General features: G+C 63.0%; 53 protein-coding genes and 2 tRNA genes (2 of these 55 only partly in view). 38 read left to right on the top strand and 17 right to left on the bottom strand.

What is annotated here, in order from left to right; genetic code table 11:
• The 4 genes from tssK to AC0Z42_RS00285 form a co-directional block, all read left to right on the top strand.
• Positions 1-236, top strand: partial view of a type VI secretion system baseplate subunit TssK gene (gene tssK / locus AC0Z42_RS00270; protein WP_485466239.1) — the final stretch only. It extends 1,111 nt beyond the left edge of the window; 236 of the gene's 1,347 nt are visible here — the last part of the coding sequence; its start codon lies beyond the left edge, outside the window; it ends in the stop codon at positions 234-236.
• 184 nt (positions 237-420) lie between these two features.
• The gene (locus tag AC0Z42_RS00275) at positions 421-3,453 is read left to right on the top strand and encodes an ATP-binding protein (protein WP_485466240.1); all 3,033 of its coding nucleotides are present in this window, start codon (positions 421-423) and stop codon (positions 3,451-3,453) included.
• Entirely contained in the window at positions 3,450-5,639 is a 2,190-nt protein-coding gene (locus AC0Z42_RS00280; protein ID WP_485466241.1) for a sensor histidine kinase, read from the top strand. Before AC0Z42_RS00275 ends, AC0Z42_RS00280 begins: the two co-directional genes overlap by 4 nt.
• A gap of 170 nt (positions 5,640-5,809) precedes the next feature.
• A complete protein-coding gene (locus AC0Z42_RS00285; RefSeq protein WP_485466242.1) occupies positions 5,810-8,014 on the top strand; it encodes a two-component system response regulator in 2,205 nt (734 codons plus the stop codon).
• Between the two features lie 24 nt (positions 8,015-8,038).
• Here AC0Z42_RS00285 and AC0Z42_RS00290 read toward each other — a convergent pair whose 3' ends face one another.
• Positions 8,039-8,854, bottom strand: a complete 816-nt coding sequence (locus AC0Z42_RS00290) for an IclR family transcriptional regulator (protein WP_485466243.1) — start codon at positions 8,852-8,854, stop codon at positions 8,039-8,041.
• Positions 8,855-9,175: 321 nt separating this feature from the next.
• On the opposite strand from AC0Z42_RS00290, the gene AC0Z42_RS00295 reads away from it, so the two are divergent.
• Positions 9,176-11,368 (top strand): cytochrome P450, encoded by a 2,193-nt coding sequence (locus AC0Z42_RS00295; protein WP_485466244.1) that lies wholly within the window; start codon positions 9,176-9,178, stop codon positions 11,366-11,368.
• 61 nt (positions 11,369-11,429) lie between these two features.
• Positions 11,430-12,794: an MFS transporter gene (locus tag AC0Z42_RS00300; RefSeq protein ID WP_485466245.1), complete on the top strand. Its 1,365-nt coding sequence runs from the start codon at positions 11,430-11,432 to the stop codon at positions 12,792-12,794.
• A 22-nt stretch (positions 12,795-12,816) separates the two neighbouring features.
• Here the strand turns inward: AC0Z42_RS00300 and AC0Z42_RS00305 are convergent, their stop codons facing one another.
• Both AC0Z42_RS00305 and AC0Z42_RS00310 read right to left on the bottom strand, forming a co-directional pair.
• A complete protein-coding gene (locus tag AC0Z42_RS00305; RefSeq protein WP_485466246.1) occupies positions 12,817-13,290 on the bottom strand; it encodes an AtaL-like protein in 474 nt (157 codons plus the stop codon).
• A 21-nt stretch (positions 13,291-13,311) separates the two neighbouring features.
• Complete coding sequence (locus AC0Z42_RS00310; protein ID WP_485466247.1) at positions 13,312-14,193, bottom strand: SDR family oxidoreductase; 882 nt, start codon at positions 14,191-14,193, stop codon at positions 13,312-13,314.
• 104 nt (positions 14,194-14,297) lie between these two features.
• Between AC0Z42_RS00310 and AC0Z42_RS00315 the strand changes: the two genes are divergently transcribed.
• The 9 genes from AC0Z42_RS00315 (at position 14,298) to AC0Z42_RS00355 (ending at position 21,049) form a co-directional block, all read left to right on the top strand.
• Positions 14,298-15,191, top strand: coding sequence for a LysR family transcriptional regulator (locus tag AC0Z42_RS00315; protein ID WP_485466248.1), 894 nt, complete (start codon positions 14,298-14,300; stop codon positions 15,189-15,191).
• Positions 15,192-15,374: 183 nt separating this feature from the next.
• Positions 15,375-16,244 (top strand): urease accessory protein UreD, encoded by an 870-nt coding sequence (locus AC0Z42_RS00320; protein WP_485466249.1) that lies wholly within the window; start codon positions 15,375-15,377, stop codon positions 16,242-16,244.
• 17 nt (positions 16,245-16,261) lie between these two features.
• On the top strand, positions 16,262-16,564 hold the full coding sequence (locus AC0Z42_RS00325; protein WP_308921823.1) for an urease subunit gamma: 303 nt from the start codon (positions 16,262-16,264) through the stop codon (positions 16,562-16,564).
• 29 nt (positions 16,565-16,593) lie between these two features.
• Entirely contained in the window at positions 16,594-16,923 is a 330-nt protein-coding gene (locus AC0Z42_RS00330; protein ID WP_485466250.1) for an urease subunit beta, read from the top strand.
• A gap of 1 nt (position 16,924) precedes the next feature.
• Positions 16,925-18,625 (top strand): urease subunit alpha, encoded by a 1,701-nt coding sequence (ureC, locus tag AC0Z42_RS00335; protein ID WP_485466251.1) that lies wholly within the window; start codon positions 16,925-16,927, stop codon positions 18,623-18,625.
• Positions 18,626-18,636: 11 nt separating this feature from the next.
• Positions 18,637-19,149, top strand: a complete 513-nt coding sequence (gene ureE, locus AC0Z42_RS00340; protein ID WP_485466252.1) for an urease accessory protein UreE — start codon at positions 18,637-18,639, stop codon at positions 19,147-19,149.
• On the top strand, positions 19,149-19,829 hold the full coding sequence (locus AC0Z42_RS00345; RefSeq protein ID WP_485466253.1) for an urease accessory protein UreF: 681 nt from the start codon (positions 19,149-19,151) through the stop codon (positions 19,827-19,829). The genes ureE and AC0Z42_RS00345 overlap by 1 nt, the downstream gene beginning before the upstream one ends.
• A gap of 24 nt (positions 19,830-19,853) precedes the next feature.
• Positions 19,854-20,492, top strand: a complete 639-nt coding sequence (gene ureG, locus AC0Z42_RS00350) for an urease accessory protein UreG (protein WP_308921818.1) — start codon at positions 19,854-19,856, stop codon at positions 20,490-20,492.
• Positions 20,489-21,049, top strand: a complete 561-nt coding sequence (locus AC0Z42_RS00355; protein WP_485466254.1) for a HupE/UreJ family protein — start codon at positions 20,489-20,491, stop codon at positions 21,047-21,049. Before ureG ends, AC0Z42_RS00355 begins: the two co-directional genes overlap by 4 nt.
• Before the next feature lie 3 nt (positions 21,050-21,052).
• Here AC0Z42_RS00355 and AC0Z42_RS00360 read toward each other — a convergent pair whose 3' ends face one another.
• Entirely contained in the window at positions 21,053-21,661 is a 609-nt protein-coding gene (locus tag AC0Z42_RS00360) for a 1-acyl-sn-glycerol-3-phosphate acyltransferase (RefSeq protein WP_485466255.1), read from the bottom strand.
• Positions 21,662-21,977: 316 nt separating this feature from the next.
• Here AC0Z42_RS00360 and AC0Z42_RS00365 point away from each other — a divergent pair, with 316 nt between their 5' ends.
• Positions 21,978-22,211 (top strand): hypothetical protein, encoded by a 234-nt coding sequence (locus AC0Z42_RS00365; protein ID WP_485466256.1) that lies wholly within the window; start codon positions 21,978-21,980, stop codon positions 22,209-22,211.
• Here AC0Z42_RS00365 and AC0Z42_RS00370 read toward each other — a convergent pair whose 3' ends face one another.
• From AC0Z42_RS00370 to AC0Z42_RS00380, 3 genes are all read right to left on the bottom strand, one after another.
• The gene (locus tag AC0Z42_RS00370; RefSeq protein ID WP_485466257.1) at positions 22,212-23,267 is read right to left on the bottom strand and encodes an alkene reductase; all 1,056 of its coding nucleotides are present in this window, start codon (positions 23,265-23,267) and stop codon (positions 22,212-22,214) included.
• Between the two features lie 50 nt (positions 23,268-23,317).
• On the bottom strand, positions 23,318-23,614 hold the full coding sequence (locus tag AC0Z42_RS00375; RefSeq protein ID WP_485466258.1) for an ArsR/SmtB family transcription factor: 297 nt from the start codon (positions 23,612-23,614) through the stop codon (positions 23,318-23,320).
• Between the two features lie 87 nt (positions 23,615-23,701).
• Positions 23,702-24,061, bottom strand: a complete 360-nt coding sequence (locus tag AC0Z42_RS00380) for a DUF1304 domain-containing protein (protein WP_485466259.1) — start codon at positions 24,059-24,061, stop codon at positions 23,702-23,704.
• A 182-nt stretch (positions 24,062-24,243) separates the two neighbouring features.
• Here AC0Z42_RS00380 and sugE point away from each other — a divergent pair, with 182 nt between their 5' ends.
• Genes sugE through AC0Z42_RS00395 form a run of 3 tightly spaced genes read left to right on the top strand, consistent with a single transcriptional unit; the run spans position 24,244 to position 25,797 of the window.
• Positions 24,244-24,564, top strand: a complete 321-nt coding sequence (gene sugE, locus AC0Z42_RS00385) for a quaternary ammonium compound efflux SMR transporter SugE (protein WP_308921805.1) — start codon at positions 24,244-24,246, stop codon at positions 24,562-24,564.
• Positions 24,565-24,597: 33 nt separating this feature from the next.
• Complete coding sequence (locus tag AC0Z42_RS00390) at positions 24,598-24,927, top strand: SMR family transporter (RefSeq protein ID WP_485466759.1); 330 nt, start codon at positions 24,598-24,600, stop codon at positions 24,925-24,927.
• A gap of 45 nt (positions 24,928-24,972) precedes the next feature.
• Positions 24,973-25,797 (top strand): sulfotransferase family protein, encoded by an 825-nt coding sequence (locus AC0Z42_RS00395; RefSeq protein WP_485466260.1) that lies wholly within the window; start codon positions 24,973-24,975, stop codon positions 25,795-25,797.
• Positions 25,798-25,827: 30 nt separating this feature from the next.
• Here AC0Z42_RS00395 and AC0Z42_RS00400 read toward each other — a convergent pair whose 3' ends face one another.
• The gene (locus AC0Z42_RS00400) at positions 25,828-26,781 is read right to left on the bottom strand and encodes a M14 family metallopeptidase (protein WP_485466261.1); all 954 of its coding nucleotides are present in this window, start codon (positions 26,779-26,781) and stop codon (positions 25,828-25,830) included.
• A gap of 132 nt (positions 26,782-26,913) precedes the next feature.
• On the opposite strand from AC0Z42_RS00400, the gene AC0Z42_RS00405 reads away from it, so the two are divergent.
• Positions 26,914-28,023 (top strand): acyltransferase family protein, encoded by a 1,110-nt coding sequence (locus tag AC0Z42_RS00405; RefSeq protein ID WP_485466262.1) that lies wholly within the window; start codon positions 26,914-26,916, stop codon positions 28,021-28,023.
• On the opposite strand, the gene AC0Z42_RS00410 is transcribed toward AC0Z42_RS00405, so the two are convergent.
• Complete coding sequence (locus AC0Z42_RS00410; protein WP_485466263.1) at positions 28,020-28,502, bottom strand: hypothetical protein; 483 nt, start codon at positions 28,500-28,502, stop codon at positions 28,020-28,022. The genes AC0Z42_RS00405 and AC0Z42_RS00410 overlap by 4 nt on opposite strands.
• Positions 28,503-28,636: 134 nt before the next feature.
• On the opposite strand from AC0Z42_RS00410, the gene AC0Z42_RS00415 reads away from it, so the two are divergent.
• The 12 genes from AC0Z42_RS00415 to AC0Z42_RS00470 all read left to right on the top strand — a co-directional run bounded on the left by AC0Z42_RS00415 (position 28,637) and on the right by AC0Z42_RS00470 (position 39,365).
• Positions 28,637-28,713: transfer RNA gene (locus AC0Z42_RS00415), tRNA-Val, on the top strand.
• Between the two features lie 65 nt (positions 28,714-28,778).
• Positions 28,779-28,855: transfer RNA gene (locus tag AC0Z42_RS00420), tRNA-Val, on the top strand.
• A gap of 210 nt (positions 28,856-29,065) precedes the next feature.
• The gene (gene thrS / locus AC0Z42_RS00425) at positions 29,066-30,973 is read left to right on the top strand and encodes a threonine--tRNA ligase (RefSeq protein WP_485466264.1); all 1,908 of its coding nucleotides are present in this window, start codon (positions 29,066-29,068) and stop codon (positions 30,971-30,973) included.
• A 27-nt stretch (positions 30,974-31,000) separates the two neighbouring features.
• The gene (infC, locus tag AC0Z42_RS00430; protein WP_254926743.1) at positions 31,001-31,546 is read left to right on the top strand and encodes a translation initiation factor IF-3; all 546 of its coding nucleotides are present in this window, start codon (positions 31,001-31,003) and stop codon (positions 31,544-31,546) included.
• Between the two features lie 227 nt (positions 31,547-31,773).
• Positions 31,774-31,971, top strand: a complete 198-nt coding sequence (rpmI, locus tag AC0Z42_RS00435) for a 50S ribosomal protein L35 (RefSeq protein ID WP_038493025.1) — start codon at positions 31,774-31,776, stop codon at positions 31,969-31,971.
• A gap of 26 nt (positions 31,972-31,997) precedes the next feature.
• Positions 31,998-32,357, top strand: a complete 360-nt coding sequence (rplT, locus tag AC0Z42_RS00440) for a 50S ribosomal protein L20 (protein ID WP_010399214.1) — start codon at positions 31,998-32,000, stop codon at positions 32,355-32,357.
• Positions 32,358-32,504: 147 nt separating this feature from the next.
• Positions 32,505-33,521 carry a phenylalanine--tRNA ligase subunit alpha gene (gene pheS / locus AC0Z42_RS00445; protein ID WP_485466265.1) on the top strand — a complete coding sequence of 339 codons (1,017 nt, stop codon included), beginning with the start codon at positions 32,505-32,507 and terminating at the stop codon, positions 33,519-33,521.
• A gap of 83 nt (positions 33,522-33,604) precedes the next feature.
• On the top strand, positions 33,605-36,031 hold the full coding sequence (gene pheT, locus AC0Z42_RS00450; RefSeq protein WP_485466266.1) for a phenylalanine--tRNA ligase subunit beta: 2,427 nt from the start codon (positions 33,605-33,607) through the stop codon (positions 36,029-36,031).
• A 177-nt stretch (positions 36,032-36,208) separates the two neighbouring features.
• Positions 36,209-36,556, top strand: coding sequence for an integration host factor subunit alpha (locus AC0Z42_RS00455; protein ID WP_010399205.1), 348 nt, complete (start codon positions 36,209-36,211; stop codon positions 36,554-36,556).
• Positions 36,557-36,566: 10 nt separating this feature from the next.
• On the top strand, positions 36,567-36,995 hold the full coding sequence (locus tag AC0Z42_RS00460; protein WP_485466267.1) for a MerR family transcriptional regulator: 429 nt from the start codon (positions 36,567-36,569) through the stop codon (positions 36,993-36,995).
• A 189-nt stretch (positions 36,996-37,184) separates the two neighbouring features.
• A complete protein-coding gene (locus tag AC0Z42_RS00465) occupies positions 37,185-37,817 on the top strand; it encodes a response regulator (RefSeq protein ID WP_485466268.1) in 633 nt (210 codons plus the stop codon).
• Between the two features lie 144 nt (positions 37,818-37,961).
• Positions 37,962-39,365 (top strand): sensor histidine kinase, encoded by a 1,404-nt coding sequence (locus tag AC0Z42_RS00470; protein WP_485466269.1) that lies wholly within the window; start codon positions 37,962-37,964, stop codon positions 39,363-39,365.
• Positions 39,366-39,446: 81 nt separating this feature from the next.
• Here the strand turns inward: AC0Z42_RS00470 and AC0Z42_RS00475 are convergent, their stop codons facing one another.
• Positions 39,447-40,256 carry a Crp/Fnr family transcriptional regulator gene (locus AC0Z42_RS00475; protein ID WP_065309213.1) on the bottom strand — a complete coding sequence of 270 codons (810 nt, stop codon included), beginning with the start codon at positions 40,254-40,256 and terminating at the stop codon, positions 39,447-39,449.
• A gap of 394 nt (positions 40,257-40,650) precedes the next feature.
• Here AC0Z42_RS00475 and AC0Z42_RS00480 point away from each other — a divergent pair, with 394 nt between their 5' ends.
• Positions 40,651-42,339 carry a peptide chain release factor 3 gene (locus tag AC0Z42_RS00480; RefSeq protein WP_485466760.1) on the top strand — a complete coding sequence of 563 codons (1,689 nt, stop codon included), beginning with the start codon at positions 40,651-40,653 and terminating at the stop codon, positions 42,337-42,339.
• A gap of 19 nt (positions 42,340-42,358) precedes the next feature.
• On the opposite strand, the gene AC0Z42_RS00485 is transcribed toward AC0Z42_RS00480, so the two are convergent.
• Positions 42,359-44,254: a putative bifunctional diguanylate cyclase/phosphodiesterase gene (locus tag AC0Z42_RS00485; RefSeq protein WP_485466270.1), complete on the bottom strand. Its 1,896-nt coding sequence runs from the start codon at positions 44,252-44,254 to the stop codon at positions 42,359-42,361.
• A gap of 385 nt (positions 44,255-44,639) precedes the next feature.
• Here AC0Z42_RS00485 and rnk point away from each other — a divergent pair, with 385 nt between their 5' ends.
• Positions 44,640-45,047 (top strand): nucleoside diphosphate kinase regulator, encoded by a 408-nt coding sequence (gene rnk, locus AC0Z42_RS00490; protein WP_485466271.1) that lies wholly within the window; start codon positions 44,640-44,642, stop codon positions 45,045-45,047.
• Positions 45,048-45,053: 6 nt separating this feature from the next.
• On the opposite strand, the gene AC0Z42_RS00495 is transcribed toward rnk, so the two are convergent.
• The 3 genes from AC0Z42_RS00495 to AC0Z42_RS00505 form a co-directional block, all read right to left on the bottom strand.
• The gene (locus AC0Z42_RS00495; protein WP_485466272.1) at positions 45,054-46,082 is read right to left on the bottom strand and encodes a transporter; all 1,029 of its coding nucleotides are present in this window, start codon (positions 46,080-46,082) and stop codon (positions 45,054-45,056) included.
• Between the two features lie 114 nt (positions 46,083-46,196).
• Positions 46,197-46,904, bottom strand: a complete 708-nt coding sequence (locus AC0Z42_RS00500) for a YXWGXW repeat-containing protein (RefSeq protein WP_485466273.1) — start codon at positions 46,902-46,904, stop codon at positions 46,197-46,199.
• 182 nt (positions 46,905-47,086) lie between these two features.
• Entirely contained in the window at positions 47,087-47,338 is a 252-nt protein-coding gene (locus tag AC0Z42_RS00505; RefSeq protein ID WP_485466274.1) for a hypothetical protein, read from the bottom strand.
• Between the two features lie 319 nt (positions 47,339-47,657).
• Here AC0Z42_RS00505 and AC0Z42_RS00510 point away from each other — a divergent pair, with 319 nt between their 5' ends.
• The 4 genes from AC0Z42_RS00510 to AC0Z42_RS00525 all read left to right on the top strand — a co-directional run bounded on the left by AC0Z42_RS00510 (position 47,658) and on the right by AC0Z42_RS00525 (position 53,678).
• A complete protein-coding gene (locus AC0Z42_RS00510) occupies positions 47,658-49,958 on the top strand; it encodes a coiled-coil domain-containing protein (RefSeq protein ID WP_485466275.1) in 2,301 nt (766 codons plus the stop codon).
• A gap of 19 nt (positions 49,959-49,977) precedes the next feature.
• A complete protein-coding gene (locus tag AC0Z42_RS00515; protein ID WP_485466276.1) occupies positions 49,978-52,308 on the top strand; it encodes an SUMF1/EgtB/PvdO family nonheme iron enzyme in 2,331 nt (776 codons plus the stop codon).
• 78 nt (positions 52,309-52,386) lie between these two features.
• A complete protein-coding gene (locus tag AC0Z42_RS00520; RefSeq protein WP_485466277.1) occupies positions 52,387-52,785 on the top strand; it encodes an OsmC family protein in 399 nt (132 codons plus the stop codon).
• The gene (locus tag AC0Z42_RS00525) at positions 52,782-53,678 is read left to right on the top strand and encodes a pirin family protein (protein ID WP_485466278.1); all 897 of its coding nucleotides are present in this window, start codon (positions 52,782-52,784) and stop codon (positions 53,676-53,678) included. The genes AC0Z42_RS00520 and AC0Z42_RS00525 overlap by 4 nt, the downstream gene beginning before the upstream one ends.
• A 37-nt stretch (positions 53,679-53,715) precedes the next feature.
• Here the strand turns inward: AC0Z42_RS00525 and AC0Z42_RS00530 are convergent, their stop codons facing one another.
• The 3 genes in view from AC0Z42_RS00530 to AC0Z42_RS00540 are tightly spaced (at most 2 nt apart) and all read right to left on the bottom strand, a layout consistent with a single transcriptional unit that may run on beyond the window.
• Entirely contained in the window at positions 53,716-53,865 is a 150-nt protein-coding gene (locus tag AC0Z42_RS00530; RefSeq protein ID WP_485466279.1) for a DUF2474 domain-containing protein, read from the bottom strand.
• Positions 53,865-54,872 carry a cytochrome d ubiquinol oxidase subunit II gene (cydB, locus tag AC0Z42_RS00535; protein WP_485466280.1) on the bottom strand — a complete coding sequence of 336 codons (1,008 nt, stop codon included), beginning with the start codon at positions 54,870-54,872 and terminating at the stop codon, positions 53,865-53,867. Before cydB ends, AC0Z42_RS00530 begins: the two co-directional genes overlap by 1 nt.
• Positions 54,873-54,874: 2 nt before the next feature.
• Positions 54,875-55,440, bottom strand: the 3' portion of a protein-coding gene (locus tag AC0Z42_RS00540; RefSeq protein ID WP_485466281.1) for a cytochrome ubiquinol oxidase subunit I. The gene runs 1,009 nt beyond the window's last position; only the last 566 of its 1,575 coding nucleotides appear in the window; its start codon lies off the right edge, out of view — the gene reads right to left on this strand; the stop codon is at positions 54,875-54,877.

Below are 55,440 nucleotides of genomic sequence, written 5' to 3' on the forward strand. Positions count from 1 at the left end.
CCGCACAGATCGACGTGCTGTTGGCGCGCGCCTTGCCCGGCGCCACGCTGCGCCACATGGCGCAGGTGCCGGCCGAAGTGCCGGTGCGGCCGCACACCTGTTATTTCGCGATCGAAAACAAGGGGGTCATCCACGAAGCGATGATCAAGGCGCAGGCGATCACCATCTATGCGCCGTCGGGCATACCGGGACTGGAACTGGAATTGTTTGGCATCAGTGCTGCCGGGAATACATAAATGTTTCTTCAAGCAATAGACTTGCCTGCATTGTTGACGTTATCATGTTTTTGCAAGTGTCAGTACACAGATGATGACGGACGGGATAGGCATGGACATGGGCGTTGCGGGAAATGCGCCGCGTGGGCTGATGCCTGGCGGTGGAGAACGGTGGACGGCGCTACGGCGCTGCTGCCGTGCATTGTTGCTTTTGCTTGCATGCGCCAGTTCCGCCCACGCCCCTGCCGCCGTATCTTCCACCCCCCACGCCAGCCTGCACGGCAAGCGCGTGCTGTTTCTCAGCTCGTATGACTATGGCCGTGCCGGGGTGGAGTCGTACACGCGCACCTATATGCAGGCCATGCTGGCCGGCGGCCTGGCCGGTGAAGACGTGGTGGTGGAGTTTCTCAACCTGAACACCTTGAGCGAGCCGGTGCTGCGCGCCAAGATGCGCGAATTGTTGCTATTGCGATACAGCGAAGGCTCGGGCCATCCGGCCGACCTGATCGTGGCCATGCAGCAGCCGGCGCTCGACTATCTGCTGGGCGAACTGGCGCCGCTGGCGCGAACCACACCGGTGCTGGCCATCAATACCTCGGGCAAGGCGCTGCCGGCCGGCACGCCGCCCACCATCTGGCAGCAGCAGGCCAATGTCGACTTTGCCGGCACCCTGGCGCAGGCGATGGCGCTGTTCCCGCATACCCGCCAGATCGTGATGGCGGTCGGCGCCAGCGAGGCCGACCAGACACTCAAGCGCCGTATGCAGCAGGCGGCCGAGGCCTGGCAGGGCAAGGTGGCGCTACGCTATCTCGATGATCTGACCCTGGCGCAGATGCGCGACACGGTGACGCACCTGCCGCCCGACGCGCTGCTGGTGACGGGCAATGTCAACCGTGACGTGGCCGGCAACATCGCCACGCCGGTGCAGTTTGCCGCGTTGCTGGCCAGGCTGGCCAATGTGCCGGCCTTTGGCCTGTACAACGTCAATCTGGGGCAGGGTATCCTGGGCGGCTTGATACTCGATATCGAGGATGCGGCGCGGCAGGTGGCCGGCATCTCGCTCGATGTGCTGGCCGGCCAGATGCCGGGTGCGCCGGGCACCTTGCTGCCGGCGGCGCGCCCGGTGCCGATGTACGACTGGCAGCAGCTGCAGCGCTGGGAAGCCGATATCGGCCTTTTGCCTGCGCAGGCCGTGTTCCTGAACCGGCCGCCCAACGTGTGGCAGGAGCATCGTTCGGCCGTGATGGTGGTCGGTGGCATATTCCTGATGATGGCCTGCTTGCTGAGCGCCTTGCTGCTGCAGCAGCGCCGCTTGCGGCACGCGGAAAGCGAGGCGCGCGAGAGCGAGCAGCGTTTTCGCATCCTGGTCGAGCATGCGCCCGAGGCGATTCTCGTCTATGACCTGGACACGGACCGCTTTGTCGATTCGAACGGCAGCGCGCAGCAGATGCTGGGCATGTCGCGCGAGGCCTTGCTGGCCTGCGGTCCGTTTGACTTGTACAGCACCGAACAGCCCGATGGCCTGCCGCTGGCGCTGATGGTGGAAGAACATTTGCGCCTGGTGATGCTGGGCGAGACGATCCATGTGGAGCGCAATATCCGGCATGCCGACGGCAGCGTGTTTCCCGCCGAAGTACGGCTGGTGCGCCTGCCGATGGACGGGCGGCGCCTGGTGCGCGGCGGCATCGTCGACATCAGTGCGCGCAAGCGCAGCGAACAGGAACTGCTGGGCTACCGCGACCAGCTCGAAGAGCTGGTGCAGCAGCGCACGGCCGCGCTGTCGGTGGCCGTCACCGAGGCGCAATCGGCCAACCGCGCGAAAAGCGTTTTCCTGGCCAACATGAGCCATGAGTTGCGCACGCCCTTGAATTCGGTGATCGGCTTTTCGCAGATGATGGCCGACTCGAGCAGCATGTTCGAGGAAGAAAAACAGAACCTGGCCATCATCAACCGCGCCGGCCACCATTTGCTCACCCTGATCAACGATATCCTGGAATTGTCGAAGATCGAAGCTGGCCGCATGCAGCTGCAGACCGGGCCGGTGGATTTGAACGGCCTGCTGGGCGAGGTGCTGGAAATGGTGCGCATGCGCGCGCGCGAACAGGGTATCGCGCTGTGCGTGGAGCGCGCCAACGTGCCGCCGCTGGTCCGGCTCGACGACGCCAAGCTGCGCCAGGTGCTGCTCAACCTGTTGTCGAACGCCCTCAAATTCATCGAGCGCGGCAGCGTCACCCTGTCGCTCGATTGCCAGCCCGCCGGCGACGGCCAGGGCCAGGTACTGCTGGCGTTTGCCGTGCGCGATACCGGTAGCGGCATCGCCGAAGCCGACCTGGAACGTATTTTCGAGCCCTTCGTGCAGGCCGACAGCGCCGTGGCGCAGGCCGGCACCGGCCTGGGCCTGAGTATTTCACGCCAATTCGTGCGCCTGATGCAGGGACAGTTGCAGGTCGAGTCGCGCCTGGGCGAGGGTTCGGTGTTCCATTTTTCGCTGAGCGTGCCGCTGGTGGCGGCGCCGGCCGCCTTGCCCGGACTGCCGGGTCGCGTGTGCTGTTTGCCGCCGGCCCAGCGCGGGCGCGCGGTGCTGGTGGTCGATGACGATGGCAATTGCCGCAAGCTGCTGGCCGGCCTCCTGGCGCCGCTCGGCTTCGTGCTGCAGGAAGCGTGTGGCGGCGCGCAGGCGCAAGCGATGCTCGCCACGCAGCGCTTTGACCTGGTGCTCAGCGACTGGCGCATGCCGGACATGGATGGTCTGGCGCTGACGCGCTGGCTGCGCGCGCGGGTGGACCTGGCGCAGCCACGGCTGGCGATCATGACGGCGTCGGCCTTTGAAGAGGAAAAGCAGGAAGCGCTGGCGGCCGGCGCCGACGCTTTCTTGCGTAAACCGATCGAGCAGGAGCCCCTGTTTGCCATGCTCGAACAGCAACTGGGGCTGCGCTTCCTGCGCGAGGAGGCATGCGCCCCACCTGTGGTGGCGCAGCGCGCCGGCGCACCGGCGTTGAATCCTGGCGAACTGCCGGCGTTGACGCCAGGCGAGCTGGCGCTGCTGGCCCGGGCCGAACGCCAGGCGCTGTTCGAGGCGGTCAGCGCGCTCGACCTGCGGCGCAGCGCCATCGTGCTGGCCAGCCTGGCCACGCGGCTGCCGCAACTGGCCACGCGCATGGCCACCATGCTGGAGCACCACCAGTACCGGCAATTGTGCCAGTGGCTGGCGCAGGATGTCGATCAAGGGCAGGCATGAACGAAGAAACGATCAAGAGCAAAGGCAAGCCGGGGCGTCTCGGTGGCGTCTCCATCGTGCTGGCTGTCAGCGTGGCGCTGACCTTTGTCGTCACCTTGCTGCTGCTGGTGTTTGCGGTGCTGTTCTACCAGTCCGAGCGCGCGCAGCGCTGGCAGCAGTTGCATCGCACCGTGTCGGTCAGCGCCGACCAGCTGGCCGTGGCGGTCGAACTGCCGCTGTGGAATCTCGATGAAAAGCAGATGCAGGCGATCATGCGCAGCATCCTCGGCAACCGCGAACTGCACGCCATCTCGCTCACGCCGGCAATCGGCAAGGACACCATCATTTTGCGCCGCAGCGTTGATGGCGCCATCGACAGCCTGGAATTCGAGCCCGAAGACACCTCCTTGCTGGCAGAGCGACGCATGGTGACCCTGGGCGGTCAGATTATCGGCGCCGTCGCCGTGTATGCCGAGCCGTCGGTGCTGCATGCGCAATTGCGCCAGCGCGCACTGGCCATCGGCGCCATCATCGTCGCGCTCGACGTGATCCTGGTGGCCAGCATCTGGCTGCTGATGTGGTGGCTGATGCTGCGGCCCTTGAAAGCCATCGGCCAGTATGCGGCTGCCGTGCGCGCCGGCCAGCCGGTGGCGGCCGGCATGCCGCGCAAGACCTGGTTCCTGGGCGAGCTGCGCACCCTGTACCGCTCGATCCGCGACATGGTGGCGCTGCTCGACAGCCGCTACCGCGCGCTGCAGCGCAGTGAAGAAAGAGTGCAGATGGCCACCGGTGCAGCCAGCATCGGCATCTGGGACTGGAACGTGGCCGGCGGCGAACTGGAATGGGACGACCAGATGTATGCGCAGTTCAAGGCCGATCCCGCCGCCGGCTTGCCGCCAACCATGATCTGGCGCGCCTCGCTGCTGGCGCAGGATATCGATTTGACCAAGCAGGCGCTGCGCGCGGCGCTCAAGGAAGGCCACGTCTTCACGCATGAATACCGCATCGTCTGGCCAGACCAGTCGATCCGCTATATCAAGGTCGATGCGGTGCTGTTTCGCGACGGCGGCGGCAAGCCGCTGCGCATGGTCGGCTCGAACTACGACATCACGGCGCACCGCGTGGCCGAACTGGAGTTGCTGCGCCACCGCCATCACTTGGAAGAACTGGTGGCCGAGCGCACCGGCGCGCTGTCGGTGGCCGTCAGCCAGGCGCAGGCGGCCAACCGGGCCAAGAGCGTGTTCCTGGCCAACATGAGCCATGAGCTGCGCACGCCCTTGAATTCGGTGATCGGTTTTTCTCGCCTGATGGCCGATTCGGCCCACATGCATGCCGATGAAAAGCGCAACCTGGCCATCATCCACCGCTCGGGCACGCATTTGCTCAACCTGATCAACGAGATCCTCGAATTGTCGAAAGGCGAGGCGGGCAAGCTGTCGGCGCAGTGCGAGGTGGTGGCGCTGGCGCCGCTGCTGCAGGAAGTGATGGACATGCTGGAAATGCGCGCCGAGCAGCATGGCCTGCTGCTGCGCCTCGACTGTGCCGGCCTGCCGCAGGCGGCGCACCTCGATGGCACGCGCTTGCGCCAGGTGCTGCTGAACCTGATGAGCAACGCCGTCAAGTTTGCCGGGCGCGGCACCGTAACCCTGCGCGCGCGTGGCGAATGCCTGGGCGGAGAGGACTGGCGGCTCGACTTTGCCGTCAGCGATACCGGCGCCGGCATTGCCCTGGCGGACCAGCAGCGCATTTTCGAACCCTTCGTGCAGGCCGACAGCGACGGTCCCAAGGATGGCACGGGGCTGGGCCTGGCCATTTCGCGCGAATTCGTATGCCTGATGAAAGGTACGCTGACAGTGGAATCGACGCCGGGGCAGGGCGCGACCTTCCGGTTTGCGATTCCGGCGCGCGGTGCGCGCTTGCCACTGCCGGGGGCAGCTGTGCCGGCAGCGCCGGTGGCTTTGCCACCCGCCCCGCCGCCGGTGCGCATCTTGTGCGCGCAGGATTTGGCGGCATTGAGTTCAGACGAGCGCGCGGCGCTGCTGGCGGCGCTGCGCGAACTGAACCTGACCCGCGTGGGCCTGTTGCTGCAAGCCTTGCCACCGGCCGCGCAAACGCTGGTCACGCCCTTGCAAGCGATGCTGGACCAGCACCAGTACCGCCAGCTGTGCGCGCTATTGGAACAGGGCAGCGAGCGCCTGCCGGTGTGATTGTGGACTGACAACATCGGTCCGGATAAAAATTTTGTAAAAAATCGGCTGTGGAGTGGTGCTAATTTGCAATGAAGATTATGATGATGGAACGTAGTTCACTGCAAAACGAGTCTTGTCCAGCGCGCAAAGCACCGCCGCGCCTCATTCAGAGCTGAGAGAACTGCTACATGTACCGCGATTTTCCGGAAGTCAATACGAAGGGCGAAGTACTGATCGTCGAGGATACCCCGGCGTCGCTCAAGCTGTTGAGCGATCTGCTCGGCGGCGCCGGCTATGCCGTGCGCCAGGCACCGAATGGCGAACTGGCCCTGTGGACGGCGCAATCGCGCCCGCCCGACCTGATCCTGCTCGATGTGCGCATGCCTGGCCTGGACGGCTTCGAGGTATGCCGCCGCCTGAAAGCCTCGCCCGAACTGTGCCAGGTGCCGGTTATTTTCCTCTCCGCCCAGCACGACACCGACGACAAGGTGCGCGGCTTTGCGCTTGGCGCTGTCGATTTCATCGCCAAGCCGTTCCAGGCCGAAGAGATACTGGCCCGCACCGACGCCCATGTGCGCCTGCGCCGCGCCCAGCTGCAACTGGCGCAGGAGAGGGTCACGCTGGAGCGCCGCGTCACCGAACGCACGGCCGAACTGGAGCAGGTGGCCAGCACGCTGGCGCGCGAAGTGCAGATACGGCGCGCCAACGAAGACCTGCTGCGCCTGTCCGGCCAGGTGTTCGAGGCGACCCAGGACGCCATCCTGATCACCGACCCGCAAGGCATCATCGTCACCTCCAATCCCGCTTTCACGCGCATTACCGGCTACACGGCGCAGGACGTGCGCGGCATGGACATCATGCGCCTGCACGCCGGCGGCGCCGACGAGGCCGCCTGCGCGGCGCTGCGCCAGGGCCTGCGCGGCAGCGGCTGCTGGTCGGGCGAGGTACAGACGCGGCGCAAGAGCGGCGCCACCTATCCCAGCCACCTGAGCGCGACCACCGTGCATGGCCCGGACGGCGCCGTCATCAATTACATCGGCGTGTTCCTCGATATCAGCGAGCGCAAGGCCGAGCAGCACCTGATCGATTTCCTGTCCTGGCACGACGCGCTGACGGGACTGCCCAACCGCGCGCTGCTGCGCGAGCGCTTCGAGCAGCAGCGCCCGGGCGCCATCCGCGATGGCCAGCAGATGGTGCTGATGTGCCTCGACCTGGACCGCTTCAAGAATATCAACGACTCGCACGGCCAGGCCGTGGGCGACAAGGCGCTGCAGGTGGTGGCGCGCTTCTTGACGGGCTGCCTGCGCGAAGGCGACACGGTGGCGCGCCAGGGTGGCGACGAATTCCAGATCCTGCTGCAGGACGACCCGCTGCTGGGCCGCACCATGGCGCTGGTGCAAACCATCCTGGCCGGCCTGCGCGAAGAACTGAGCGTGGGCGGCGAGCGCCTGGCGCTGACCACCAGCATCGGCATCGCCATGTGCCCGGCCGATGGCGAGACGCTCGACGATTTGCTGCGCCACGCCGATACGGCGCTGGTGCGCGCCAAGGAGATGGGGCGCGACCACTATGCGTTTTTTACCGAGCGCATGGGCAACGATATCCGCGCCCGCCTGGCGATGCAGCAGCAGCTGCGCGGCGCCGTCGCGCGCAATGAATTCGAGGTCCATTACCAGCCGCAGATGTGCTTGCGCACCGGCGCCATGCTGGGCGCGGAAGCGCTGCTGCGCTGGGAAAATCCGGTGCTGGGCAAGGTGCCACCGAACTTGTTCATCGCGCTGGCCGAGGAATACGGCCTGATCACGGCGATCGGCGAGTGGGTGCTCGACAGCGTCTGCGCGCAGATCCGCGCCTGGCAGAAAGCGGGCCTGGGCAGCATCAAGGTGGCCGTCAACCTGTCGGGCAAGCAGTTCGCGCAGGACCGCACCGTGCCGTTCGTCGAAGCGACCTTGCGCAAATACGGCCTGGAGCCTGGCTGCCTGGGTATTGAAATCACCGAAAGCACGGTGATGGGCGATCCGGACAAGGCGGTGGCCGCCTTGAGCTGCCTGAAGGACATCGGCGTGAGCATCTCGCTCGACGACTTTGGCACCGGTTATTCCAGCCTGGGCTACCTGAAGCGTTTTCCCATCGACGTGCTGAAAATCGACAAATCGTTTGTCGACGACGTCACCACCAGCAGCAGCGATGCGGCCATCGCCCTGTCGGTGATCTCGCTGGCGCACAACCTGCACATGCGGGTGATCGCCGAAGGCGTGGAAACGCGTGAGCAGGTCGATTTCCTGACCCGCCACGGCTGCGATGAAATGCAGGGTTATTACTTCAGCCGGCCGCTGGCGGTCGAGGCGTTTACGGCGCTGCTGCGCGAGCAGCGCCCGCTTTGCACCACCTGAACCTGGCCAACACGGCCACGCTCTTCAGGCGCCGGCCGTCCCGTTGAAACCCATCGCGGCGCTGATCTGGTTCGCTTCCTTGATGACCGCGAGACGGGCTGTCCCGCCTGGACTGATATCGAACATGGTGGCAGGATTGAGCGCGGTCAGTACCGCGCCCACGCGCCCCGTGTGCTCGAAGATGGGGGCCGATACGGCACTGATTCCCCGCAACAGGGTATCGGTGATGCCAGCGCTGCCTTCGGCCCGTACTTTTTCCTGCAGTTTGCCAATGGGATCGCTGCCGTTCAGCGAAGCACGCTGCTCTGGTGTTGCCCGGGCCAGTTCGGCTTCGGCCTGCTGGCGCATGGGTACATCGTCCAGGTAGGCGAGCAATACCTGGCCGGTGGCCGACCACAGCACCGGCAGCACCGAACCCTCCCTGACGTTGACCGTGACCGGCAAGCCCGGTTCCTCGAAGCGCAGGATGGTTGGCCCCTTGTTGCCCATCACCGCCAGGAAACACGTCACTTGCAGGGTTTCCCTGAGCCGCATCAGCGAGCCTTCGCCCAGCCTGATGGGATGGCATTGGCGCAGTGCCGCCAGTCCGATCTGGATCGCCTCCCTGGCCAGGTAATAACGCTGCGTGGCAGGATCCTGCGCCACCAGGCCTTCCTGGCCCAGGCTGGCCATGTAGCGATGCACCTTGGCCGTGCTTTCGCCGACTTCGGCCGCAATCGCCGTCAAACTGGCCATGCCATCGAGGCGCGCCAGCGCCTTCAGCACGCTCATGCCCATCTCGGCCGATTGCACCCGCTGCCGTCGCTCCGGCGTCTCGGACAAGGGATTCTCGTTCTTCATGTGTGTGTCGTGGAGCGAAGTCATAAAAGCACATTATGCCCGATCCGCAGCGCCAGCCGGGCCATGCCTGCTGCTGCGGCGCAGCAAAAAAAGCCATGTCAATATTACGAATAGCGTAGTACGATTACGCATTAAGGAGCAATTCATACGGCTAGGAGATACATCTTAAACCACGCTACCCCCACCATCAATGCAGCGGGCTGCCCTTTTGGCCACGGCCGCGGCGCCGCCGCGCAAGCCCCCAGCGGCTGCCCGGTCAGCCCCCGGGCGGCCAGTTTCGACCCTTTCTCGGACGGTTACCAGCAGGATCCGCCCGAGTACGTGCGCTGGGCACGCGAACAGGAGCCGGTGTTTTACAATCCGGCCATGGGCTACTGGGTGGTCACCCGCTACGACAGCATCAAGGCCATCTTTCGCGACAACATCGCCTTCAGTCCGTCGATCGCGCTGGAAAAAATCACGCCGACCGGCGATGAAGCGAATGCCGTGCTTGCCTCCTACAACTATGGCATGGGCCGCACCCTCGTCAACGAGGACGAACCGACGCACATGGCGCGCCGCCGCGTGCTGATGGATCCGTTCACGCCCGGGGAACTGAGGCAGCACGAACCGGTAGTGCGCAAGCTGGCGCGCGAGTATGTCGACCGCTTCATCGACGACGGCAAGGCCGACCTGGTCGACCAGATGCTGTGGGAAGTGCCGCTCACCGTCGCATTGCATTTCCTCGGCGTGCCCGAAGAAGACATGGATACCCTGCGCGAGTATTCGATTGCCCATACCGTCAATACCTGGGGCCGCCCCAGGCCGGACGAGCAGGTGGCGGTGGCGCACGCGGTCGGCAAGTTCTGGCAGTTTGCCGGCAAGGTGCTGGACAAGATGCGCCTCGACCCTTCCGGTCCCGGCTGGATGAAATATGGCATCCGCAAGCAGGCCGAGCATCCGGACGTGGTGACCGACTCCTACCTGCACTCGATGATGATGGCCGGCATCGTGGCGGCGCACGAGACGACCGCCAATGCGACCGCCAATGCCATGAAGCTGCTGCTGCAGCATCCACGTACATGGCGCGAAATTTGCGACGACCCCGGCCTGATTCCCAACGCAGTCGACGAGTGCTTGCGGCACAACGGTTCGGTGGCCGCCTGGCGGCGCCTGGCAACCAAGGACGTGACGATTGACGGCGTCGACATTCCGGCCGGCGCCAAACTGCTGATCGTCACCTCGTCGGCCAATCACGACGAGCGCCACTTCCCGGACGCCGACCTGTTCGATATCCGGCGCGACAACGCCGGCGAACACCTGACGTTCGGCTACGGATCGCATCAATGCATGGGCAAGAACCTGGCGCGCATGGAGATGCAAATCTTCCTGGAGGAGTTCACCCGTCGCCTGCCGCACATGACGCTGAGCGAGCAGGCATTTTCCTACGTGCCCAATACTTCGTTTCGCGGGCCGGAGCACCTGCACGTGGAGTGGGACCCGGCGCGCAATCCGGAACGCGCAAACCGCGCGCTGCTCGAGGTGCGCGTGCCGGTACGCATCGGCGAGCCATCGCGCCAGACGATCACGCGCCCGGTGCGGGTGGACAGCGTGACCCGGCTTGCCGAAGGCGTCGTCAAGCTGCGTTTCACCGCGCTCGATGGCGCCGCGCTGCCGCGCTGGACGCCGGGCGCGCATATCGATATCGAGTGCGGCGCGCCGGAATTGACACGGCAATATTCCCTGTGTGGCGACCCGGCCGATGCCTCGGCCTTCGAGATCGCGGTCCTGTGCGAGCCTGGCGGGCGCGGTGGCTCGGCCTGGGTCCACGCTCATCTGCGCGCCGGCGACACGGTCAATATCCGCGGTCCGCGCAATCACTTTCGCATGGACGAGTCGGCGTCCAGGGCGATCTTCATTGCCGGCGGCATCGGCATCACGCCGATCAGTGCAATGGCGCGCAGGGCCAGAGAGCTCGGCATGGCGTACGAGGTGCATTACAGCGGCCGCAGCCGCAAGTCCATGGCCCTCCTGGCCGAGCTGGCGCAGCTGCATGGCGACCGGCTGCAGGTGCATGCCGGCGATGAAGGGCGGCGCAACGACCTGCCGGCATTGCTGGCCAACCCCGAGCCGGGTACGCAGATCTATGCCTGTGGTCCGGTGGCCATGCTGCAGGCGCTGCAGGATTGCTGCGCGGCGTGGCCCGGCGACGCCTTGAGAACCGAACATTTCGTCGCCACCGCGACGGTGCTCGATCCGTCGAAAGAGCATGGATTCGAGCTTGAACTGCGCGACTCGGGCAGGATCGTCAGCGTCAGACCCGACCAGACCGTGCTGGCGGCGCTGCGGGCGGCCGGCGTCGAGGTGCGCAGCGACTGCGAAGAGGGGCTGTGTGGCTCGTGCGAAGTGCAGGTGCTGGCAGGGCAGGTCGACCACCGCGATGTGGTGCTGACGCGTTCCGAGCGGGAAGCCAGCGTGAAGATGATGACTTGCTGTTCGCGCGCGGCGGGAAAAAAGCTGGTGCTGGCGCTTTGAACCGCATGCCGTGAACGGCGCTGACAATAAATATAAGGTAGACGACCATGAGGAGACGGCAATGAGCAGCAGGATGAATATCGAGCAGGTCATCGATGGCAGCCGGTTTGGCAGGAACCAGGTCCTGATTGTTGCCTTGTGCGGCATGTGTCTGGTGATGGATGGCTTTGATGTGCAGTCGATGGGCTATGTCGCGCCCGCACTGATCCAGGAGTGGGGGCTGAGCAAGGAAGTGCTGTCGCCGGTATTTGGCGCCGGCTTGTTCGGCATGCTGGTCGGCTCGCTGGCCTTCAGTACCCTGGCCGACAAGATCGGCCGGCGGCCGGTGCTGATCGGCGCGACGATGTTCTTTTCGATGTGCATGCTGCTGACCGCCTTCGCCAATTCGATTCCGCAACTGGTCGGTTTCAGGTTTGCCGCCGGCCTTGGCTTGGGCTGCATCATGCCCAATGCGATGGCGCTGGCGGGGGAGTACAGTCCGCGCCGTACCCGGGTCAGCGTCATGATGCTGGTCTCGTGTGGCTTTACCCTGGGCGGGGTGATCGGCGGCTTGATCAGCGCCGTGCTGATCCCTGCATGGGGCTGGCGCTCGGTGTTCGTGGTTGGCGGCGTCCTGCCGCTGTTGCTCGGGGTGATCATGTGGTGGCGCCTGCCGGAGTCGATCCAGTTCCTGGCGTTGAACCAGGGCAGCCAGCAGAAAATGCGCAGCAATCTGCTGCTGCTTGCGCCTGGTCTGCATCTGCCGGACGATGCGCAACTGGTGCTCGATGATGCAGCGAAAACCAGGGGTGGGGCGGTAGCGTCGCTGTTCAAAGATGGGCGTGCAAGAGTCACCACGCTGCTGTGGATCGTGAATTTTGCCAATTTGCTGGCCATGTATTTCTTGTCGAACTGGCTGCCGACCGTCATGCGCGAAACCGGTTATTCGACCCAGAACGCGGTGCTTGCCGGCACCACCTTGTGGATCGGCGGGGTGGTCGGCACGCTGGCGCTGGGACGTATCATCGACCGCGTGGGGTTCACGCCGGTGCTGACGGCCACCTTCCTGATGGCCATCGTTTCGACCGCCCTGATCGGCAATCCACTGGTCGCCGCGTCGCTGGGTGCCATCTTCCTGATGATTTTCATCAGCGGCTTCACCATCATTGGCGGCCAGCCGGCGCTGAACGCGCTGGCCGCGACTTATTACCCGACCGAGCTGCGCTCCACCGGCATCGGCTGGAGCCTGGGCATCGGGCGCATCGGTTCGGTGCTCGGGCCCGTGCTCGGCGGCTACCTGATGCATCTGCAATGGACGCAAAGCCAGCTCTTTATCGCTGCGGCCGTGCCGGCCCTCGTCTCGCTGCTGGGCATTATCGCGATCCGATGCTCGGCCGGCTTTCTGGTGCGCGCGCGTCAGGCTGCGGGCGCCGAACTGTCGCATTAGCCGCCAGTAGGCGCCTGTTGCCTTACAGCTTGCCTTCGGCGAGCAAGGCCCGCGTGCGGTTCAGGGTCGACAGCAGCGCGGTTTTGTAGCCCTGTTCGCTGTCCATCCAGGCCTGTTCCGCCTGCTCTTCCGGGCCGTTCGGCTGCTTGCCGCGCAAGCCCGTATAGCAGTAGAACTTCAGCTGCAGCGCGCCTGAGGCGTCCTCGAACAACTCGTTGACGATCACCCCTTCGCGCGGTCCCGCCGCCTGGAAGAACGACACCTTGCTGCCAGTGTCGAAACTGATGATTTCGCGCAGGTCCGCATCGCCGATGGTGGCTTCGCGCACGATATGGCTTGCGCTTTCCTCGACAACCTCGCAGCGTGTGCATAGCCCGGGCGGCAGGAACAGGCGTGCATCGCGCGCTTTCCATACCAGCCCGGCCCATGCCTGGGCGCGTGTCAAAGGAACTTCGCCCGCCGGATTGACCGGCACCGTGGCAGTCGAACAGATCATGATGGCACTCCTTGTCGTTGATTAAATGGATGGCGTTGCGTGTGTGGCGATCGAGGCGACGTAATCGCGGTAGTTGCGCAGCGGCCGTCCCAGCATGGCCGTCAGGCGAGCTACGTCGCCCGCTTCCGGCAGCATGCCGTCGCTCTGGAAGCGCTCGGCCATCAGGCGCATGTCGTAGGCCATCCAGCCTGGCATGAAGTTGCGCAGGTTTTGCTCGAAGCGGGCCGTGTCGTCGCCGGCATACACAATCTGGCGCCCCAGTACCTCGGACCAGATGGCGGCCGCATCCGTGCCTGCCAGCGTGTCCGGGCCGACCAGGTTGATGCGTTCGACCGCCAGGTGGCCGCTGGCGTTTGCGCGACGTAGCAGTTCGATGGCGGCAATCTCGCCGATGTCGCGCGGATCGACCATGGCCAGCCCTTTGGCGCCGATCGGCATCGGGTAGACGCCGTGGGCCAGTACGGCGTCCAGTATCGTCAGCTCGTTGTTCATGAAATAGGCCGGGCGCAGGATGGTGGCGGAAAAGCCCATCTGTTCGAGCATGCGTTCGACGCCGAACTTGCCGGCGAAGTGGGGCACGTTCACGAAACGGTCGCTGTGAATGACGGACAGGTAGACGACGTGTTTGACGCCCGCTTCCCTGGCAAGGTTCAGCGCAATCAGCGCCTGGGTGAATTCGTCCGGTGTCACGGCATTGAGCAGAAACAGGGCGGAGACGCCGGCGTATGCGCCGCGCAGGGAATCCGGATCCATCAGGTCGCCTTTGACGACGTTGACGCCAGCCGGGAGATCCGCCCTGGCCGGATCGCGCACGAGGGCACGCACGCTGGCGCCGCGCTGGGCGAGCTGGTCGATCACGTGGCGGCCGATGGTGCCGGTGGCACCGGTAACAAGTATGGTCATGATGTTGCTCCTTTGGTTTGTTGAAAAGACAGGATCATCATAATCATTCCAATGGCGAGCCGAAAGCCGGTATATTTAGACATACTGTCTCAGGAGTGGAACATATGGATTTGCTGGCATTGGTCGATTTCAATCTGGTGGCCCGCTACGGCGGCGTGGGGCGCGCCGCGCGCGCCACCGGGCGTCCCAAGGCAACGCTGTCGCGCCGCGTGGTCGAACTTGAAAGCAGCCTGGGCCTGCGCCTGTTCGAGCGCGGTGCGCGTGTGCTGAAACTTACCGAGGAGGGCAAGGCCCTGCATGAACGGACAAGTGTCTTGCTCAACGAGATCGACGAAACGGCCGGCGCGATTGCCCAGGGCGGCACCCGTCCGCGCGGCCGGCTGCGGATCAGCGCGCCAATGCTGTTTTCGCAGGCGGCAATGGGCAAACTGGCGGCCGGCTTCGCGCTGCAATATCCCGAGGTCAGGCTGGAGGTGACGACCGAAGACCGGCCGGTCGACATGGTCGAGGAGGCTTACGACCTGGTGATACGAGTCAATCCCGCTGTCGATGAAAACCTGGTCGGCCGCGTCTTCCTGCGCGACAGGCTGCTGGTGGTGGCGCCGCCCGGCCTGGCGGCGCCCGACGGTAAAAGTGCCGCGCCGGCCGTCATACGCGGCACGCGCCGCGAGCGCGCCGCCTGGAATGTGCTGACGCCGGCCGGCAAGGCGACCATCGAAATCGAACCGGTGCTGTGCCTGGCGTCGCTGTTCATGGTGCGCGATGCAGTGAGGCTGGGCGTCGGTGCGGCGCAGCTGCCCTTGTCGCTGGTCAGCGGCGACCTTGCCGCCGGAACCCTGGTCAGCTGGGGCGACATTGACGGCCCCGAGACCGCGCTGTGGGCGCTGTACCCGTCGCGCCGCCTGCTCAGCGCGCGCGTCTCGGCCTTCCTGGACTATCTGCGGCAGGCGTTTCCGACCGGCACGCCCGATGAGCTGGCCGCCTATATCGCCGGGTGATGGGCAGGCGGGACCGGCATCGCGTGCCTGACTGTGCTGCAGTGTGCAGCAGGCGCACCGTGATGGTGCGTATGCTGCACGGTGGTGCAGCATACTCACCGCTGCACTCCTGCTGGCGCTCCCGGCATTGGCATGCATTGTGCTTTGACAAGGCTTATTGACCAGCTTAGCCAAGCGCCTGCCATGCCCGACTGCACCACCGCCATCTCTTCGACCGTTGCCGAGCCCTCCCACGGGCCGTGGCAGGCGCAGCTGACCCTGGGTTTTGCCTTGCACGGTCAGGTCAGCCGCCTGGTCGAGCGCCGCCACAACGGGCCGCTGCGGGTACAAAAGCCGCTGTATCCGGAAGGTGATGCGGTCTGCCACGCGATCATCGTGCATCCGCCGGGCGGCGTGGTCGGTGGCGACCAGTTGGCAGTGGACGCCACGGTGGGCGATGGGGCGCACGCCTTGCTCACTTCGCCCGGAGCGGCCAAGTGGTACCGCGCCAATGGCCATGTCTCGGGCCAGCATATCGTGCTGCGCGCCGGCGCAGGCGCTTCCATCGAATGGCTGCCGCAAGAAAGCATTTTCTTCGACCAGGCTTGCGTACGCCTGCGCCATGAGGTGGAGCTGGCACAAGACGCCAGTTACCTCGGTCTCGATATCGTTTGCCTGGGCCGCAGCGCCTCGGGCGAATCATTCAATACGGGCAGCATCAGCCAGCACACGCAGATCCGCCGCGGCGGCAAGCTGCTGTGGTGGGAGCAGGGCGTGCTGGCTGCCGGCGGACCCTTGATGCAGGGCGCGCTGGGCATGGCCGGCCATACCGTGTGCGCGACCTTGCTGGCGGTTGGCGCGCCGTTGCCGGCAGCGGTGCTGGCGGCGCTGCGCGAACTGGCCGTGCCCGAGGGTGCGCAGTTTGGCGCGACGCAAATGAAATCGGTGCTGGTGGTGCGCCTGCTGTGCGGCGACAGCGAGGCGGCGCGGCGCGTGATGCTGCTGGCGTGGCAGCTGCTGCGCCCGGCCCTGCTGGGGCGCGCGGCGGCAGTGCCCCGCATCTGGAATACCTGAATCTACAAAGGACAACCATGGATCTGACACCACGTGAAAAAGACAAGCTGCTCATTTTTACCGCCTCGCTGCTGGCCGAGCGGCGCCTGGCGCGCGGCCTGAAACTCAATTATCCGGAAGCGGTGGCGCTGATCAGCGCGGCCATCATGGAAGGCGCGCGCGACGGCAAGTCGGTGGCGCAGCTGATGTCGGACGGCGCGCAGATCCTCACGCGCGACGACGTGATGGACGGCATCGCTGAAATGATCCCCGACATCCAGGTCGAGGCAACATTCCCCGATGGCAGCAAGCTCGTTACCGTGCACAACCCGATACCGTAGTTACCTCAGCATTTTTACAGGAGCCGGACATGATCCCAGGCGAATACAGATTGGAAGAAGGCGAAATCAGCATTAACGCGGGCCGTACCACGGCAACCGTGGTGGTGGCCAATCGCGGCGACCGGCCGATACAGGTCGGCTCGCATTTTCATTTTTTCGAAGTCAACCCGGCGCTGTCGTTCGAGCGCTGGCGCGCCTATGGCATGCGCCTCAATATCGCCGCCGGCACCGCCGTGCGCTTCGAACCGGGCCAGCAGCGCACGGTGGAATTGGTGGCGCTGGCGGGCGAGCGCAAGGTATTCGGCTTCAATGGCGAAGTCATGGGCGAATTGAAAGATACTCCACCCGGAAAGGATTGAGATGGCCAGTATTCCCCGCAGCGCCTATGCCGAAATGTTCGGCCCGACCAAGGGCGACCGCATCCGCCTGGCCGACACGGAATTGTTCATCGAAGTCGAACACGATTACGCGATTTATGGCGAAGAAGTGAAATTCGGCGGCGGCAAGGTGATCCGCGATGGCATGGGCCAGTCGCAGCGCAATGCGGCCGAGGTGATGGATACCGTTATCACCAACGCCGTCATTGTCGATCACTGGGGTATCGTGAAAGCCGATATCGGCCTGAAGAACGGTTTGATTTTTGGCATCGGCAAGGCGGGCAACCCCGACATCCAGCCTGGAGTGACCCTGGCGATTGGCGGCGCCACCGAGATCATCGCCGGCGAAGGCATGATTGTCACGGCCGGCGGGGTCGACACCCACATTCACTTCATCTGCCCGCAGCAGATCGAGGAAGCGCTGATGAGCGGCGTGACCACCATGCTGGGCGGCGGCACCGGGCCGGCCGTCGGCACGGCGGCCACCACCTGCACGCCGGGACCGTGGCACTTGCACTCGATGCTGGCGGCGGCCGATGCGTTCCCGATGAACCTGGGCTTCATGGGCAAGGGTAACGTGAGCCTGCCGACGCCACTCGAAGAGCAGGTGCGCGCCGGCGCCATCGGCCTGAAACTGCATGAAGACTGGGGCAGCACGCCGGCCGCCATCGACAACTGCCTGTCGGTGGCCGACCGCATGGATATCCAGGTGGCGCTGCACAGCGATACGCTCAACGAAGGCGGCTTCCTGGAGCACACCCTGGCCGCCTTCAAGGACCGCACCATCCACACTTTTCACACGGAAGGGGCGGGCGGCGGCCATGCGCCGGACATCATTGCCGCCGTCGGGCAAGCCAACGTGCTGCCGTCGTCGACCAATCCGACCCGCCCGTTTACCGTCAACACGCTTGACGAACACCTGGACATGCTGATGGTGTGCCATCACCTGGATCCGGCGATTGCCGAAGACGTGGCCTTTGCCGAGTCGCGCATCCGCCGCGAGACGATTGCCGCCGAAGACATTTTGCATGACCTGGGGGCGATTTCGATGATGTCGTCCGACTCGCAGGCGATGGGCCGGGTCGGCGAAGTGATCATGCGCACCTGGCAGACGGCGCACAAGATGAAGGTGCAGCGCGGCTCGCTGTCACCGGACAGCAGCCGCAACGACAATTTCCGCGTCAAGCGCTATATCGCCAAGTACACCATCAATCCGGCCATCACGCATGGCATCTCGCATGTGGTCGGTTCGCTTGAACCGGGCAAGATCGCCGATATCGTGCTGTGGAAGCCGGCCTTTTTCGGCGTCAAGCCATCGATGATTTTAAAAGGCGGCATGATCGCGGCGGCGCAGATGGGCGACCCGAATGCGTCGATCCCGACGCCGCAGCCGGTGCACTACCGGATGATGTTCGGCGCCTTTGGCGGCGGCCTGAAAAAGTCGTTTACGTTCGTCTCGCAGGCCGCCTACGACCTCGATATCGGCCATCAGCTGAAACTCAATAAATCGTTGATCGCGGTGAAAAACATGCGCGGCCTGCGCAAGCGCGACATGATCCATAACAGCGCCACGCCGCACATGGAGGTGGACCCGGAAACCTACGCCGTGCGCGCCGACGGCCAGCTGCTGGTGTGCGAAGCGGCGGTCAGCTTGCCGATGGCGCAGCGCTATTTTCTATTTTAAGCAGGAGACACATGCTTACCTTGCATACCAAACTGGCTGAGAACGATAGCCACACCATCATCGGGCAACTCGTCCTGCCGTACGACCAGCGCGAAAAATGCAGGCTGCGCGCCACCTTGTCCACCGGCGAGGAAGCGGCCGTATTCACGGTGCGCGGCACGGTGCTGCGCGACGGCGAACTGATGACGGGGCCGGACGGCCGCGTGGTGCGGATCGTCGCCGCGCGCGAGCCGACCTATCTGGTGCGCTGCGCGGATGCGCATACCCTGCTGCGCTGCGCTTTCCACCTCGGCAACCGCCACACGCAGGCGCAGGTGGGCGATGGCTTCCTGCGCATCCGCAAGGATGCGGTCTTGAAGGAGATGCTGGAAGGCCTGCAGGCGACCGTGACGGAAGAAAGCGCGCCGTTCGAGCCGGAGGCGGGCGCCTACGGCGGCGGCCATGGCCATCACGAGCACGGCCAGCATCTGCTCGCGCCGGTGCCGCTGCGCCAGAAGATCCACCGTCCCGGCGACGCCGCCTGATGCAGGCCTCCGCGCTGCTGCACGTGCTGCAGTTCGCCAGCCCGGCCCTGCCGATCGGCGCCTACAGCTATTCGCAGGGGCTGGAAGCGGCGCTCGAAAGCGGTACCGTGCGCGACGCGGCCACGGCCCGCCACTGGATCGCCGAGCACCTGGCTGGTGTGGTGGCGCGCTGGGAAGCGCCCTTGTGCTGGCGTTTGATGCAGGCCTTCGAACAGCAGGACTTCGACAGCGTGCGGCGCTGGAGCGAGCGCTTTATCGCTTCGCGCGATACGGCGGAGTTTCGCGCCGAGACCATCCAGATGGGCTATTCGCTGACCAAGCTCCTGGGCGAACTGGGCGTGGCCGACGGCCCGCTGATGACCATGTTGCAAAGCGAGCCGGAAGTGGCGCTGCCGACGGCGTATGCCTGCGCGGTGGCGGCGCTGGGAATTCCGCGCGAGGAAGCCTTGCTGGCGATGCTGTTTGCCTGGGCCGAAAACCAGGTGCTGGTGTGCGTCAAATCGGTGCCGCTGGGGCAGGTCGCCGGGCAGCGCCTGCTGCTGTCGCTGCGCGCCGAACTGGAGGCGGCGGCCTTGACGGCGCAGAGCTTGCAGGACGACGAAATGGGTAACTGGACGCCTGGCCTGTCGCTGCTGTCAATGCGGCACGAAGTGCAGTACAGCCGGCTGTACCGCTCCTGAATACTACAATGAGAGACTGAAAACATGACATCGATAACTTCCAATCCGCTGCGCGTGGGCATCGGCGGGCCGGTCGGCTCCGGCAAGACGGCCCTGTGCGAAATGCTGTGCAAGGGCATGCGCGAACGCTATGACATGGCCGTCATCACGAATGACATCTATACCAAGGAGGACATGGAGATCCTGCTGCGCGCCGGCGCCTTGCCGGCCGAGCGCCTGATGGGCGTGGAGACGGGCGGCTGCCCGCACACGGCGATCCGCGAAGACGCCTCGATCAACCTCGAAGCGATCGCGCGCATGCAGGCTGATTTCCCGAACCTGGACCTGATCCTGGTCGAATCGGGCGGCGATAACCTGGCGGCCACCTTCAGCCCGGAATTGTCGGACCTGACGATTTACGTGATCGACGTGGCGGGCGGCGAAAAGATTCCGCGCAAGGGCGGCCCCGGCATCACGCGCTCGGACTTGCTCATCATCAACAAGACCGACCTGGCGCCGCACGTGGGCGCGGACCTGGATGTGATGGCGCGCGACGCCAAACAGCAGCGCGGCAGCCGGCCGTTTGTATTTACCAACCTGCGCAGCGGCGACGGCGTGCAGGCCGTGATCGATTTCATACGCGAGCAAGGTTTGCTCGATCAACAAGGCAAGGAGATGCAATGACTGTCCGTTCCCTGAAACACACCTTTGTACTGGCCACGCTTTCCCTGCTGGCGCTGCCGGCCATGGCCCATCCTGGCCATGCTGAAACGGCCGGTTTCCTGGCCGGCCTGGCCCATCCGTTCACGGGCATCGACCATCTGCTGGCGATGCTGGGCGTGGGCATCTGGGGCGGCCAGCAGCGGCGCGGCCTGGCGCAGCCGGTCACTTTCCTGGGCATGATGCTGCTCGGCGCCCTGGCCGGCATGGCCGGGCTGGGTACCTCCGGCCTGGAGATGGGCATTGCCGCCACCGTCGCGCTGACCGGCCTGGCGATTGCCCTGGCGCTGGCGCTGCCGAACTGGCTGGGCATGAGCCTGGTGGGGATTTTTGCTGTCGCGCATGGCAATGCGCATGGCCATGAGTTGCCGGCGGCCTCGGCCGCCTTTGGCTTCATGCTGGCATCCGGCATGCTGCTGATGGCAGGCCGGTTTGCCGGCCAGGTGATGGCCGAGCGGGTATTGCGGGTCGCCGGCGCGGCCATCACGGCGGCCGGCCTTGTCATGATGGGAATGAATTAGAGGTTAACCGGGGCGTTTTTCCGATAGCACAATCGGCGCCGCATTTTCAGGATGCAAGCCCTGATGCCCCGCATACACGGCGGCAATTGCCGCCATGTCGGCCTCCTTGTCGCCCGTCAGATATAGATGGTCGACCACCCCCAGCACCTTGCTGGGGTAGTCGATATACACCAGCACCAGCGGCACCTTGGCCGCCAGCGCCAGGTGATAAAAGCCGCTGCGCCAGTTCGGCCGGTAGCTGCGTGTCGCTTCCGGCGTAATTGCCAGCCAGTACCAGTCGGCCGCCAGCATGCGCTCGGCCTGGCGAAGGGTGGTGCCGCTGGTGGTGCTGCGGTCGACCGGCTCGCCGCCCAGGTAGCGCATGAATTTTCCCAGCGGGCCACGGAACAGCGAGTCTTTTGCCAGCCAGCGAAACGGCAGGTCCAGCGCCCACTTGCCGAACAGGCCGATCGGAAAATCCCAGTTCGAGGTATGCGGGTAGACCACCACGATGCCGCGCGGGCCGGGCAGGGGACGAAAGCGCAGGCGCCAGCCGAACAGGTGCAGCACGCGCAAGGCGCTGCGGCGGCGCCAGGTGGGCAAATCGTCCGGCGCGATATAGTGGTCTTCCATTGCTGTCCTTGTCTGGTGTGGCTGTGTGATTGCGTGGGCCTGCGCACGGACAGTTTCTACACAGCAAAAAACCGCGCAGGCATTCTAGCCGCATGCGCCGGCCCCGACAAGCAATGCGAGCCTGGCCTTTGATCAGGATAGCGCTGTTGCCGTCGCTTGCCCCTGTGGTGTTGTTTTTTTGTGCATCGGTGCAGTTGCATCGCACCAAATGCGCTGGCCGTGGTCTTACCAGATTGTCAGGTAAAAAGGCGACCGGAGGTTGACCCGGTGGCCCGCTGGCAGTCCGGCTGCCGATGACATTTTGAACATGGGAGGCATGATGCAGAGCACATCAAGCAGGGATGATACCGGCGATGGCAACAGCCGCAGCGATACCGCGACCGCAGAACTGGTGGAGCAGGGCGTGGAATTTCACAAGGTGCTGGGCAGGACGGTCGCCACCGCCTACCTGAAAGAGCACCATGTGCCAGTGGAAATTATTTACCGCATCCTCGGCAGTGCAGCGGCGCGGCGGCAAGCACCGCCGCCGCGCACGCCATCACGCTACTGATCAGGCCAGCGCCGGGTAGTCGGTGTAGCCGGCGGCGGCCGGGGCGTAGAGGGTGGCGGCGTCCAGCGGGTTCAGCGGTGCATCGCTGCGCAGGCGCACCGGCAGGTCCGGGTTGGCGATGAACCACAGGCCGAAGGCCACGGCATCGGCCTCGCCCTTGTCCAGCAGCGCCTGGGCGGCGGCCTTGTCCATTTTTTCATTGGCGATATACACGCCGCCGAATTGTTCCTTCAGGTAAGGACCGAGACGGTCGTCGCCCAGCGCTTCGCGCGCACAGATAAAGGCGATGCCGCGCTTGCCCAGTTCGCGCGCTACATAGCCGAAGGTCTCGCGTGGCGTGGAGTCGCCCACGTCGTGCGAATCGCGGCGCGGCGCCAGGTGCATGCCGACCTTGTCGGCGCCCCACACGGCGATACAGGCATCGGTCACTTCCAGCATCAGGCGCGCGCGGTTCTCGATCGAGCCACCGTAGTTGTCGCTGCGCTGGTTGGTGCTGTCTTGCAGGAACTGGTCCAGCAGGTAACCATTCGCGCCGTGCACTTCCACGCCGTCAAAGCCGGCTTTTTTCGCGTTTTCCGCACCCTTGCGGTAGGCCGCCACGATGCCGGGGATTTCTTCGGTATCGAGCGCGCGTGGCGTCACGTATTCCTGCATCGGGCGCACCAGGCTGACATGGCCGGCCGGCTTGATGGCGCTCGGCGCCACGGGCAGGTCGCCGTCGAGGAAAAGGGGCGCCGAAATGCGCCCCACATGCCACAGTTGCAGCACGATCTTGCCGCCGGCCGCATGCACGGCGTCGGTGACCACTTTCCAGCCTTCCACCTGCTCATCGGACCAGATGCCCGGCGTATCGGCATAGCCCACGCCTTGTGGCGTGACGGCCGTCGCTTCCGAAATGATCAGGCCGGCAGAGGCGCGCTGCACATAATATTCGGCCATCAGCGCGTTCGGCACGCGGCCAGGATTGTTGGCGCGCGAGCGCGTCAGCGGCGCCATGATGATGCGGTTTTTCAGTTGCAGGCTGCCGATGGTAATCGGGTCGAAAAGAGTGGTCATGGTGTTTTCCTTGTGGGTTGCCAGAATGGTCGTATTGTCGCTGCCGTGTATCACAAACTTTGCTGCAGTTGTTCCAGAAACGCCTGGATGGCCGCCTCGTCACGCTTGAAAAAACTCCATTGCCCGACCTTTTTGGTCGACACCAGCCCGGCCTTTTGCAAGGTGGCAAGATGAGCCGAGACGGTCGATTGCGACAGTCCCAGCCGGCGGTCGATCAGGCCGGCGCACACGCCCATGTCGAGCGGCAGCGATTGCTCGATGAAATGCTGCTGCGGCTCTTTCAGCCATTGCAGGATCTGCCGCCGCACGGGATTGGCCAGCGCCTTGTGGATGGCGTCGATGTCCATGATGTATCGGGCCTTTCGGATTTCAATATCGTCATATTACGATATAAATAAAAAGGCTGCTGGCCGCGCGCGCGGCCAAACGAAGGATCAGGCGAAGTGATGCAGCAGCAGGGCGATCACGGCCGGCACGGTTTGCAGGTACAAGATGCTTTTCTTGACGGTAGCCGCGCCCCACACGCCGGCCACGGCGATGCAGGCCAGGCCGTAGATGGTGAAGGCGTGGGCGATGGCGGCGTCCGGGTGCAAAAAGCCCACTGCCAGCGCGGCCACCAGGAAGCCGTTGTAGCAGCCCTGGTTGGACATGGCGGGCCGCACGATCTCGGCTTTTTCCTTGCTGAGCGCAAACGCCTTGCGCCCGCGCGAATCGAACAGCACGGTTTCAAGCAGCACGATATACACGTGCAGCAGCAGGATCAGGGCGGTAAGGATCTGGGCCAGCATCAACATGATTATTCCCGAGGCAATATTAAGGATGTTGATTATCGTGCAAGCGGCGGGAAAGAGGGGTTTTTTGCATAGAGCAACAATACTAGCCAATGCTATACTGCCATTTTGCTCCTGTGGGGACGACCCTGCTCGATGATGGGGCTGCATGGCGGGGACGACCCTGCCACCCTCAGGAGAACTATATGGCTTGGATTATTCTTGTATTGGCTGGTTTGCTGGAAGTGGCATGGGCCATCGGCCTGAAATACAGCGCCGGCTTTACCCGCTGGTTACCGTCCGCCCTGACCCTGGCGGCCATGCTGGGCAGCATCGTGATGCTGGGCCTGGCCTTGCGCACTTTGCCGCTGGGCACCGCGTACGCGATCTGGACCGGCATCGGCACCGTCGGCACCGCCATCTTTGGCATGATGGTGCTGGGCGAGCCGGCCGGCGCGGCGCGCATCGCCTGCATCGCACTGATCGTCTGCGGCATCCTGGGCCTGAAACTGCTCAGCCCGCAATAAACACCCCTCAAGGACGCCTGCATGAGCCTGGCCATGACGTATTTTTTGCTGGCGATCGCCATCGTTGCCGAAGTGATCGCCACCAGTGCCCTCAAGGCGTCCGAGGGTTTCAGCCGCCTGTGGCCCAGCGTGATCACGGTGATCGGTTACGGCATTGCTTTCTGGTGCCTGTCGCTGACCTTGAAAGTGATACCGACCGGCATCGTCTATGCGATCTGGTCGGGCGTGGGCATCGTGCTCATTTCCGCCGTGGGCTGGTTCTGGTTCAAGCAAAGCCTGGACGCGCCGGCACTGATCGGCCTGGGCCTGATCATTGCCGGCGTGCTGGTGATTAACCTGTTTTCAAAGTCGGTCGGGCATTAAGCTTGCCTTGTACCGACTGCCTACTGTATGGAGATCGATGCCGTGATGCCTGATTTTATCGGTGTGGCGGGCTTGCCGCGCGCCGGCTCGACCCTGGTTTGTCAATTGCTGGCGCAGCATCCCGATGTCTATTGTGAAGGCAACAGCTCGCCTCTATGCAATACCTTGCTGGGCATGCGGCGCATGGTCAGCGACGACCAGTTTTTCCTGTCCCAGCTCGATCAATCGTTTGCGTCGAGTTATGGCCACCTGGAATCGGCGATGCGTGGCTATTTGCGCGGCTGGTATCAGGATAGCGGCAAGCAGGCCGTGGTCGACAAGAACCGCGGCTGGCTGCATGCGGTCGAAATGCTGCTCAAGCTGGCGCCGGAAGCCAAACTGGTGGTGTGCGTACGTGAACTGGGGCAGATCTATGGCTCGATCGAGGCGCAGCACCAGCGTACCATCTTGCTCGATTTTATCGATCACCTGGCCGACTATGACCGCCTGGGCCGTGCCGACCTGCTGTTTTCCAAGGACCGCACCATCGGCGCGCCTTTGATGTCGATCCATGCCGTGACCGACTTGCCTTTTGCAGTGCAACAACGGCTGTATTTCGTGCGTTTCGAAGACCTGGTCGAGCAGCCGGTGGCCTGCATGTCGCACTTGTATGCGTGGCTGGGCCTGGCGCCGTTCGAGATCGATCCACTCAATTTGAAGACCGGCGTGCGTGAAAGCGACAGCCACTACCGCATGAAATACACCCACACCCAGGCCACAAGCATGAGCAAGCCGAAACCGCATGCCATCCCGCCACGCATCCAGCAACAGATCGAGCGGTCCTATCCCTGGTACTACGAATTGTATTATCCGCAGCATGTCCTGAAATAAGGATGGCTGCTGCGGACGGCGCTTGTCGTATCAGAAACTGGGGCTGACGCGCGCCAGGTAGTACCACTCGGCATTGGCCGCCGCGTTGACATCCGGGAACAGGATATACGCGTCGAACTCGGCCGTCACGGGCGTGCCGTCGGCACGCACGCCGATCTGCTCACCTTCCTTGACGGTGTCAAAGCTGGACCAGGTCTTGATGAAGCGGTCGTTGGCGTCGAGCTTGTCGTGCACCACCACCATGTTCAGCGCTTCCATGTCGGCGTCGGCAATTGGCACCGGCTGCGGCGCATCGATCAAACCCAGGAATGCCAGGGTATTCATGATGGCGCGGTAGGCAACATCGGGCGCGGCCGGGTCGGCATGCTGGCCGCATTCCAGGGTCAGCGCATAGCCGCCTGTCGAGCGCATGTATTCGGTGGTGCCGACGCCGTAGCGCAGGACCAGGCCGACCTGGTCGCTGCCGGCCAGGCGGCGCTGCACGCCCGCGCCATAGGTTTGCAGCCAGCCATCGACAAAGCGGCGCACGCCCAGGCGGCGCGCCAGTGCGCGTTCCTTCTCTTCATGCTGGAATGGTTGCAGCGGACCGTCGTTGTTGCGCGGGCCGACCATCACGAAAGGCTGGCTGTCGGCATTGAATGAGTGCAAGTCGAGCAGCACGTCATGCTGGCCCAGCAGCGGGCACAGCCAGTTGGCGATGCGGTCTTCGAAATCTTGAGGGTTGTCGTTGGGGAACAGGTTGCGGTTCAGGTTGCGGTCGCCGCTGCGCACGCCCTTGGCGTAGGCCAGCGGATTGGTGATCGGCACAAAAGTCACGCTGCCGGCCAGGATGGGCAGGGCGCCGCTGTCGATTTCCGCCATCACGCGCCGTATGCCCTTGGTGCCGCAGGTTTCATTGCCGTGCACGGCGCCGGTCACGATCAGGCGCGGGCCGCTGCCCTGGCCCGTGTAGTTGATGGAGTTGAAGTGGAGTGCGCTGCTCATGCTGGTTTCCTCTGTGAAAAACGGGTCGCCATATTTTAGCGGCATTCGCGGCCGCCGCCGTTGAAAAATGTGGGCAGGCGGCGCTTCCGCGTGGCATGATCGGCGCCATTGTCCGCTTTTGTTGCGATGCCCATGACTGGTTCTCCCCTGACTCCCCGTTTGTACGGCCTCGACACCTTGCGTGCGCTGGCCATCGTGCTGGTCTTTACCAATCATTACGAGTTGTTCGTCAGCGCCGGGGTGTTCGGTTTCTGGGGGCAGATAGGCTGGACCGGCGTCGACCTGTTCTTTGCGCTCAGCGGCTATCTGATCGGTAACCAGATCCTTGCGGCGCTGCGCAGCAAGCAGGGTTTTTCTCTGCCACATTTCTATGCGCGCCGTTTCCTGCGCACCTTGCCCAGTTTCTATTTTGTGCTGGCGCTGTATTACCTGTGGCCGGCCTTTCGTGGCGATTATGCGTTGCTGCCGCTGTGGAAATTCCTTACCTTTACGCAAAATATCAACCTGACGCCGGGCACGGCCTTTTCGCATGCCTGGTCGCTGTGCGTGGAAGAGCAGTTCTATGTATTGCTGCCAGCGGTGGCGCTGCTGATCGCCGCCTGCCGCAAGTCCTTGCTGTGGGCCTGGGTGGCCGTGGCCGCCAGTTTCGCGGCCGGCATGCTGGTGCGTGCTTATCTGTGGGACGAATATGTGCAAGTGCCGCGCGGCGGCATGGGCTACTACAAGTACATCTACTATGCCTCGTGGTGCCGCTTCGATGAACTGGTGGCGGGCGTGGCACTGGCGCTGCTGAAGAATTATCATCCGGCCGCCTGGTCGCGCATCACCTCGCATGGCAACCGCACCTTGCTGGCCGGCCTGGCCGGTGCGGCGTCGATGCTGACGCTGTTCTTCCATCATCACTTCGATTACTGGGTCACCGTGCTGGGCTATCCGGCGCTGGCCATCAGCTTCAGCTTGCTGCTGGTGGCGGCCCTGAGTCCGGGCAGTGCCTTGTACAAGGTGCGTGTGCCGGGCGCGGCCAGCCTGGCCCTGTGGTCGTATGCGATTTACCTGCTGCACAAGCAGCTGTGCGTCTTGCTCAGTCCCGTTTTGCAAGGTTACGGTTATGCACCGGACGGCCTGCCGGCGGTGCTGGTAATGATTGCCGTCAGCATCGTCACTGGCTGGCTGCTGTATGCACTGGTGGAAACACCGTTCATGCGCTTGCGCGCGCGCTACTTTCCGACAAATTTCCGTTAGCCAGGCATATCGATCACATCGATGCCACGCGGCGTGCCGATCAGTAACTCCAGTATCGCGTGCACCCTTGGATTGGTCGCTTCCTGTTCGGTGTCGCGTATCAGTGCACGCAGGCCCGGCACGGCTTCCATGATGTGCGGGCTGTCGTAGGCCTGGATCAGCAGCAGCACCAGGTCGGTGGCGCCCGCGCCGGGCTGGCGCCGCAGCCGGTCATGAATCATGTTCAGCAGGGCGCGCTGCATGCGCGGCGTGGGATTGGTGATATAGGCAAACACGCTGGGCGTGTTGCTGATGGCCGCGCACAGGCGCCGTTCGATCTCGTCCGGCTTCACGTCGGAGGCGATATCGAAATAGGCGGCATCCCAGTGCGTGCGCGCATACGGATGGCCGGGCGGGAAGGAATCGGCCGTTTCAAAACCGCAGATGCGGCTCAGGGTTTTGAGCCAGGTTAACAAGGTCGATGATAAGGTGGAGTTCATGCGACGATTTTAACGGCATTCGCTGTTCATCGGCATGCCGCCGGCCAAAACGGCTGACGCCCGGGAAATGTTAAAGTTTCCTGTAAAACAGCCCTTGTCATTCCGGAAAAGCCTCTCTATAATGCTGGTCTTCGGGGCGGTTAGTTCAGCTGGTTAGAATACTTGGTCGACATCCAAGGGGTCGGGGATTCGAATTCCTCACCGCCCACCAGAATTTTGCAGCAAGCAGTTTTCAGCAGGTGATCACGCAGTTGGTGATCGATAAAAAAGTTTTACGGGCGGTTAGTTCAGCTGGTTAGAATACTTGGTCGACATCCAAGGGGTCGGGGATTCGAATTCCTCACCGCCCACCAGAATGCAGTAATCAAGAAAGGGTCACCGGTTATGACACCGCGAACTACTACCAAGCTTTGGGAGTGACGCTAGTCGATCGGGTTTGCTTTGTCTTGAAAAAGTGAAAAACGCGGCTAGTCCGCGTTTTTTTGCGTCTGCGTTTTCCTCTCGGTATTTTATTCACACACATTGCAGTTTTACCTGGCGCCAGCGCCGACATGGAGATCAATATGCTTACAATCCGACTTCCCGATGGTTCCGCCCGTCAATTTGACGGCCCGGTCACCGTGGCCCAGGTTGCGGCCAATATTGGTACCGGCCTGGCCAAGGCCGCGCTGGCCGGCAAGGTCGACGGCAAGCTGGTCGATACCTCCTACCTGATCGAGCAGGACGCCGAACTGGCCATCATCACCGACAAGGACGCCGACGGCCTCGACGTGATCCGCCATTCGACCGCGCACCTGCTGGCGCACGCTGTCAAGGAATTGTTTCCGGATGCACAAGTGACGATCGGCCCGGTGATCGACAACGGCTTCTACTATGACTTCGCCTACAAGCGTCCGTTCACGCCGGAAGACTTGGTGGCGATCGAAAAGAAAATGGCCGAGCTGGCCAAGAAGGACGAGCGCGTCACGCGCAAGGTCGTCACGCGCGATGAAGCCATCGCGTACTTTGCCGGCATCGGCGAAGCCTACAAGGCCGAGCTGATTGCCGCAATTCCAGCCGACCAGGAAGTGTCGCTGTATTCGGAAGGCGCGTTCACCGACCTGTGCCGTGGCCCGCACGTACCGTCGACCGGCAAGCTGAAAGTATTCAAGCTGATGAAGCTGGCTGGCGCCTACTGGCGCGGCGACTCGAAAAACGAGATGCTGCAGCGTGTGTATGGCACCGCCTGGGCGAAAAAGGAAGACCAGGAACTGTACCTGCACAACCTGGAAGAGGCGGAAAAGCGCGACCACCGCAAGCTGGGCAAGCAGCTCGATTTCTTCCACTTCCAGGAAGAAGCGCCGGGCCTGATCTTCTGGCACCCGAAGGGCTGGTCGATCTGGCAGCAGGTCGAGCAATACATGCGCAATGTGTACCAGGTCAACGGCTACCAGGAAGTGAAGGCGCCGCAGATTCTTGACCGTGGCCTGTGGGAAAAAACCGGCCACTGGGACAATTACCGTGAAAACATGTTCATCACGGAATCGGAAAACCGCTCGTACGCCCTGAAGCCGATGAACTGCCCCGGTCACGTGCAGATCTACAACAACAGCATGCGCAGCTACCGCGACTTGCCGCTGCGCTACGGCGAGTTCGGCCAGTGCCACCGCAACGAGCCGTCCGGCGCCTTGCACGGCATGATGCGCGTGCGCGGCTTTACGCAGGATGACGGTCATATCTTCTGTACCGAAGAGCAGATCGCCGGCGAAGTGACGGCCTTCCACCAGCAGGCGATGGATGTCTACACGGCGTTCGGCTTTACCAATATCGACGTCAAGCTGGCCCTGCGTCCGGACAGCCGCATCGGCACCGAAGAGTCGTGGGACAAGGCGGAAGAATCGCTGCGTTCGGCGCTGCGCGCCTGTGGCGTGGAATGGACCGAGTTGCCGGGCGAGGGCGCCTTCTATGGTCCGAAGATCGAATACCATCTGAAAGACAGCCTGGGCCGCGCATGGCAAGTGGGTACCGTGCAGATCGATCCGTCAATGCCGGGCCGCCTCGGCGCCGAATATGTGGCGATCGACAATACGCGTCAAGTGCCCATCATGCTGCACCGCGCGATCGTCGGTTCGCTGGAACGTTTTATCGGCATCCTGATCGAACACTATGCGGGCGCGATGCCGTTGTGGCTGGCGCCGATGCAGGTGTCGGTGTTGAATATCTCCGACGCGCAAGCCGATTACGTGCAAGAAGTGGTCACAAAACTACGCAAAGCGGGCATCCGCGTACAGGCTGATTTGCGTAACGAGAAGATTACCTATAAAATACGTGAACATTCCGTACAAAAATTGCCTTACATCTTAGTAATTGGCGACAAAGAGCGGGATGCCAATACAGTGGCCGTGCGGGCGCGGGGCAATGTCGATCTGGGCGTAATGTCCGTCGATGCCCTGATAGAGCGACTCAAACATGAAGTCGACACCAAGGCCTGACGAGGAAACTCGCTGCACGACCGTCTTATCAGATTTTTAAAGGAAATTACAATAGCTACTGACAAGTCACATCGCATCAATGGCGAAATCACTGCCCCTGAAATGCGTTTAAGCGGGGTCGATAACGAGCCACTCGGTATCGTAAGTTTGGCTGAAGCCTTCCGCCTGGCGGAAGAGGCAAACGTCGACCTGGTGGAAATTGCGCCTACCGCGCAGCCACCGGTTTGCCGTTTGATGGACTACGGCAAATTTAAGTATTCGGAGCAGAAGAAGGCTCACGAAGCGAAATTGAAGCAAAAGATCATCCTCGTGAAGGAAGTCAAATTCCGTCCGGGGACTGATGATGGTGACTACAATATCAAGTTGCGTAATCTCATCAAGTTCCTCGAAGACGGCGACAAGACCAAGATCACCTTGCGCTTCCGCGGTCGCGAGATGGCGCACCAGGATATTGGCTTCCGCATGCTTGAGCGTCTGAAGGCCGATCTGGAGCCATTTGGCCAGGTCGAGCAGTTTCCGAAGATGGAAGGTCGCCAGATGATCATGGTCCTTTCGCCGAAGAAGAAAAAGTAAGATACAATAGCGTTTTTCTGTGGTTCGATGTCGATGCGCCAGACTTGGCGCAAGGCCCGAACCCAGGCAGTATTTTGAGCGGCCCGGCCAGCAATGTCCGGGCCGTTCAGACTGTAGCGGACTCGCATCCGCTGCACAACATGTGAAAGCAGGCATCTAAGCGCAGCGTCGTGTTGCCACCTGCAATCCTGTTATAAATGGAGCTGTCCGTAAGAGGACAGATTGCTATGCCTAAAATGAAGACCAAAAGCTCCGCGAAAAAACGTTTTCGCGTGCGTCCAGGTGGAACAGTCAAGTCGGGTCACGCGTTCAAACGCCACATCCTGACCAAGAAAACCACCAAAAACAAACGTCAGTTGCGCGGTACCCGTAACATCAACGCATCGGATGTCACGTCCGTCATGCGCATGATGCCGACTGCTTAATCTCACACTCAATTTAAGGAGTTACTATGCCTAGAGTAAAACGTGGGGTTACAGCTCGTGCCCGTCATAAGAAGATTCTTGTTCAAGCTAAAGGCTACCGTGGTCGCCGCAGCCGTGTATACCGTGTTGCCAAGCAAGCAGTCATGCGCGCTGGCCAATACGCTTACCGCGATCGCCGCAACAAGAAACGCGTTTTCCGCCGCCTGTGGATCGCCCGTATCAACGCCGCTTCCCGTGAGCATGGCGTGACGTACAGCGTATTCATGAACGGTCTGAAAAAAGCAAATATCGAACTGGACCGTAAAGTCCTGGCCGATATGGCTGTGATGGACAAGCCAGCATTCGCTGCGATTGTCAACGCGGTCAAAGCAAAAATCGCTGCGTAAGCATCGACATTGCACAGCGTCATCCGCAGGGTGACGCCATAAAGAGCGGGGCAGGGGTGTACAACCACCTTGTGCCCCGTTTCCGTTTTTGATTGTTGGGTTCTGAACTACCAATCCAGGATTGATTTCCAAAACAGGAAAAGCCGCATGAACTCCCTAGAAGAACTCGTCGTCTCGGCCCAGGCTGACTTTATCGCCGCCGCAGACGCTGCCGCACTTGAAAACGCCAAGGCCCGCTACCTGGGCAAGACCGGCCAGATTACCGAAATGATGAAGGGCCTGGGCAAACTGGACCCGGAAGCGCGCAAGGCGCAAGGCGCCCTGATCAATGCCGTCAAGGTGCAGATCGAAGACGCGCTGACGGCGCGCCGTGATGCACTGGCCGATGCACAGATGCAAGGCCGGCTGAACGCCGAAGCGATCGACGTCACCATGCCAGGCCGTGGCCGCATGCCGGGCGGCATCCATCCGGTGATGCGCAGCTGGGAGCGGGTCGAGGAAATCTTCCGTTCCATCGGTTTCGATGTGGCCGACGGCCCCGAAATCGAAAATGACTGGACCAATTTCACGGCATTGAACAGCCCGGAAAACCATCCGGCGCGTTCCATGCAAGACACGTTTTATATCGACGGCAACGACACCGACGGCAAGCCGCTGCTGCTGCGCACGCACACCAGCCCGATGCAGGTGCGCTATGCGCGCACGCACACGCCGCCGATCAAGGTGATCGCGCCGGGCCGCACCTACCGCGTCGACAGCGATGCCACCCATTCGCCGATGTTCCACCAGGTCGAAGGCCTGTGGATCGCCGAAGACATCAGTTTTGCCGACCTCAAGGGCGTGTACCTGAACTTCGTCAAGGCCTTCTTCGAGACCGACGACCTGCAAGTGCGCTTCCGCCCGTCGTATTTCCCGTTTACGGAACCGTCGGCCGAGATCGACATCGCTTTCGGTTCGGGCCCCTTGAAAGGCCGCTGGCTGGAAGTGTCGGGCGCCGGCCAGGTGCATCCGACCGTGGTGAAGAACTTCGGCCTGGATCCTGAAAAATTCATCGGCTTTGCTTTCGGCTCCGGCCTGGAACGCCTGACGATGCTGCGTTACGGCATCAACGACCTGCGCCTGTTCTACGAAGGCGACCTGCGTTTCTTAAAACAGTTCAACTAAAGCGTAGTAGTTCCCTACGATTTGCCGCGCTTGAGCGCCACCCATGCTCGCGCGGCGAGCTTTGACCCTTTGAAGGCTTGATTATGCAATTTTCCGAAAACTGGCTCCGTACCATGGTCGATCCGAAGATGACTTCGGACGAACTGGCCCATCTGTTGACCATGTCCGGTCTGGAAGTCGAGGACGTCGACCCGGTCGCGCCTCCGTTCTCGAACGTGGTGGTGGGCCTGGTCCTGGAGATGGAGAAACATCCGAACGCCGACCGCCTGAACGTGTGCAAGGTCGATGTCGGCACCGGCACCATGCTGACCATCGTCTGTGGCGCGCCGAACGTGCGCCCGGGCCTGCGCGTGGTGTGCGCCAAGGCCGGCGCCGTGCTGCCGCCAGGCAGCGACGGCAAGCCGTTCGAGATCAAGGTGGGCCAGCTGCGCGGCGTCGAGTCGCAAGGCATGCTGTGCTCGGCACGCGAACTGAAACTGTCGGAAGAAAACGCCGGCCTGATGGAACTGCCGGACGATGCGCCGATCGGCCAGAACTTCCGCGACTACTATGCGCTCAACGACCTGAAATTCACCATCAAGCTGACGCCGAACAAGGCCGATTGCCTGTCGGTGCTGGGCGTGGCGCGCGAAGTGTCGGCATTGACCGGCGTGCCTTTGAATGCACCGCAATTTACTGCCGTACCCGTGACCAGCGACGAAGTGCTGCCGGTCAAGGTCAGCGCGCCGGACCTGTGCGGCCGTTTCACCGGCCGCGTGATTCGCGGCCTGAACCCGAAAGCGGCCACGCCGGACTGGATCAAGCAGCGCCTCGAGCGCAGCGGCCAGCGCCCGCTGTCGGCCCTGGTCGATATCTCGAACTATGTCATGCTGGAACTGGGCCGCCCGAGTCATGTGTTTGACCTGGCGAAGATCCACGGCAGCCTCGATATTCGCTGGGGCAAGGCCGGTGAAACCGTCAAGCTGTTGAACGGCAACACGGTGCCGGTCGACGAGTGGATCGGCGTAATTGCCGACGAGCAGGAAATCGAATCGCTGGCCGGCATCATGGGCGGCGACGCCAGCTCGGTGTCGGACGATACCGACAGCATTTACCTGGAAGCGGCTTTCTGGTGGCCGAACGCGATCCAGGGCCGCGCGCGCCGGTTGAATTTTTCGACCGATGCGGCGCACCGCTTCGAGCGCGGCGTCGATTTCGCCACCACGGTCGAGCATATCGAACGCATCACTTCCCTGATCGTGGAAATTTGCGGCACGCCCGCCACCACCGTCGGCCCGGTCGACGACCACGTGGTCAACCTGCCGCAGCGCAGCCCGGTGTCGATGCGCACGGCGCGCGCGCAAAAAGTCATCGGCGTGCCGCTCAATGACGAGCTGATTGCCGATATCTTCACGCGCCTGGCGCTGCCGTTCACCTTGGCCGACGGTGTTTTCTCCGTGACGTCGCCAAGCTACCGTTTCGATATCGAGATCGAGGAAGACCTGATCGAGGAAGTGGCGCGCGTGTACGGCTTCGAGAACATCCCGGCTTTGCCGCCGGTGGCCGCCAACGTGATGCAGATCGCGCCGGAAAACACGCGTTCGCTGTTTGCCGTGCGCCATGAGCTGGCCGACCTGGGTTTCCAGGAAGTGGTCAACATGAGCTTTGTCGACAGCGCCTGGGAGCGCGATTTTTCGGGCAATACCAATCCGATCAAATTGCAGAACCCGATCGCCAGCCAGATGAGCGTGATGCGCTCGTCCCTGATCGGCAGCCTGATCGCCAACGTGCGCTACAACCTGAACCGCAAGACCGGCCGCGTGCGCATCTTTGAAGTGGGCGCCATCTACCAGCGCGACGACGCAGTGGCCAATGGCGCGCTGTCGGTGGTTGGCTACGCCCAGCCGAAGCGCGTTGCCGCCATGGCCTACGGCCCGGTGGCCGACGAGCAGTGGGGCCAGCCGGCACGCACGGTCGACTTCTTCGACGTGAAAGCGGACCTGGAAGCGCTGTTCGCGCCCCAGGTGCTGCGTTTCACCAAGGCGGAACACCCGGCGCTGCATCCGGGCCGTTCGGCCAATGTCGAGCTCGATGGCAAGGTGATCGGCTTTATCGGCGAAATTCATCCGCGCTGGATGCAGAAATACGATCTGCCACAAGCGCCGGTGCTGTTCGAAGTCGATGCCGACGCATTGACGCAGCGCGTGGTGCCGGTGTACACGGAAATTTCCAAGTTCCCTGGCGCCAGCCGCGACCTGGCGGTGCTGGTCAAGCAGACGGTGGCGGCGCAGGATCTGCTCGATACCTTCCACGCGGCGGCGCAGGCCAGTCCAGCAGCGCGTATCGTGCAAGCCATTGTTTTATTTGATGAATATCGTGGAAAAGGGCTGGAAGCGGATGAAAAAAGCCTTGCTTTCCGGATTAGCTTGCAAGATACTCAAAACACCCTGCAAGACGATGTGGTCGATGCTCTGATGAGCGTGCTGATCGAAGCGGCAAAACAGGGCCACGACGCGAAACTGCGTTCGTAAAATATCGGCAAGTCCGGGCCGGCGCCATGCGCTGGCCTGCTTGTCGTTGATCGTTACAGTCCTATGCGCGCCGTGCGGCGCGCGGGCGCACAGAAAAGGCAGGGCAGGAAAATTAATAACAGCGACGTTGATTCCGCCGTACTGCAGTCCGCATTGGCCGCCGATTTGCACCGGGCCATGCTGGTTGCCAAGGTGCGCCAGGAAGCGGAAAAAGATCTACCCACCTTGACCAAGGCGGAACTGGCCGAACTGCTGTTCGAACAGGTCGGCCTGAACAAGCGTGAAGCGAAAGACATGGTCGAGACCTTCTTTGACGAGATTCGCAATGCGCTCGAGCGCGGCGAAGCCGTCAAATTGTCCGGTTTCGGCAATTTCCAGCTGCGCGACAAGCCGCAGCGTCCGGGCCGCAATCCCAAGACCGGCGAAGAAATTCCCATCACGGCGCGCCGCGTCGTGACCTTCCATGCCAGCCAGAAGCTGAAAAGCATGGTCGAAGAGACCAGTCCGCTGGCCCGTGCTGCCTGAGTGAATGGCGATGAACGAGCGCATCAGTAAGACCGAGTTGATCGCCTTGCCGCCGATACCGGCCAAGCGCTATTTCACGATCGGCGAGGTGAGCGAGCTGTGCGGCGTCAAGCCCCACGTGCTGCGTTACTGGGAGCAGGAGTTCTCCCAGCTCAAGCCCGTGAAACGGCGAGGCAACCGCCGCTATTACCAGCACCACGAGGTGCTGCTGATACGGCGCATCCGCGAACTGCTGTACGAGCAGGGCTTTACCATCAGTGGCGCCCGCAACAAGCTCGACAGCCGTGGCGGTCTGCATGCGGCACCCGCCATCGATATCGAGACCGGCACCGGCCCCGCGCTGGAGGCAGCGCCAGCGGCGCCCCAGCAAGCACCGCTGGACCGCGACTGGGTACGCGGCGAATTATTTGCCATACTCGCCTTGCTAAAACAGGAATAGCACCAATATGGTTCGGGTTGTTTGATAACGCTGTTTTTTTGACTAAAATGGTGTTGCGCACGCCTTGTAAGGTGCGCCGTGCGCATTTTACATATAATGCTCTAGTTGCGTTTTTGTTAGTGACGCTGAACCGGTGCTAATGTAAGCACCGGTAGTCTTTCCCAAGCCAGGAAAATTTAAGGGGAAACAATGATACGCGTTGCCATTTGTGATGATCACCAAATAGTACGAGCCGGATTCAAGCAGATTTTTTCATCGTCTGACGATTTTAATGTGGTGGCGGAAGCCGGTACCGGGCGTGAAGCGCTCGATATCGCCCGCCGCGAAATATGTGATGTGCTGCTGCTCGATATCGCCATGCCCGACCAGAGCGGCATCGATACCTTGCGCACGATTCGCCAGGGCCAGCCGGATTTGCCGGTGCTGATACTGAGCGGCTATCCGGCCCAGCAGTATGCGCTGAACCTGTTCAAGATGGGCGCCAATGGCTACCTGAACAAGGAATGCGAAGCCGACGAACTGATGACGGCCGTGCGCACTGTCTACCAGGGGCGGCGCTATGTCAGCTCGACCGTGGGAGAATTGCTGGCGCAGTCGTTTGACCGCGACACCAATGCAGCCCTGCACACGGAGCTGTCGGACCGCGAGTTCCAGGTCTTCCTGCGCCTGGCGCGCGGCGCCACCGTCTCCGATATCGGCGTGGCGCTGTCGCTGAGCATCAAGACGGTCAGTACCTACCGTACCCGCATCATGGAAAAGATGGGCTTGCAATCGAATAGCGACCTCACGTATTACGCCATGAAAAACAATTTATTGGATTAAGCAGAAGGTGCGGCCATCGCAGCATGGCCGTCCAGTTCGCCTGCCGACCAGATAACGTGCGGGGCGGCACTTTGTAGCGGGGTTATAATTGGCCGGCGCTGGCGTTCTCTGCCGCGCTGAACCTTGCCAAGGATGCACACCAGGATGTATTTCACCGTCGAACCGGCGCCGTATCATCGCCTGCCTCTGTACAAGACCATCCTGTGTGTCACCTGCGCCTTGTTGCTGGTGCTCAATGGCTTCAGCCTGTCCCACAATCTCGACACGCTCAAGAGCACCAACACCTTGCTGACCCAAAGCGCCAGGGTGGCCGACCGCCTGCAATACCTGAATGTGCTGGTGCTCGATGCGGAAAGCAGCTTGCGCGGCTATTTCATTTCCGACGCCGATACCTATCTGGGGCCGTCGCGCACCGCTACTGCCGAAATCGACAATGAATTGAAGGGCCTGGAAATGCTGCTGCAGGGCAGTCCCAGCCAGCTGAAAAACCTGGCCCAGCTCAAGACCTTGATACGCCGCAAGATGGCTACCCTCAACGAGACCATCAACGTCTACAAGCAGGGCGGCCTGGCCGATATCGTCAATATCGCCAGGGTCAGCGACGAGCGCGCCACCATGGATGAAATCCGGCTGCAGGTGGTGATCATGGTGCGCGAACAGAATGAAGCGCTGGCGGCAGGCAGCGCCGCCTTCTACCGTGAATACCAGAAAGCCGTGTTGCTGGGCATCGGCATCAACGGCCTGGCGATCCTGGTGCTGATCATGTTTTACCAGCTGGTGCGGCGCAGCTTCCAGAACCGCGCGGCGGTCGAGTTCGCACTGAAAAACGCCAATGACACGCTGGAGTCGACGGTTGCCAAGCGCACCGAACAGCTATCGGTGCTGTCGCGTCATTTGATCAGCGTCAATGAAGTGGAAAAAGCGCGCCTGGCGCGCGAATTGCACGATGAGCTGGGCGCCAACCTGACTTCGATCAGCATGGACTTGGGCGCGGTTACCCAGCAACTGGCGCATAGCCACCCCGAACTGGCGGCGCAACTGCGCCACGCCAAGTCTACCTTGCTTGAAACGGTGGAGCTCAAGCGCCGTATCGTCGAAGACTTGCGCCCCAGCCTGCTGGACAACCTGGGCCTGTGCGCCGCCATCGAAAGCTATTGCGAGGATTTTGCGCGCATGAGTTCGGTGCGCTGCGATACCGACGTCGCCATCCATATCGACAACCGCGAAGCGACCCTGACGATTGCGCTGTTTCGCATCGTGCAGGAGTCGCTGACCAATATCCTGAAGTACGCCAAAGCCGCCACGGTCAGCGTCAGCCTGAAGCGCAATGAGACGGGACTGGTGCTGCGCGTGCTTGATGATGGTATCGGCATTACCGAAGATGCGCTGCAAAAGCCGATGTCGCACGGCTTGCTGGGGATGCGCGAACGGGCCCTGCTGCTCGGTGGCAGCCTGACCGTCAAGCCGGGCCCGCAGGGCAAGGGCACCTGCGTCGAGGCGCTGATACCGCTGCCCTTGACGCCGGAACCGGACGAGATCGAAGCGTGATTTTCAAAGCTGATTCTGCAAAAGAAAATGGCCGGGCATGCAAGCATGTCCGGCCATTTTTGTAACGGGTGGCGACTTGGATCAGCAGCGCGCGACGTCGCGCAGCAGGCGGTCGTATTCGGTCTTGGCAACCTTGTAGCATTCGCCGGCGTAGTCTTCCAGGCCAGCGCGGTCCAGCACCGTGATATTGCCGCGGCGATAGTGGATCAGGCCTTCATCCTGCAGCTTGCCGGCGGCGGCCGTGATGCTTTCGCGGCGCACGCCCAGCATGATGGAGATCAGTTCCTGGGTCACTTTCAATTCGTTCGATGGCGAGCGGTCCAGGCGGTCCAGCAGCCAGCGGCACAGCTTCTGTTCGATCGAGCTGTGACGGCCGCCAACCGCGTTCTGCGCCATCTGGGCGAACAGGGCATTGGTGTAGCGCATCAGCAGCTGGGGCAGGGCACCGCCCTGGTTGAAGGCTTCACGCAGGCTTTGCGTTTTCAGGCGGTAGCCGTAGCCGGCGCTTTGCACGACTGCGGTGCACATGGCGCGTTCGCCGGCCACCAGCGACACGCCGACCACGCCTTCATGACCTACCACGGCGATCTCGGTGGTGGCGCCGTCTTCCATTACGTACAGCAGGGAAACGATGGCAGTGGTCGGGAAGTAGGTGTATTCGAGGCAGTTGCCGTAGGCGTACAGCTCTTTGCCGAAAGGCAGTTCCACCAGTTCCAGGTGTTCGAACAGCGATTCTAGCGCGGCGCGTGGCAGGGCGCCCAGCAGCTCATTTTGTTGCGCGCTGCTCAGGCTGATCCGCGACCCAAGCTTGATCTCGCGTCCGGCCGCAGGCATGGCGTGTGGCAGCATCTGGTTTTTCTGGACCGGGGCGTTCAGTTGAGTGTGGTTCATATTCTTCCTCGCAGGCTTTTTACATCGGAATGCGTCTGGCAAGACCGGGTGGTTATTTTTTCCACCGTGCAGTGCAGATCGCGATGTAGCTACTTTAAGGGCGTATGTAATTGGCGAACATAAGATTAGCAGTCGCCACTTTGTAGTCTCAATTGAGGTGGCTTTGTAGTCCCAGTCCTACGGCCGTTCTGTTGACATTCATTCTTGCGACATCGCGCACGATTTTGTGCTACCTCTGGCAGTTAATTAACCCTGTGCAATATCTACCGCAGCTGACCCGGCTGGCCGTTCACTTGGTTGCTGATGATGCCCCCGAGTGGAACAGTTCACACGGAAGGGCGTTCCTTCTGTAAAATCGAGGGTTTTTTGCGAGGGCCATATCATGGTCACCAATATGGCCAACGAGAACGACATCAACACCCCCGATTCCAGCGACATTCAGGACGGCGCAGAGCCATCCGCAGCAGCGGCAACCGGCAGCAAGGCGCCGGCCGTGATCGCGCGTGAAGTGCAGCGCCGCCGCACTTTCGGCATTATTTCCCACCCCGATGCCGGTAAAACCACGCTGACCGAAAAACTGCTGCTGTTCTCGGGCGCGATCCAGATGGCCGGTACCGTGAAAGCGCGCAAATCGGGCCGCCATGCAACGTCCGACTGGATGGAAATCGAAAAGCAGCGCGGCATTTCCGTCGCATCGTCGGTGATGCAGTTCGAGTTCCGCGACCACGTGGTCAACCTGCTCGACACGCCGGGCCACCAGGACTTTTCGGAAGACACTTACCGCGTGCTGACGGCGGTCGATTCGGCGCTGATGGTGATCGATGCGGCCAAGGGCGTGGAAGCGCAGACGATCAAGCTGCTGGCCGTGTGCCGCATGCGCAATACGCCGATCGTCACCTTCATGAACAAGATGGACCGCGAGACGCGCGATCCGCTCGACCTGCTCGACGAACTCGAATCAGTGCTGAAGATCCAGTGCGCGCCCGTCACCTGGCCGATCGGCATGGGCAAGAACTTCCGCGGCGTGTACCACCTGCTGAACGACGAGATCATGCTGTTCAAGGCCGGCGAAGAAAAGGCCGACGGCGCCTTCGAGATCATCAAGGGCATCGACAATCCGCGCCTGCAGGAGATGTTCCCGCTCGAAATGGACCAGCTGCGCATGGAAGTCGAATTGGTGCATGGCGCCTCGAATCCGTTCAACCTGGAAGAGTTCCTGTCCGGCGTGCAGACGCCGGTGTTCTTTGGTTCGGCCATCAACAACTTCGGCGTGCGCGAAATTCTCTCGGCGCTGGTCGACTGGGCGCCGGCGCCGCGCGAGCGCGATGCCACCGTGCGTTCGGTGGCCCCGGCCGAGCAGCCATTTACCGGCTTCGTGTTCAAGATCCAGGCCAATATGGACCCGGCCCACCGCGACCGCATCGCCTTTTTGCGTGTGTGTTCGGGACGCTTCGAGCGCGGCATGAAGGTCAAGCACTTGCGCCTGGGCCGCGAGATCAAGGTGTCGAACGTGGTGACCTTCATGGCCTCCTCGCGCGAGCAGGTGGAAGAAGCGTACGCCGGCGACATCATCGGCCTGCCGAACCACGGCAACATGCAGATCGGCGACAGTTTTTCGGAAGGCGAGCTGCTGACCTTTACCGGCATTCCCTATTTTGCACCGGACTTCTTCCGCTCGGTGCGGATCCGCAATCCGCTGAAGATCAAGCAGTTGCACAAGGGCCTGCAACAGCTGGGCGAAGAGGGCGCGGTACAGGTCTTCAAGCCGGTGCAGGGTGGCGAGCTGGTACTGGGCGCGGTCGGCGTGCTGCAGTTCGAAGTGGTAGCCAGCCGTTTGCTCAACGAATATGGCGTCGACGCCGTGTTCGAAGGCACCAGCATCAGCAGCGCGCGCTGGGTCAGCTGCGACGACAAGCGCATCTTGCAGGATTTCGAGAATGCGCTCGGTCACAACGTGGCCTACGACGCGGCCGGCAACATGGCTTACCTGGCCACCTCGGGCGTCAATTTGCGCCTGACGGAAGAGCGCTGGCCCAAGCTGAAATTCCACGCCACGCGCGAGCATTCGGCCAAGCTGGCCTGATGCCCGGTGCTGCGGGCCTTCAGGCCTGCAGTACCAGCGCCCGGCTGGTCCAGTCGCGCCGCTCGAGCAGCACGGCCGTCAGCTGCGCCGCCGTCATCGGACGGGCAAAGTAAAAGCCCTGCACGTTGTCGCAGCCGGCGCGGCGCAGGAACTCCACCTGCTGCGGCGTTTCCACGCCTTCGGCCACCACTTTCAACTTCAGGCTGTGCGCCATTGCGATGATGGCCGTGACGATCGCTTCGCCTTCGCCGGGCAGGTCGTGCACGAAGCTGCGGTCGATCTTCAGCTGGTCGATCGGCAAGCGCTTCAGATACGACATCGACGAGTAGCCGGTGCCGAAATCGTCGATCGACAGGTGGATGCCGGCCTCCTGCAGGCGCCGCATCAGCTCCAGGTTGGCCGGCACGTCGTCCATCATCACGCCTTCCGTGATTTCCAGTTCCAGCAAGCCGCGCGGCAGCTGCGTTTCGTGCAGGATGGCGCGGATGTCGTCCATCAGGCCCGGCTCGCGCACCTGGCTGGCCGACAGGTTGACGGCCACGTGTTCCAGGGAATCGAGCAGGCCCGCCTTGCACCAGGTGGCAGCCTGGCGGCAGGCAGTGTGCAGCACCCAGCGCCCCAGTTCGACGATCACGCCGCTTTCCTCGGCCACGGGAATGAATTCGGCCGGGCTCATCGGCCCCATCTCGCGGCAGTCCCAGCGCAGCAGTGCTTCAACGCCGACGATGCGCCCGCTGCGCAAATCGATCTGCGGCTGGTAGTGCAGATACAGTTCCTGCTCCTGCAGCGCGCGGCGCAGGTTGGCTTCCATGCGCAGGCGGCGCTGGGCGCGCAGTTCCATTTCCGCCTTGAACACGGCGTAGCGGTTCTTGCCCTGGTGCTTGGCGTGATACATGGCCGTGTCGGCATTGCGCGTGAGGGTCGCCACGTCGCGCGCATCGAACGGGTACAGGCTGACGCCGATACTGGCGCTGACATGCAGTTGGTGGCCTTCGAGCGCGAATGGTGCGGCCAGCACGGCCAGGATCTTGCGCGCCACGCAGGCCATTTCGGAAGCTTCATCGGCCGGCTCGACGATGACCACGAATTCGTCGCCGCCAATGCGGCAGATGACATCGGTAATGCGCAGCACCGCCGCCAGGCGCTGGGCGACCAGCTTGAGCAGATGATCGCCGCAATGGTGGCCCAGGGTGTCGTTGACGATCTTGAAATTGTCCAAGTCCAGCAGCAGCAGGCCCACGCTGCTGTCCTGGCGGTCGGCGCGCGCCAGCGCATAGGCCATCGCCTCGTTGAATTCATGCCGGTTCGGCAGTTCGGTGACGGAATCGACGTGCGCCAGGTAATGCAGATGATTTTCCGCCTGCTGCGCGGCGCGGCGCGTGCGGCGCACCATCAGCACGGTGACGCAAAAGGCAAACAGGCTGACCAGCGCCGTCCAGGCTGCGGACTGTATCAGGCTGCCGTACAGCGGCGCCAGGCTCGAACGCAGCAGCAGCGCGCCGCCGCCAGGCAGCCGCGCCAGCAGCGTGGCCTTGCCTTCATGCCATGCGAAGTGCATGCCTTGCGGTGGAGCGTCGGGCGCGCTGTCGCGGGCGCTCCTGGCAAAACGGGCAAAGGGCAGTCCTTGTGGGCCGTAGGCCAGCGCCTGCTCGATGGCCGGTGCGGCTGCCAGTGGCGCGAGCAACTGTTCGGCCGCCAGGCGGTCGCCGCGGCGCATGGCCTCGGCCACAGGCGTGGCCAGCATCGCCGCATGGACCTCCAGAGTGCGTGCGAGCGCGGCGCGCAGCGCATAAAACTGGAACAGCACCAGCATCACGCTGGTACACAGCAGCAGGGCCGTGGCGGCCAGCAGGTTGAACCTGGCCACGCGGTCGCCACGCATTTTTGCCGATGGCAGCACCGGGCTTGCCATCATATTGGCATTCATCCCTGGCGGCCTCATGCGTCGCTCCATGTCATTCTGCCTTGCCCCGCCATGCTTCATGATCCATTAATAAAGAATGGCAAATTTTAATCCTTTATGCCCGTCTATGTGTATTTTGTTCTGGAGGCTGATTTTCACGACGCTATTTTAAAATCTGGAGCAACACAAAATTCCTGTTGGTAACGGTATATTCTCTCTGGACGGGTGATTTTTTATTGTTATTTCGTGGTAACTCTTTGATTTGAATAAATTTTAACGGGAATCGACGAACGCTCTGGCCTGCACTGGAAAGTTCGTCCATAATCGCGCTGATAATGGAGGCCTTTGTTGCCGCTTCAAGCCGGCTGCCACCTTTATATTCATCAGCGAGGATATCTTGGAAAAAAAACCGAAAATCATTTTGTCGTCACAGGACTTGGAGCGACTGGAAACATTGTTGTATGCATTGGGAAATAACTTGTCGCCCGACAAGGCCGCCTTGCTGGAGGAGCTCGGCCGTGCCGACGTGCTCGAACCGCAGGAAATTCCAGCCACCGTGGTGACCATGAATTCGACCGTGCGCTTCACCGTCGAGAGCAAGGAAGAGTTTCGCCTGACCCTGGTCTACCCGAAAGACGTCGATGGCCAGCCTGACCGCATCTCGGTGCTGGCGCCGGTCGGCAGCGCGCTGCTGGGATTGTCGGTCGGCGACAGCATGGCCTGGCCGATGCCGGGCGGCGTGGTGCATGTGAAAATCGAGGAATTGCTGTACCAGCCCGAGCGGGCCGGCGAGTATCACCGCTGAACGGCGTCAACTGTTCTTCTGCATCCGCATCACCAGCCATCCCGCCACCACCGTAAACGTGAGGATAATGGCAACGATGATGGCAAAGCCGTGCGGGTGCTGGGCCAGCGGAATGCCGCCCACATTCATGCCCAGCATGCCGGCGATGATATTGATCGGCAGGGCCAGCACCGTGACGATGGTCAGCACATACAGGCTGCGGCCATTTTCTTCATTCACGCGCGCCGCGATTTCCTCCTGCAGCAGCTTGATGCGCTCCTGCAGCGAGGACATGTCGCTCAGCACCACCGAAAACTCCTCGGTCGACTGGCGCAGTTCCAGGCTGTCGAGTTCCTGCACCCACGAAGGCGGGCGCTGCAGCAGGCGGAACAGCGCCGCCGGCTCCGGCGCCAGCAGGCGCTGCAGCCGTACCAGCACGCGCCGCATGGCGCCCAGGTCTTCGCGCTTGGGCACCAGGCGCCCGGCCAGCAGATGGTCTTCGATATCGTCGACCCTGGCCACCGCGCCGCGCACGATATTGACCAGCACGTCTGCCTGGTCGCGCAGCAGATGCACCAGCAATTCCACCGACGAACGTATCGGCTCATGGTTCTTGATGACGGCCTGGCGCAGCCGCTCGATCGATTGCAGCGGCGCGCGGCGCGCCGTGATCACCAGGTCCTGCGCCACGCTGGCCCACATGGTCGAAATGTCGGACGCCTCGAAGCTGAAATTGTGCACCACGTCGTTGACCACTGCGATCAGGGTATTTTCCGCCTGTTCGATGCGCGTCGAGCGCGAACCCTGGTGCAGCGTTTCATAGAATTCGTCGGCCAGGCGGGTGTGCGCATGCAGCCATTTTTCGCTGGCCGCGTGCGACAGGTTGAAATGCAGCCAGACGAATTCGTTCGGCTGGCGTGCCGCGCCCGGCGCCAGCCAGGCCAGCGCCGCATCCGAATCCAGCGCCAGCGGCTGTGAGTGGCGGCCAAACAGGAAGCCCCAGACCAGGCCCGAGGTGTCCGAGCCATAGGTAAAACCTGCAGTTTCCATCGTCATCGTGATTGTGTCCCGCGCAGATAAAATGATCGTCGCGCGAGTATGCGCCACTAACATGACCGGCATATGACAAGGCCACCGCATGCGGTGGCCTTGTCGGTTGCTAATCAAGAATCAATAGCGGCGCGGATCGTTGGGGCGGTGATCATCGCGGTTCGGCACGCCGTCCCTGTCGTTGTCCCGGCCATGATCCCGGCCCCGGCCATCGTTGTTGTCGTGGCGGTTCGGGATGCCGTCGTGGTCACGGTCGCCGTTCGGGCCACGCTGTGCCCAGCGGGCCTCTTCCATGCGCCAGCGGCCATCGCGCTGGTTCCAGGCCGGCGCCGTGTAGACGTAGCCGGGACGTTCGGCGATCCACACGCCAGGGGTCCAGTCGTAGCGCTGGGCGCGCCATTCCCAGTGGCCGGGCGCCCACACATAGCCGCGGCGTTCGCGCGGTATCGCTTCGCGCCGTGGTGGCGGCGGCGCGATGCGGATTTCGTCATAGCGCACCGGCTGCGCCACGGTGACCCAGCCGCCACGGTTCAGGCGCCAGCGGTTGTTTTCCTGTATCCATTCGGCGCGGCGGTACTGGTTGCCGCTGCGTTCGCGCAGCCATTCGCCGTTGTTCCAGACGTGGCGCTGGCCGTCCCAGTTCCAGTATCCTGGCGCCCAGACATAGCCGCGTCGTGCTTGCGGCACGCTTTCGAACCGGGGTGGGGGCGGGGCGTTGCCGACGACAATGCTGACGCCGACCTGGTTTTGCGCCATCGCTTGCGCTGGCAAGAAGGCTGCGGTGCTGATGGCCAGCATGGCTGCTGCGTAGAGTGTGATGGGTTTCATGTCCGTCTCCATTTCGGTGATTGCGTGAAATGGACTATAGCGATTTGCCGGCGGTGTTTGCGGCTTTGAATTAACTTATTACAACTGACACAATGCTGTGAGGCAGTGTATCTGGCGCCGATACAAGCGCATGGCCTGGCGCGTGCGGGAAGGCGCCAGGCTCGGTACTCGTCATGCGCCGCTCACAGGATGCTGGCGGTGGTGTTGCCGAGTTGGGTATCTGCCCGACCTTGGCGCTCTTCCAGCAGCGACAACTGCTTTTCCTGCGCAGTCATGCGCTTGGCGGTGACGGTCACCACATGCATGGTGGTGGCTGTTTGTGCAGTTTTTTCCACTGCGGCGGAGGGCGACTGCAGGAAGCTGGCATAGCTGGCCGAGCAGGCGATGGCGACGGCGACGGTAAAGATGGCTTCGAAGTTTTTCAGGGTTTTCATGATGCGTCCTTTCAGGTGGCGGGTAGGTATGGATGTACTTTAGCCAACTGGCCCGCATGCCGCCATGCACTTGCGACCAGCCGCGATTTTTGCGGCATCAACGGCAAAAAAAGCACGCTGAAATGCGTCACCGGGGCCACCGCTCGAATTGAGGGGGAAACAGGCCTGTATCCTGCCCTATGATCCTAATTGCCATGTGGCATCATTTACAACTGGGCAGAAGTGCGCGCGCGTTTGACGCGCCGCGCTGCGCTGGCGCCGCTGCTGCTAGAATCGACGTCGCAGCCTGCGCGGATCACACTATCATCAGGAGTCACACATGTTCCAATTGTTTGGTTTTGGCGGCGCCCGGTGCCCCCGTTGCGAACACAAGAATGCCGCAGCCGCAGGCTATTGCGCGCAATGCGGCCTGTCGCTCGGCACGCCTGGCAACGACGCCGTGCTGCATGCCAACCAGTGGCGCCTGGGCGACGATCAGCTGGCGCTGTTCTTTGGCGTGCGCGAGCTGTCGTCGCTGTTTGGCGGCGCCGGCAAGCGGCTGCAGGTGCCGGAACAGGCGCGCGCCTGGATCGTGCAATCGGACGCTTTCACCTTGATACCAGCTGGCGAGTATGACAGCGCCGCCTTTTTTGCGCGCCTGCCGCAGCTGCTGCCGGCGCGTCCGGCCGAAGTGCTGATCGCGCGCGCCGCGCCGCTTTCGCTGACCTTCGAGCTGCCGGCACTGGCCAGCACCGAGCAGCTGCAGATCGCCGCCACCTTCCAGGTCGATATCGCGCTGGGCCAGCCCGACGCTTTCGCGCGCCAGTTCATGCGCGCGCCGGGCGCTGTCACCCTGGCCCATCTGCATGCTTTGCTGCTGCCCTCGGTGCGCCAGATCGCGCTGGAATTTACCGGCAGCCGCGCGCTGCGCGAGATGGACGCCAACGCCGACCTGCGGCCGCAGTTCAACGAGCGCCTGCAGTCCTCGCTGACGCAGCGCCTGGCGCCATCTGGCCTGGCGGTGGCGCGCGTGGAAACGCTGGCCCTGCGCCACGACAAGCTGGCCGTCGACGACACCTGCATCGGCACCTTGTGGCTGGGCGGCCAGCAGGCGCCTGCTGGCGAGGACGCGCTTGAACGCAGCCGCCGGCTCGACCAGCTGTACGATGAAGAGGAACTGCAGCGCATCGCCCGCGAAGCGCTGACACTGCGCCATGCGCAGAAGCGCCTGGAGTTGCAGCAGGACGCCAAGCTAGGACAGGCCGAGCTGGCGCACCAGGAAGCGGAGCGCCTGCAAGCGCTGCGCGGGCGCCAGATCGACCTGTATGGACGCATCCTGGAAGCGAAATCGCAGCGCCAGGCGCTCGACCATGGCGCCGCCGTCGCGCTGCAGGAATTGAAGCAGGAGCTGGCGAAAAAGGGCGCCAGCCATGCCGATGAAGCGGCCGAATGGCAGCATCTGCGCGCGCTGGCGGCCATCAAGATGCGCAGCGAGCTGGAACTGTCGCAACTGGATGGGCGCGAACAGCTGCAGCTGGCGCAGCAGCGTTTCACGCACCAGGTGCACTTGCAGGCGATTGCGCAGCAGGTGGAAAGCGCACTGCTGATCGACGACGAGGCGGGCCGCCGCGCACAGCTGGCGCGCCTGCACAAGACCGAACAGGATGCGGCCCAGCGCGAAGCGCAGCTGGAAGCGGAGCAGCACAAGGCGGCCTGGCAGGGCGCCGTGCTGGCCACCGCCGCGCGCAAGCGCGAAGCCGAACGGGTGCAGGAATGGGAAGACCAGATGCAGCTGGCGCGCCAGCGCGAACTGCTGCGCGCCGAAGCGCACAAGGACGAGGCGGCGCAGGTACAGGCTGCTGAAATCGCCGAAAAAGTGGCCGTGCTGCGCCGTGGCGGCGCGCGCGAAGACGCTATTGCGCAGCAGGAAAAACTGCTGCGCACCATCGAGGCCGACGGCGTGCACGCGCGCCAGTTGCAGCAGCAATCGCACCAGGCGCAGCTCGACGCGCTGGCGATCGAAGAGCAGCGCCAGCAGCTGCGCCAGCTGGAACAGGAAGCGCAGTGGCAGCGCGATTTGCTGGCCATGGCGCAGCAGCGCGAACACGATTATGCACGCTGGAAGAACGACTACGAAGCGCTGGTGACGCAGCAGGCGCATGCGGCCGAACTGGCGCGCATCGATATCGACCGTATCGAAAAGATCGGCACCCTGAGCGACACCGGCAAGGTGGCGATGGCGGCCGGGCCGAACGCTGCCGTGCTGGCGCAGGTGCTCAAAACCCAGCTGCAGGCCGGCATGAGCGCTGAACAACTGCACGCGCTGGCGGCCCTGGCGGCGGCCGAGAACAGCATCGCGCCAGCGGACGCGATGCGCATGGCGCAAGACGGCGTGGCGCAGGAGCGCGCCTACCTGGAAGCGCAGGCCGAGCGCGAACGGCGCCAGCAGCTCGACCTGATCGCCTTGCAGAACGCGGCGCACGGCCATGGCCTGTCGGCGCAGGCCCAGCTGGGCGTGGCGGTGGCGCAGGCGGTTGCCGGCACGGCGCCGGCGCGCTGCTGCAGCAATGGCCATATGCAGCGGGCGGGCCACCCGGAAGACAAATTCTGCGCCACCTGCGGCGTGGCACTGCAGCCTTGACGGAAGCCTTGTACGCCAGATGATGCAAAAAGCACGAGACAAACTGCGAGAGCTGCGCGCCCTGCACGACGACGGGCTGCTCAGCGAGCAGGAATTCGAGCGTCGCAAGAACGCCATTCTCGACGCCGAATACGCGCCGCCGGGCGCCACGCCGGCGCCCGTCACGCTGCCGGTGCGCCAGGGCACGGAGCTGGGCTTCATGACGGGCCAGGAAATCGGCCCGCAAAACCGCCGTTACCGCCTTGAGCGACTGATCGGCACCGGTGGCATGGGCCAAGTATGGCAGGCAACCGACCTGGCCACGCATGCCGAACTGGGCAGCAGCGAAATGGTGGCGCTGAAAATCCTGCCGCCGCAGCTGACGCAAAGCGCCACCCACGCCCGGCTGCTGATCGAAGAAGCAACGCAGGCGCGCAAACTGGCGCATGAAAACATCGTGCGCGTGTATGAATGGGCGCAGGACCCGGCCACGGCGAGCTACTTCATCATCATGGAATGCCTCGATGGCGAAGACCTGGAACACTATCTTGGCCGCCAGGGGCCGCTGCCGCTGGCGGCGGTGCAGGAACTGCTGCAGCCGGTGGCCGACGCGCTGTCGTATGCGTGGGAAAAGCACAAGCTGGTGCACCGCGATATCAAGCCGGGCAATGTCTTTTTGACCAGCAAGGGCGACATCAAGCTGCTTGACTATGGCATCGCTTCGCGCGTGCGCAATGCCGGCAGCAGCCTGGGGCTGGAGACGCCGAATGCGGGCACGGAAGGCTATCGCGCGCCCGAGGCGGGCGCCCATCAGCGCCAGCCCAGTCCGCGCCTGGACGTGTATGCGGTGGCGGTAATGATCTACCAGATGCTCGAAGGACGCATGCCGTTCGACGGCGTGCGCACGGCCGAGCAACTGCCCTCGGCCCCGCCAGCGCTGAAGGCGGCGCAATGGCAGGTGCTGCAGAACGGTTTTTCGATGACGCCGGAACTGCGCCCGCAATCGGTGCTGGCCTTGCTGGAGATGCTGGAACGGGCGGCCGGGCCGTCGCCCGAAGAACTGGCCGAACAGGCGCGCCAGGAACGCGCGCGCGCGGTCGCGCGGCAAAAGCAGGCGGCGCTGGACGCCGAACAGGCGAAGGAAGAAGCGCGCCGGCGCGAGGAGGAACAGGAACAGCGGCGCCGCGCCGAAGCGCAGGCGGCGGCGCTGGAAAAGCAGCGCCAGGACAAGTTGCGCCGCGAGCAGGAGGCGCAGCGCCAGTTCGAGGCCGAGGAGGCGCGCAAGCTGCGCAAGGAAGCGCTGCGCGGCCAGTTGCGCGCACGGCGCGAAGCCGATGCCGCCACTGCCTTGCAGGAGCACCAGCAACTGCAGCGCAAGGCGATCCAGGCGAAAGCCGAAGCAGCTTACCGCGCCGAGCAGGAACGGGCGCGCAAGGAGGAAGCCAGCCGCGCGGCTGCCCCGGCGCCGGTGACCGCTCCAAAAGCCGAGCCACAAACTGAGCCACAAACCGGGCCACAAGCCGAGGCGCAGACGCCGGCCCCGGTGGCTGTGCCAACCGGCCTGCTGCGCGACGATTTTCTTGACGGCTCGGGCCAGGGGCCGGAGCTGGTGTGCCTGCCCAGCGGCCGTTTCCAGATGGGCGCCAGCGAAGAGGAACACAAGGCGGCCTTGCAGGCCGGCTCGCAACAGGGCTGGCTGGAGCGCGAAAAGCCGCAGCACTGGGTCGGCATCGAGCGCAGTTTTGCGCTGGCGCTGCACCCGGTCAGCGTGGGCGAGTGGCGCGCCTTTGTAAAGGCGACCGGCTGGGAACGGGCCGGCGCCGAAACCGACTGGGACAATCCCGGCTTCGTGCAGAACGAGCAGCATCCGGTGGTCGGCGTGAGCTGGAAAGACGCGCAGCTGTACCTGGCCTGGCTCAGCGAAAAAACCGGCCAGGTGTATCGCCTGCCGAGCGAAGCGGAATGGGAGTACGCCTGCCGCGCCGGCACCCGCACCGCCTTCAACGTCGGCGACACCATCACCACCGAGCAGGCCAATTACGACGGCTTATATGTGTACAACGGCGGCGCGCGCGGCCAGTACCGGGGCGGCACCAGCGCCAGGAATACCTTCGCGCCGAATGCCTGGGGCCTGTTCGACATGCACGGCAATGTGTGGGAGTGGGTGCAGGACATCGTGCACGACAACTACGACGGCGCGCCATGCGACGGCAGCGCCTGGGAAGACGGCGGCGACACCAGCCGGCGCATCCTGCGCGGCGGCTCCTGGCTGTATCACCCGCGCTATCTGCGCTCGGCCATTCGCAACGGCTTTTCGATCGTGCTGTCGAACGATATCGTTGGCTTCCGGGTGGCGCGCCAGCTCGCGTGAAACCATGCCATCAGGCAAGCTGCGCTACGGACGTAAACGGTGTAAATTGTGGCTTTCCCAAACGCTGCAAGGAACGCCATGACCATCAAAGCCATCCGTGACCAGTCGCAACCCATGCGCCATATCGTGCATGTGCGCGACCACATCATTTCCGCCGACGGTTCGGTGGCCGAAGGCGGCGGCGATTCCGGGCCATCGCCGCACGACCTGTACGACGCTGCGCTGTCGGCCTGCAAGGCGCTGACGGTGGTCTGGTACGCAAAACACAAAGGTATTCCGCTGGAAAACGTCGAAGTGTCGACCGAGCGCGACGCCAGCGAAGAGCGCAAGGGCGTGTATCGCCTGGCGGTCAGCCTGCACCTGACGGGCGACTTGAGTGAAGCCCAGCGCGAGGAACTGCTGGGCGCGGCCGCCAAGTGCCCGATCCACAAGCTGATGACTGCCGTCACCACCGAAATCACCACGGTGCTGGCATGAGCGCGGCGATCCTGAAAAGCCACGAAAAAGACCTGGGCGGCGGCTTCGTGGTGCGCCGTTTGCTGCCTTCCAGCGTCAAGCAGACGGTCGGTCCGTTTATCTTTTTCGATCATTTCGGCCCGATCGACGTCGCGCCCGAGGCCAACCACGACGTGCGCCCGCATCCGCATATCGGCCTGGCCACCGTCACCTATCTGTTCGAAGGCGCGATGGACCACCGCGACAGCATCGGCTCATGCCAGCGCATCGAGCCGGGCGCCATCAACTGGATGACGGCCGGGCGCGGCATCGTCCATTCCGAGCGTACGCCATCGGACCTGTCTGGCCAGCCGCACCGCACCCACGGCCTGCAGTTGTGGGCCGCGCTGCCGAAGGCCAACGAGGAAGACGAGCCGAGTTTCACGCATACGCCGCAAGCCGATATCCCGGTGGTAACGCTCGACGGCGCGGTGGTGAAAGTGTTGATCGGCACCGCCTTTGGCCAGACGTCGCCGGTGCGCACCTACATGCAAACGCTGTACCTCGATGTCGCGCTGCAGGCTGGTCATGAACTGCGGTTTGAAGACTTGCCGGCCGAAGCGGCGATCTATCCGATCAGTGGCACGCTGCTGGTCGATGGCGTGGCCATGGCGCCGCACACCATGGCGCTGCTGGCGGAAGGCGCGCCGCCGGTGGTGAAGGCGGATGGCGGCGCGGTGCAGTTCGTGGTGATCGGCGGCGAGCCGCTCGACGGTCCGCGTTTCATTTTCTGGAACTTCGTTTCGTCGAGCAAGGAGCGCCTGGCGCAGGCGGGCGAGGACTGGAGCGCGCAGCGCATGGGCCAGGTGCCAGGCGAGACGGAATTCATCCCGCTGCCCAAGCCGCCGGTACGCCCGGCGCCGCAATTCCTGTAGTTTCAATGCGTTAAAAGCGTGCGCGTCTTGCAAGGGCCTAATGTGCCATGCCGATGCCGCTCATGATGAGACGCAAGGCGCCGGCTGCCAGCCCCAGGGCCAGCACGCTGGCGGCCCAGATCAGCAGCAGCCAGCCGATACGGCGCATCCACGACAACGGCTTGGCGTTATTTTCGGATTCTTTCATCAGTGATAGGCCTCGCCTTCAAGGACCTTGCCGCGGAAGACATAGTACGACCAGGCCGTATAGCCAAGAATGCACGGAATGATCAGCAGCGCGCCGACCAGCGCAAAACCCTGGCTTTGCGGTGGTGCGGAAGCGTCCCAGATGGTGATGCCAGGCATGATGATGTTGGGCCACAAGCTTATGCCAAGGCCGCTGAACCCCAGGAATACCAGGCACAGTGTCAGCACGAAGGGTGCGGCATGCGCACCGCCGCCCAGTGAGCGCAGCAGCGCACGTGTCACCAGCACGACCAGCACTGGCACCGGGGCCAGCCAGAACAGGTTTGGCAGGCTGAACCAGCGCTCGGCAATCGATTGATGGGTCAATGGCGTCCACACACTGAGCACCGCCAAGATCAGCAGCACCAGCCAGGTAAGCGGCCGCGCCAGCTTGAGCATGCCTTGCTGCAACGGGCCATCGGTTTTCAGGATCAGCCAGGTGCAGCCCAGCAGCGCATAGGCCAGGACCAGACTGACGCCACAAAACACTGAAAATGGCGTCAGCCAGTCGACTGGCCCGCCGCTGAAGGCGCGTCCCGTGACTTTGATGCCCTCAAGAAAGGCGCCCAGCGTGATGCCCTGGAAGAACGCTGCGCTGGTCGAGCCAAGAATGAACGCATGGTCCCAGAACGGACGGTGGCGCTCGTCGGCCTTGAATCGGAACTCGAACGCGACGCCGCGAAATATCAGGCCCAGCAGCATGAAGATGAGCGGCAGGCACAGCGCGCTGAGAATGACCGCGTAGGCCATCGGGAACGCAGCCAACAAGCCGGCGCCGCCCAGCACCAGCCAGGTTTCATTGCCATCCCAGACCGGCGCAACCGTATTCATCATAACGTCGCGCTCGCTTTTGGCCGGGTGGAAGGGGAACAGGATGCCGATGCCAAGATCGAACCCATCCATGATCACATACATCATGATGCCGAAAAGAATGATGATGGCCCAGATGACCGCCAGATCGATGCCCATGTCTATGCTCCTTTTTCAGGTTGGCGGGCCGCTGTTTCCGCAGTCGTGGCGGCCGACATCGGGCGCATTTGCTGGCGTGCGCTACCGGGCCCGCCACTGGCCGGGTGGTGTGCGGCGGCGGGCGCCGGATCGTCGCGCATCAGGCGCAGCATGTACAGGATGCCGGCGGAAAAGACCAGCGCATACACCAGCACGAACAGCAGCAAAGTGATCGATAACTCCAGCACGCCATGTGGCGTGGCCGCATCGGCAGTACGCATCAGACCGTACACCACCCACGGCTGGCGACCGATTTCCGTGGTGTACCAGCCGGCCAGGATGGCGATTACGCCGGTCGGACCCATGAGCAAGGCGAAGCGATGCAACCAGCGTGCGCTATACAGGCGGCCGCGCCAGTGCGTCACGGCCGCCAGCACGGCGAGCGTGATCATCAACAGTCCCAGGCCGACCATGATGCGGAAGGTCCAGAAGACGATCAGCGAATTGGGCCGGTCTTCGCGCGGAAATGATTTAAGGCCTGCAAATTGGCCGTTCCAGCTATGGGTCAGGATCAGGCTGCCCAGATGCG

It is taken from the genome of Janthinobacterium sp. 1L-D-8-B-C4 (assembly GCF_057291295.1).

What these genes read in the sequence shown, in the direction of transcription:
- AC0Z42_RS00285 (WP_485466242.1), top strand. Translation starts at nt 5,810, where the DNA reads ATGTACCGCGATTTTCCGGAAGTCAATACGAAGGGCGAAGTACTGATC.
- AC0Z42_RS00355 (WP_485466254.1), top strand. Translation starts at nt 20,489, where the DNA reads ATGACTGTCCGTTCCCTGAAACACACCTTTGTACTGGCCACGCTTTCC.
- rplT (WP_010399214.1), top strand. Translation starts at nt 31,998, where the DNA reads ATGCCTAGAGTAAAACGTGGGGTTACAGCTCGTGCCCGTCATAAGAAG.
- pheS (WP_485466265.1), top strand. Translation starts at nt 32,505, where the DNA reads ATGAACTCCCTAGAAGAACTCGTCGTCTCGGCCCAGGCTGACTTTATC.
- AC0Z42_RS00365 (WP_485466256.1), top strand. Translation starts at nt 21,978, where the DNA reads ATGATGCAGAGCACATCAAGCAGGGATGATACCGGCGATGGCAACAGC.
- AC0Z42_RS00530 (WP_485466279.1), bottom strand. Translation starts at nt 53,865, where the DNA reads ATGAAAGAATCCGAAAATAACGCCAAGCCGTTGTCGTGGATGCGCCGT.
- AC0Z42_RS00330 (WP_485466250.1), top strand. Translation starts at nt 16,594, where the DNA reads ATGATCCCAGGCGAATACAGATTGGAAGAAGGCGAAATCAGCATTAAC.
- AC0Z42_RS00455 (WP_010399205.1), top strand. Translation starts at nt 36,209, where the DNA reads ATGCTGGTTGCCAAGGTGCGCCAGGAAGCGGAAAAAGATCTACCCACC.
- ureE (WP_485466252.1), top strand. Translation starts at nt 18,637, where the DNA reads ATGCTTACCTTGCATACCAAACTGGCTGAGAACGATAGCCACACCATC.
- AC0Z42_RS00400 (WP_485466261.1), bottom strand. Translation starts at nt 26,781, where the DNA reads ATGAGCAGCGCACTCCACTTCAACTCCATCAACTACACGGGCCAGGGC.
- ureC (WP_485466251.1), top strand. Translation starts at nt 16,925, where the DNA reads ATGGCCAGTATTCCCCGCAGCGCCTATGCCGAAATGTTCGGCCCGACC.
- AC0Z42_RS00345 (WP_485466253.1), top strand. Translation starts at nt 19,149, where the DNA reads ATGCAGGCCTCCGCGCTGCTGCACGTGCTGCAGTTCGCCAGCCCGGCC.
- AC0Z42_RS00315 (WP_485466248.1), top strand. Translation starts at nt 14,298, where the DNA reads ATGGATTTGCTGGCATTGGTCGATTTCAATCTGGTGGCCCGCTACGGC.
- AC0Z42_RS00460 (WP_485466267.1), top strand. Translation starts at nt 36,567, where the DNA reads ATGAACGAGCGCATCAGTAAGACCGAGTTGATCGCCTTGCCGCCGATA.
- AC0Z42_RS00360 (WP_485466255.1), bottom strand. Translation starts at nt 21,661, where the DNA reads ATGGAAGACCACTATATCGCGCCGGACGATTTGCCCACCTGGCGCCGC.
- thrS (WP_485466264.1), top strand. Translation starts at nt 29,066, where the DNA reads ATGCTTACAATCCGACTTCCCGATGGTTCCGCCCGTCAATTTGACGGC.
- cydB (WP_485466280.1), bottom strand. Translation starts at nt 54,872, where the DNA reads ATGGGCATCGATCTGGCGGTCATCTGGGCCATCATCATTCTTTTCGGC.
- rpmI (WP_038493025.1), top strand. Translation starts at nt 31,774, where the DNA reads ATGCCTAAAATGAAGACCAAAAGCTCCGCGAAAAAACGTTTTCGCGTG.
- AC0Z42_RS00320 (WP_485466249.1), top strand. Translation starts at nt 15,375, where the DNA reads ATGCCCGACTGCACCACCGCCATCTCTTCGACCGTTGCCGAGCCCTCC.
- AC0Z42_RS00310 (WP_485466247.1), bottom strand. Translation starts at nt 14,193, where the DNA reads ATGACCATACTTGTTACCGGTGCCACCGGCACCATCGGCCGCCACGTG.
- AC0Z42_RS00505 (WP_485466274.1), bottom strand. Translation starts at nt 47,338, where the DNA reads ATGAAAACCCTGAAAAACTTCGAAGCCATCTTTACCGTCGCCGTCGCC.
- AC0Z42_RS00395 (WP_485466260.1), top strand. Translation starts at nt 24,973, where the DNA reads ATGCCTGATTTTATCGGTGTGGCGGGCTTGCCGCGCGCCGGCTCGACC.
- AC0Z42_RS00305 (WP_485466246.1), bottom strand. Translation starts at nt 13,290, where the DNA reads ATGATCTGTTCGACTGCCACGGTGCCGGTCAATCCGGCGGGCGAAGTT.
- AC0Z42_RS00520 (WP_485466277.1), top strand. Translation starts at nt 52,387, where the DNA reads ATGACCATCAAAGCCATCCGTGACCAGTCGCAACCCATGCGCCATATC.
- AC0Z42_RS00475 (WP_065309213.1), bottom strand. Translation starts at nt 40,256, where the DNA reads ATGAACCACACTCAACTGAACGCCCCGGTCCAGAAAAACCAGATGCTG.
- ureG (WP_308921818.1), top strand. Translation starts at nt 19,854, where the DNA reads ATGACATCGATAACTTCCAATCCGCTGCGCGTGGGCATCGGCGGGCCG.
- AC0Z42_RS00470 (WP_485466269.1), top strand. Translation starts at nt 37,962, where the DNA reads ATGTATTTCACCGTCGAACCGGCGCCGTATCATCGCCTGCCTCTGTAC.
- AC0Z42_RS00495 (WP_485466272.1), bottom strand. Translation starts at nt 46,082, where the DNA reads ATGACGATGGAAACTGCAGGTTTTACCTATGGCTCGGACACCTCGGGC.
- sugE (WP_308921805.1), top strand. Translation starts at nt 24,244, where the DNA reads ATGGCTTGGATTATTCTTGTATTGGCTGGTTTGCTGGAAGTGGCATGG.
- pheT (WP_485466266.1), top strand. Translation starts at nt 33,605, where the DNA reads ATGCAATTTTCCGAAAACTGGCTCCGTACCATGGTCGATCCGAAGATG.
- AC0Z42_RS00375 (WP_485466258.1), bottom strand. Translation starts at nt 23,614, where the DNA reads ATGGACATCGACGCCATCCACAAGGCGCTGGCCAATCCCGTGCGGCGG.
- AC0Z42_RS00380 (WP_485466259.1), bottom strand. Translation starts at nt 24,061, where the DNA reads ATGTTGATGCTGGCCCAGATCCTTACCGCCCTGATCCTGCTGCTGCAC.
- AC0Z42_RS00485 (WP_485466270.1), bottom strand. Translation starts at nt 44,254, where the DNA reads ATGATGGCAAGCCCGGTGCTGCCATCGGCAAAAATGCGTGGCGACCGC.
- AC0Z42_RS00280 (WP_485466241.1), top strand. Translation starts at nt 3,450, where the DNA reads ATGAACGAAGAAACGATCAAGAGCAAAGGCAAGCCGGGGCGTCTCGGT.
- AC0Z42_RS00410 (WP_485466263.1), bottom strand. Translation starts at nt 28,502, where the DNA reads ATGAACTCCACCTTATCATCGACCTTGTTAACCTGGCTCAAAACCCTG.
- AC0Z42_RS00515 (WP_485466276.1), top strand. Translation starts at nt 49,978, where the DNA reads ATGATGCAAAAAGCACGAGACAAACTGCGAGAGCTGCGCGCCCTGCAC.
- AC0Z42_RS00525 (WP_485466278.1), top strand. Translation starts at nt 52,782, where the DNA reads ATGAGCGCGGCGATCCTGAAAAGCCACGAAAAAGACCTGGGCGGCGGC.
- AC0Z42_RS00465 (WP_485466268.1), top strand. Translation starts at nt 37,185, where the DNA reads ATGATACGCGTTGCCATTTGTGATGATCACCAAATAGTACGAGCCGGA.
- AC0Z42_RS00300 (WP_485466245.1), top strand. Translation starts at nt 11,430, where the DNA reads ATGAGCAGCAGGATGAATATCGAGCAGGTCATCGATGGCAGCCGGTTT.
- AC0Z42_RS00510 (WP_485466275.1), top strand. Translation starts at nt 47,658, where the DNA reads ATGTTCCAATTGTTTGGTTTTGGCGGCGCCCGGTGCCCCCGTTGCGAA.
- AC0Z42_RS00405 (WP_485466262.1), top strand. Translation starts at nt 26,914, where the DNA reads ATGACTGGTTCTCCCCTGACTCCCCGTTTGTACGGCCTCGACACCTTG.
- AC0Z42_RS00500 (WP_485466273.1), bottom strand. Translation starts at nt 46,904, where the DNA reads ATGAAACCCATCACACTCTACGCAGCAGCCATGCTGGCCATCAGCACC.
- AC0Z42_RS00390 (WP_485466759.1), top strand. Translation starts at nt 24,598, where the DNA reads ATGACGTATTTTTTGCTGGCGATCGCCATCGTTGCCGAAGTGATCGCC.
- AC0Z42_RS00370 (WP_485466257.1), bottom strand. Translation starts at nt 23,267, where the DNA reads ATGACCACTCTTTTCGACCCGATTACCATCGGCAGCCTGCAACTGAAA.
- AC0Z42_RS00325 (WP_308921823.1), top strand. Translation starts at nt 16,262, where the DNA reads ATGGATCTGACACCACGTGAAAAAGACAAGCTGCTCATTTTTACCGCC.
- AC0Z42_RS00290 (WP_485466243.1), bottom strand. Translation starts at nt 8,854, where the DNA reads ATGAAGAACGAGAATCCCTTGTCCGAGACGCCGGAGCGACGGCAGCGG.
- AC0Z42_RS00480 (WP_485466760.1), top strand. Translation starts at nt 40,651, where the DNA reads ATGGCCAACGAGAACGACATCAACACCCCCGATTCCAGCGACATTCAG.